59 protein-coding genes (2 of these 59 cut by a window edge) are annotated in these 56216 nt (G+C 65.5%); 16 read left to right on the top strand and 43 right to left on the bottom strand.

Annotation, left to right across the window (positions count from 1 at the left end):
* The 8 genes from dnaG to NMP03_RS03530 all read left to right on the top strand — a co-directional run.
* Positions 1-66 carry the final stretch of a DNA primase gene (dnaG, locus tag NMP03_RS03565; protein ID WP_256507163.1) on the top strand. Its footprint begins 1809 nt before the window's first position, so only the last 66 of its 1875 coding nucleotides appear in the window; the start codon falls outside the window, past its left edge; the stop codon is at positions 64-66.
* Between the two features lie 13 nt (positions 67-79).
* Positions 80-2107 carry an RNA polymerase sigma factor RpoD gene (gene rpoD / locus NMP03_RS03560; protein ID WP_256507162.1) on the top strand — a complete coding sequence of 676 codons (2028 nt, stop codon included), beginning with the start codon at positions 80-82 and terminating at the stop codon, positions 2105-2107.
* 113 nt (positions 2108-2220) lie between these two features.
* Positions 2221-3138, top strand: a complete 918-nt coding sequence (locus NMP03_RS03555) for a PAS domain-containing protein (RefSeq protein WP_256507161.1) — start codon at positions 2221-2223, stop codon at positions 3136-3138.
* A gap of 101 nt (positions 3139-3239) precedes the next feature.
* On the top strand, positions 3240-3905 hold the full coding sequence (locus NMP03_RS03550) for a DUF6975 family protein (RefSeq protein WP_256507160.1): 666 nt from the start codon (positions 3240-3242) through the stop codon (positions 3903-3905).
* A gap of 74 nt (positions 3906-3979) precedes the next feature.
* Positions 3980-4822: an AAA family ATPase gene (locus NMP03_RS03545; protein ID WP_256507159.1), complete on the top strand. Its 843-nt coding sequence runs from the start codon at positions 3980-3982 to the stop codon at positions 4820-4822.
* A 99-nt stretch (positions 4823-4921) separates the two neighbouring features.
* Positions 4922-5482 carry a CHAP domain-containing protein gene (locus tag NMP03_RS03540; protein WP_256507158.1) on the top strand — a complete coding sequence of 187 codons (561 nt, stop codon included), beginning with the start codon at positions 4922-4924 and terminating at the stop codon, positions 5480-5482.
* A gap of 120 nt (positions 5483-5602) precedes the next feature.
* Positions 5603-6922 (top strand): glycosyltransferase family 39 protein, encoded by a 1320-nt coding sequence (locus NMP03_RS03535; RefSeq protein WP_256507157.1) that lies wholly within the window; start codon positions 5603-5605, stop codon positions 6920-6922.
* 40 nt (positions 6923-6962) lie between these two features.
* A complete protein-coding gene (locus tag NMP03_RS03530) occupies positions 6963-8138 on the top strand; it encodes a vWA domain-containing protein (protein WP_256507156.1) in 1176 nt (391 codons plus the stop codon).
* A 14-nt stretch (positions 8139-8152) separates the two neighbouring features.
* On the opposite strand, the gene NMP03_RS03525 is transcribed toward NMP03_RS03530, so the two are convergent.
* Complete coding sequence (locus NMP03_RS03525; RefSeq protein WP_256507155.1) at positions 8153-8446, bottom strand: Hpt domain-containing protein; 294 nt, start codon at positions 8444-8446, stop codon at positions 8153-8155.
* 76 nt (positions 8447-8522) lie between these two features.
* Here NMP03_RS03525 and NMP03_RS03520 point away from each other — a divergent pair, with 76 nt between their 5' ends.
* Positions 8523-10802: a coiled-coil domain-containing protein gene (locus tag NMP03_RS03520; RefSeq protein ID WP_256507154.1), complete on the top strand. Its 2280-nt coding sequence runs from the start codon at positions 8523-8525 to the stop codon at positions 10800-10802.
* 134 nt (positions 10803-10936) lie between these two features.
* Here the strand turns inward: NMP03_RS03520 and NMP03_RS03515 are convergent, their stop codons facing one another.
* The 31 genes from NMP03_RS03515 to tkt all read right to left on the bottom strand — a co-directional run bounded on the left by NMP03_RS03515 (position 10937) and on the right by tkt (position 41308).
* The gene (locus NMP03_RS03515) at positions 10937-11209 is read right to left on the bottom strand and encodes a DUF1467 family protein (RefSeq protein ID WP_256507153.1); all 273 of its coding nucleotides are present in this window, start codon (positions 11207-11209) and stop codon (positions 10937-10939) included.
* A 4-nt stretch (positions 11210-11213) separates the two neighbouring features.
* A complete protein-coding gene (locus tag NMP03_RS03510; RefSeq protein ID WP_256507152.1) occupies positions 11214-12854 on the bottom strand; it encodes a ribonuclease J in 1641 nt (546 codons plus the stop codon).
* A gap of 132 nt (positions 12855-12986) precedes the next feature.
* Entirely contained in the window at positions 12987-13781 is a 795-nt protein-coding gene (locus tag NMP03_RS03505; RefSeq protein WP_256507151.1) for a type III pantothenate kinase, read from the bottom strand.
* A gap of 21 nt (positions 13782-13802) precedes the next feature.
* Positions 13803-14462, bottom strand: coding sequence for a biotin--[acetyl-CoA-carboxylase] ligase (locus NMP03_RS03500; RefSeq protein ID WP_406698169.1), 660 nt, complete (start codon positions 14460-14462; stop codon positions 13803-13805).
* 47 nt (positions 14463-14509) lie between these two features.
* Entirely contained in the window at positions 14510-15955 is a 1446-nt protein-coding gene (gene nuoN / locus NMP03_RS03495) for an NADH-quinone oxidoreductase subunit NuoN (protein WP_256507150.1), read from the bottom strand.
* Positions 15955-17535, bottom strand: a complete 1581-nt coding sequence (locus NMP03_RS03490; RefSeq protein WP_256507149.1) for an NADH-quinone oxidoreductase subunit M — start codon at positions 17533-17535, stop codon at positions 15955-15957. Before NMP03_RS03490 ends, nuoN begins: the two co-directional genes overlap by 1 nt.
* Positions 17535-19595, bottom strand: coding sequence for an NADH-quinone oxidoreductase subunit L (gene nuoL, locus NMP03_RS03485; RefSeq protein WP_256507992.1), 2061 nt, complete (start codon positions 19593-19595; stop codon positions 17535-17537). Before nuoL ends, NMP03_RS03490 begins: the two co-directional genes overlap by 1 nt.
* 127 nt (positions 19596-19722) lie before the next feature.
* A complete protein-coding gene (nuoK, locus tag NMP03_RS03480; RefSeq protein WP_256507148.1) occupies positions 19723-20028 on the bottom strand; it encodes an NADH-quinone oxidoreductase subunit NuoK in 306 nt (101 codons plus the stop codon).
* Positions 20025-20636 carry an NADH-quinone oxidoreductase subunit J gene (locus tag NMP03_RS03475; RefSeq protein WP_256507147.1) on the bottom strand — a complete coding sequence of 204 codons (612 nt, stop codon included), beginning with the start codon at positions 20634-20636 and terminating at the stop codon, positions 20025-20027. Before NMP03_RS03475 ends, nuoK begins: the two co-directional genes overlap by 4 nt.
* A 144-nt stretch (positions 20637-20780) precedes the next feature.
* Positions 20781-21266 carry an NADH-quinone oxidoreductase subunit NuoI gene (gene nuoI, locus NMP03_RS03470; protein ID WP_131601507.1) on the bottom strand — a complete coding sequence of 162 codons (486 nt, stop codon included), beginning with the start codon at positions 21264-21266 and terminating at the stop codon, positions 20781-20783.
* Positions 21263-22315, bottom strand: a complete 1053-nt coding sequence (gene nuoH / locus NMP03_RS03465; RefSeq protein ID WP_256507146.1) for an NADH-quinone oxidoreductase subunit NuoH — start codon at positions 22313-22315, stop codon at positions 21263-21265. Before nuoH ends, nuoI begins: the two co-directional genes overlap by 4 nt.
* 262 nt (positions 22316-22577) lie before the next feature.
* On the bottom strand, positions 22578-24584 hold the full coding sequence (nuoG, locus tag NMP03_RS03460; RefSeq protein WP_256507145.1) for an NADH-quinone oxidoreductase subunit NuoG: 2007 nt from the start codon (positions 24582-24584) through the stop codon (positions 22578-22580).
* A 1-nt stretch (position 24585) separates the two neighbouring features.
* Complete coding sequence (locus tag NMP03_RS03455) at positions 24586-25209, bottom strand: hypothetical protein (RefSeq protein WP_256507144.1); 624 nt, start codon at positions 25207-25209, stop codon at positions 24586-24588.
* 143 nt (positions 25210-25352) lie between these two features.
* On the bottom strand, positions 25353-26657 hold the full coding sequence (gene nuoF, locus NMP03_RS03450) for an NADH-quinone oxidoreductase subunit NuoF (RefSeq protein ID WP_256507143.1): 1305 nt from the start codon (positions 26655-26657) through the stop codon (positions 25353-25355).
* A 1-nt stretch (position 26658) separates the two neighbouring features.
* Entirely contained in the window at positions 26659-26844 is a 186-nt protein-coding gene (locus NMP03_RS03445) for a hypothetical protein (RefSeq protein ID WP_256507142.1), read from the bottom strand.
* Positions 26826-27503 (bottom strand): complex I 24 kDa subunit family protein, encoded by a 678-nt coding sequence (locus tag NMP03_RS03440; protein WP_256507141.1) that lies wholly within the window; start codon positions 27501-27503, stop codon positions 26826-26828. Before NMP03_RS03440 ends, NMP03_RS03445 begins: the two co-directional genes overlap by 19 nt.
* A 75-nt stretch (positions 27504-27578) precedes the next feature.
* Entirely contained in the window at positions 27579-28814 is a 1236-nt protein-coding gene (locus NMP03_RS03435) for an NADH-quinone oxidoreductase subunit D (RefSeq protein WP_256507140.1), read from the bottom strand.
* On the bottom strand, positions 28814-29659 hold the full coding sequence (locus NMP03_RS03430; RefSeq protein WP_256507139.1) for an NADH-quinone oxidoreductase subunit C: 846 nt from the start codon (positions 29657-29659) through the stop codon (positions 28814-28816). The genes NMP03_RS03435 and NMP03_RS03430 overlap by 1 nt, the downstream gene beginning before the upstream one ends.
* 2 nt (positions 29660-29661) lie before the next feature.
* Complete coding sequence (locus NMP03_RS03425) at positions 29662-30240, bottom strand: NuoB/complex I 20 kDa subunit family protein (RefSeq protein ID WP_406698164.1); 579 nt, start codon at positions 30238-30240, stop codon at positions 29662-29664.
* The gene (locus NMP03_RS03420; protein ID WP_256507138.1) at positions 30231-30605 is read right to left on the bottom strand and encodes an NADH-quinone oxidoreductase subunit A; all 375 of its coding nucleotides are present in this window, start codon (positions 30603-30605) and stop codon (positions 30231-30233) included. Before NMP03_RS03420 ends, NMP03_RS03425 begins: the two co-directional genes overlap by 10 nt.
* A 137-nt stretch (positions 30606-30742) precedes the next feature.
* The gene (locus NMP03_RS03415) at positions 30743-31564 is read right to left on the bottom strand and encodes an inositol monophosphatase family protein (RefSeq protein ID WP_256507137.1); all 822 of its coding nucleotides are present in this window, start codon (positions 31562-31564) and stop codon (positions 30743-30745) included.
* Positions 31565-31772: 208 nt separating this feature from the next.
* On the bottom strand, positions 31773-32336 hold the full coding sequence (gene efp, locus NMP03_RS03410; RefSeq protein ID WP_033919948.1) for an elongation factor P: 564 nt from the start codon (positions 32334-32336) through the stop codon (positions 31773-31775).
* A gap of 38 nt (positions 32337-32374) precedes the next feature.
* Positions 32375-33013: a M23 family metallopeptidase gene (locus tag NMP03_RS03405; RefSeq protein ID WP_256507136.1), complete on the bottom strand. Its 639-nt coding sequence runs from the start codon at positions 33011-33013 to the stop codon at positions 32375-32377.
* A gap of 12 nt (positions 33014-33025) precedes the next feature.
* The gene (locus NMP03_RS03400) at positions 33026-34060 is read right to left on the bottom strand and encodes a L,D-transpeptidase family protein (protein WP_256507135.1); all 1035 of its coding nucleotides are present in this window, start codon (positions 34058-34060) and stop codon (positions 33026-33028) included.
* A gap of 84 nt (positions 34061-34144) precedes the next feature.
* Complete coding sequence (thiE, locus tag NMP03_RS03395; RefSeq protein ID WP_256507134.1) at positions 34145-34828, bottom strand: thiamine phosphate synthase; 684 nt, start codon at positions 34826-34828, stop codon at positions 34145-34147.
* Between the two features lie 74 nt (positions 34829-34902).
* Positions 34903-35802 (bottom strand): fructose bisphosphate aldolase, encoded by a 900-nt coding sequence (locus tag NMP03_RS03390; RefSeq protein WP_256507133.1) that lies wholly within the window; start codon positions 35800-35802, stop codon positions 34903-34905.
* 79 nt (positions 35803-35881) lie between these two features.
* Positions 35882-36409: a DUF1440 domain-containing protein gene (locus NMP03_RS03385; protein ID WP_256507132.1), complete on the bottom strand. Its 528-nt coding sequence runs from the start codon at positions 36407-36409 to the stop codon at positions 35882-35884.
* A gap of 52 nt (positions 36410-36461) precedes the next feature.
* Positions 36462-37655 carry a phosphoglycerate kinase gene (locus NMP03_RS03380; RefSeq protein ID WP_256507131.1) on the bottom strand — a complete coding sequence of 398 codons (1194 nt, stop codon included), beginning with the start codon at positions 37653-37655 and terminating at the stop codon, positions 36462-36464.
* Between the two features lie 54 nt (positions 37656-37709).
* Positions 37710-38177 (bottom strand): MOSC domain-containing protein, encoded by a 468-nt coding sequence (locus NMP03_RS03375; RefSeq protein ID WP_256507130.1) that lies wholly within the window; start codon positions 38175-38177, stop codon positions 37710-37712.
* A 133-nt stretch (positions 38178-38310) separates the two neighbouring features.
* The gene (gene gap, locus NMP03_RS03370; protein ID WP_256507129.1) at positions 38311-39315 is read right to left on the bottom strand and encodes a type I glyceraldehyde-3-phosphate dehydrogenase; all 1005 of its coding nucleotides are present in this window, start codon (positions 39313-39315) and stop codon (positions 38311-38313) included.
* Between the two features lie 4 nt (positions 39316-39319).
* Positions 39320-41308 carry a transketolase gene (tkt, locus tag NMP03_RS03365; RefSeq protein WP_256507128.1) on the bottom strand — a complete coding sequence of 663 codons (1989 nt, stop codon included), beginning with the start codon at positions 41306-41308 and terminating at the stop codon, positions 39320-39322.
* Positions 41309-41494: 186 nt separating this feature from the next.
* On the opposite strand from tkt, the gene NMP03_RS03360 reads away from it, so the two are divergent.
* From NMP03_RS03360 to NMP03_RS03345, 4 genes are all read left to right on the top strand, one after another.
* A complete protein-coding gene (locus NMP03_RS03360) occupies positions 41495-41689 on the top strand; it encodes a hypothetical protein (RefSeq protein ID WP_256507127.1) in 195 nt (64 codons plus the stop codon).
* Complete coding sequence (locus NMP03_RS03355; protein WP_256507126.1) at positions 41689-41991, top strand: cell division protein ZapA; 303 nt, start codon at positions 41689-41691, stop codon at positions 41989-41991. Before NMP03_RS03360 ends, NMP03_RS03355 begins: the two co-directional genes overlap by 1 nt.
* Before the next feature lie 154 nt (positions 41992-42145).
* Positions 42146-42835 carry a 5-formyltetrahydrofolate cyclo-ligase gene (locus NMP03_RS03350; protein ID WP_319937618.1) on the top strand — a complete coding sequence of 230 codons (690 nt, stop codon included), beginning with the start codon at positions 42146-42148 and terminating at the stop codon, positions 42833-42835.
* The gene (locus tag NMP03_RS03345) at positions 42832-43038 is read left to right on the top strand and encodes a DUF2842 domain-containing protein (RefSeq protein WP_256507124.1); all 207 of its coding nucleotides are present in this window, start codon (positions 42832-42834) and stop codon (positions 43036-43038) included. Before NMP03_RS03350 ends, NMP03_RS03345 begins: the two co-directional genes overlap by 4 nt.
* Before the next feature lie 133 nt (positions 43039-43171).
* On the opposite strand, the gene NMP03_RS03340 is transcribed toward NMP03_RS03345, so the two are convergent.
* The 6 genes from NMP03_RS03340 to NMP03_RS03315 form a co-directional block, all read right to left on the bottom strand.
* Positions 43172-45697 carry a glycoside hydrolase family 3 protein gene (locus NMP03_RS03340; RefSeq protein ID WP_256507123.1) on the bottom strand — a complete coding sequence of 842 codons (2526 nt, stop codon included), beginning with the start codon at positions 45695-45697 and terminating at the stop codon, positions 43172-43174.
* Between the two features lie 186 nt (positions 45698-45883).
* A complete protein-coding gene (gene ahpF, locus NMP03_RS03335) occupies positions 45884-47470 on the bottom strand; it encodes an alkyl hydroperoxide reductase subunit F (RefSeq protein WP_256507122.1) in 1587 nt (528 codons plus the stop codon).
* A gap of 88 nt (positions 47471-47558) precedes the next feature.
* Positions 47559-48122: an alkyl hydroperoxide reductase subunit C gene (gene ahpC / locus NMP03_RS03330; RefSeq protein ID WP_256507121.1), complete on the bottom strand. Its 564-nt coding sequence runs from the start codon at positions 48120-48122 to the stop codon at positions 47559-47561.
* Positions 48123-48245: 123 nt separating this feature from the next.
* Positions 48246-49049 carry a SirB1 family protein gene (locus NMP03_RS03325; protein WP_256507120.1) on the bottom strand — a complete coding sequence of 268 codons (804 nt, stop codon included), beginning with the start codon at positions 49047-49049 and terminating at the stop codon, positions 48246-48248.
* Between the two features lie 288 nt (positions 49050-49337).
* Positions 49338-49868 (bottom strand): hypothetical protein, encoded by a 531-nt coding sequence (locus tag NMP03_RS03320; protein WP_256507119.1) that lies wholly within the window; start codon positions 49866-49868, stop codon positions 49338-49340.
* A gap of 17 nt (positions 49869-49885) precedes the next feature.
* Positions 49886-50155, bottom strand: coding sequence for a GlsB/YeaQ/YmgE family stress response membrane protein (locus NMP03_RS03315; protein WP_256507118.1), 270 nt, complete (start codon positions 50153-50155; stop codon positions 49886-49888).
* A gap of 158 nt (positions 50156-50313) precedes the next feature.
* Here NMP03_RS03315 and NMP03_RS03310 point away from each other — a divergent pair, with 158 nt between their 5' ends.
* Positions 50314-51771, top strand: a complete 1458-nt coding sequence (locus NMP03_RS03310) for a helix-turn-helix transcriptional regulator (protein ID WP_256507117.1) — start codon at positions 50314-50316, stop codon at positions 51769-51771.
* A 43-nt stretch (positions 51772-51814) separates the two neighbouring features.
* On the opposite strand, the gene NMP03_RS03305 is transcribed toward NMP03_RS03310, so the two are convergent.
* The 3 genes from NMP03_RS03305 to NMP03_RS03295 form a co-directional block, all read right to left on the bottom strand.
* A complete protein-coding gene (locus NMP03_RS03305; RefSeq protein WP_256507116.1) occupies positions 51815-52318 on the bottom strand; it encodes a YciE/YciF ferroxidase family protein in 504 nt (167 codons plus the stop codon).
* 94 nt (positions 52319-52412) lie between these two features.
* Positions 52413-52673 carry a hypothetical protein gene (locus NMP03_RS03300; RefSeq protein ID WP_256507115.1) on the bottom strand — a complete coding sequence of 87 codons (261 nt, stop codon included), beginning with the start codon at positions 52671-52673 and terminating at the stop codon, positions 52413-52415.
* Positions 52674-52711: 38 nt separating this feature from the next.
* Complete coding sequence (locus NMP03_RS03295) at positions 52712-53074, bottom strand: hypothetical protein (RefSeq protein ID WP_256507114.1); 363 nt, start codon at positions 53072-53074, stop codon at positions 52712-52714.
* Positions 53075-53272: 198 nt separating this feature from the next.
* Here NMP03_RS03295 and NMP03_RS03290 point away from each other — a divergent pair, with 198 nt between their 5' ends.
* Both NMP03_RS03290 and NMP03_RS03285 read left to right on the top strand, forming a co-directional pair.
* Positions 53273-54247 carry an alpha/beta fold hydrolase gene (locus tag NMP03_RS03290; RefSeq protein ID WP_256507113.1) on the top strand — a complete coding sequence of 325 codons (975 nt, stop codon included), beginning with the start codon at positions 53273-53275 and terminating at the stop codon, positions 54245-54247.
* Positions 54248-54344: 97 nt separating this feature from the next.
* Positions 54345-55256: a diacylglycerol/lipid kinase family protein gene (locus NMP03_RS03285; protein WP_256507112.1), complete on the top strand. Its 912-nt coding sequence runs from the start codon at positions 54345-54347 to the stop codon at positions 55254-55256.
* Here the strand turns inward: NMP03_RS03285 and NMP03_RS03280 are convergent.
* On the bottom strand, positions 55208-55939 hold the full coding sequence (locus NMP03_RS03280) for a phosphatase PAP2 family protein (protein WP_256507111.1): 732 nt from the start codon (positions 55937-55939) through the stop codon (positions 55208-55210). The genes NMP03_RS03285 and NMP03_RS03280 overlap by 49 nt on opposite strands.
* Positions 55936-56216, bottom strand: the final stretch of a protein-coding gene (locus NMP03_RS03275; protein WP_256507110.1) for a M24 family metallopeptidase. It continues 1087 nt past the right edge of the window; the window shows 281 of its 1368 coding nt (coding positions 1088-1368); the start codon falls outside the window, past its right edge — the gene reads right to left on this strand; it ends in the stop codon at positions 55936-55938. The genes NMP03_RS03280 and NMP03_RS03275 overlap by 4 nt, the downstream gene beginning before the upstream one ends.

Below are 56216 nucleotides of genomic sequence, written 5' to 3'. Positions count from 1 at the left end.
GCCCGGCTGGAGGCGCGGCTTGCAAATCTGATGCTGCCGGACGAAGACGACGAAACGCTTGGGTGATTGAGGGCAGTTAATGGCGAAAGCGAACATGGCGGAAGTTGCCGAAGGTCCTGAATCGGGCGACGCACCGCTGATCGACCTGAACGAAGGACCGATCAAGAAACTGGTCGCGCGCGCCAAGAAGCGTGGCTACATCACGGTCGACCAGCTCAACGAGATGCTGCCACAGGACCAGATGTCGAGCGAGCAGATCGAGGACGTGATGTCGTCGCTCAACGACATGGGCATCAACGTGGTCGAGAACGAAGAAGGCGGCGAAGACGCCGAGGCCGAAGAGGATACCCCCGACGAAGTCGAGGCGACCGATGGCCAGGACGATGCCGCGCCTGCGTTCGAAATGGTCAAGAAGAAGGAGACGGTCGATCGCACCGACGATCCCGTCCGCATGTACCTGCGCGAAATGGGCGCGGTCGAATTGCTCAGCCGCGAGGGCGAGATTGCGATCGCCAAGCGGATCGAGGCCGGCCGCGACACGATGATCTTCGGGCTGTGCGAATCGCCGATCACCTTCAACGCGATCATCGGCTGGTCGACCGCGCTCAACGAAGGCACGATGCAGCTGCGCGAGATCCTCGATCTCGATGCGATGCTCTCGAAGGACCCCGCCCCCGAATCGCTGTCTGAGGACGGCGAGGACGATGGCGAGATTTCGGCGAAGAATGCCGGCCCGACCTTCAAGGAAGAAGCCGAGCCCGAGGAAGCCTCGGTCGACGAGGACGATGAATCGAGCGAACGCCGCACCCCGCGTGCGTCGGACGACGAGGAAGAGGACAACACCCTCAGCCTCGCGCAGATGGAAGAGACGCTCAAGCCGCAGGCGCTCGAGAAATTCGCCTCGATCACCGCGCTCTACAAGAAATTCTCGAAGGTCCAGCAGAACCGGCTCGACGCGATGTCGGCGGGCGCCGACTTCTCGGCGGCCGACGAGCGAAAATATCACAAGCTGCGCGAAGAGCTCACCGCCGAGGTCGAGAGCGTCCAGTTCCACAACGCCAAGATCGAATATCTGGTCGACCAGCTTTACAGCTTCAACCGCCGGCTGACCGCGCTCGGCGGCCAGATGCTGCGGCTGGCCGAGCGCCACAAGGTCAACCGCAAGTCGTTCCTCGACAGCTATGTCGATCACGAGCTCGACGAGAACTGGCTCGCCTCGGTCGCGAAGATCGACAAGAAGTGGAAGGCGTTCGCCGAAACCGAGGTCGATTCGGTCGATCGCATCCGCAACGAAATTGCCGAGATTTCGCAGGCGACGGGCATGGCGCTCGGCGAGTTCCGCCGCATCGTCAACATGGTGCAGAAGGCCGAGCGCGAAGCGCGTATCGCCAAGAAGGAAATGGTCGAGGCGAACCTACGGCTGGTGATCTCAATCGCCAAGAAATACACCAATCGCGGGCTGCAGTTCCTGGATTTGATCCAGGAGGGCAATATCGGCCTGATGAAGGCGGTCGATAAGTTCGAATATCGCCGTGGCTACAAGTTCAGCACCTATGCGACATGGTGGATCCGCCAGGCGATCACCCGCTCGATCGCCGATCAGGCCCGCACGATCCGCATCCCGGTGCATATGATCGAGACGATCAACAAGCTGGTGCGGACCAGCCGCCAGTTCCTCCACGAGCAGGGCCGCGAGCCCACGCCCGAGGAAATGGCCGAGCGCTTGAGCATGCCGCTCGAAAAGGTCCGCAAGGTGATGAAGATCGCCAAGGAGCCGATCAGCCTCGAAACCCCGATCGGCGACGAGGAGGATAGCCACCTCGGCGATTTCATCGAGGACAAGAACGCGATCATCCCAGTCGATGCCGCGATCCAGGCCAACCTTAAGGAAACCGTCACGCGGGTGCTGGCAAGCCTCACCCCGCGCGAGGAGCGCGTGCTGCGGATGCGTTTCGGCATCGGCATGAACACCGATCACACGTTGGAAGAGGTCGGCCAGCAATTCTCGGTGACGCGCGAGCGTATTCGCCAGATCGAGGCCAAGGCACTGCGCAAGCTGAAGCACCCCAGCCGCAGCCGCAAGATGCGGTCGTTCCTCGACCAATAGCAGTTGCCGCCCGGAACGCGATCGCGCGTTCCGGGGGCGCTGATTACGCAAGATAGCTCCGAAACGGAGCGACTGGGTTGCCGATCGGCGCCCCCGCATGGCTTTCTTGGGCCATGGCCGACGAACCGCTTCAGCTCGATCCCAGCGCCTGCGTCTCCGCATCGAAGCTGGTTCGCAATTTCGGGATGTGGCAGGAACGCGCAATCGCGCGACCGGTGTTCGTCATGCGCCGCGGCCAGCCCAGCCTGGTGCTCACGTCGTTCGATCTGATGCGCCGGTTGTGCAGCAGCTACGCCGATACCAATACCGCCGCCGCCGATCACCGTGCGCTGCTGCTCGACGCGATGCGCGAGGCGGTGATCGCGGTCGATCTGGCAGGGGATATCATCGACACCAATCGCGCCGCACGGCTGGGCTTTGCGATCGGCGAGGCGGCGGCGCGCGGGCGGCCGTTGGCCCGGTTGCTGCCGCCCGCAGTCGCGCAATTCCTGCTCGATCAGGGCGCCCGCACGCGCCGCAAGGCCGCGCCTGAGCAAGTCGATGTTGCGATCGCCGAGCGGCATTTCTCGGTGGTGATCGCCCCGCACCCCGGCGGCCTGTTGCTGATCTTCGAAGACGTCACGCTCGATGTCGCCGCCGACTCGCTGAGCGCGACGATCGATGCGCTCGACGAAGCGATCGCGATGGCTGGCGGGGTCGCGGCGTTGCGGCTGAACCTGCGGGGCTATGTCGATCCCCCCGCCCCGCCGCTGGCGATGCTGACCGGGCTAGCCGAAACCGGATCGGCATCGATGCGCTTCGTCACTTTGCTCGATATCGCGTCGCGCACTGCGGCGAGCGACGCGATCGAAGCAACGCTTCGCGAGGGCAAAGGCCATCGGCTCGCCGCGCGGATGATCCGCCGCGACCGGCCGCCGGTCCCCGTGCGGATCGGGCTGGCGCCACTGCGCAGCCGCCTGGCGATCGAAGCGATTACCGCGCTGTTGGTGGTAGGCGGTGCCGAAGACGCGGTAGGTGGGTGCGGCCTCTAAACCTGGTATTTACGATATTGCCCTATTGCATGCGGCTAGGTCCGCGTGGGCGTCTGTGACGTGGCCGCCAGCGCATCGCAATTGGGACCACGGGGGGAATCATGCCTTTAGAGACCGCGCGTATGATCGGCACCAGTGGCGCTTCCGGCGCGCTGTTTGCTGTTGTCGCAAGCGACGGCACTGCGGGGCATCGCTATCCCGGCACGCTGCGCCAGCCGGCAGCGCCGACGCGCGACGTCACCGACATGCTGCATGTCGTTGCGATGCTGCATGGGCGTCATCCCGGGATCATCGGCTATGCCGCCCAGCATACCGACGAGCCCGGCGCGAATGCGTGGCTCGCCGAAGCCTCGACGGGTTTTGCAGAGGAGCGTCGCACGCTGGCGATTCTCGTCGCGGCATCGGGACCGCTTCCCAGCACCCCCGGCCAGGCCGAGAGCGAGGCCGCGGTGATCGCGCAGCACCATGCGTTCGACATGCTATCGCAGTCGGATCGGCGCGGCTGCGCGCTCGGCACTGCGGCGGCGTTGGTGCTCGATTGGCACGCGGTGCGGATTCTCCTCGATCGCGCGGCGACGCGGATGGGGATCGACATCGCAACCGCCGCACTGCCTTCGCCGGTCGACAGCGCCGTGATGATCGACGGCTTTGCTACTACCTCGGCGGTCGAGCGCGCCCTGCTGTTCGGCGCGCAGCAATTCGCAGCGCAGCAGCGGGGGCTGTGGAGCCTGCTCGAGGCTCGATCGATCGCGCGCAACCACAGCTGATCGGCGCCGCGGGTTGCGCCGCCTGCACGCTTGCTCCTAAGTCCCCGGATATTCGAGATCGGACGGGGACGGCGATGCGCTTCGAAGGCACCAGCGACTATGTGGCGACCGACGACCTGAAGGTGGCGGTCAATGCCGCCGTCACGCTGCGCCGCCCGTTGCTCGTCAAGGGCGAACCCGGCACCGGCAAGACCGTGCTGGCCTATGAAATCGCTCGCGCGGTCGGCGCGCCGCTGATCGAATGGAACGTAAAATCGACCACCAAGGCGCAGCAGGGACTCTACGAATATGATGCGGTAGCGCGGCTTCGCGACGGCCAGCTCGGCGATCCGCGCGTCAACGACATCGGCAATTACATCCGCCGCGGCAAATTATGGGAAGCCTTCACCGCCCCCAAGCTGCCGGTGCTGCTGATCGACGAGATCGACAAGGCCGATATCGAATTCCCCAACGACCTGTTGCAGGAACTCGATCGGATGGAATTCCATGTCTACGAGACGGGCGAGACGGTGAAGGCCGCCGAGCGCCCGATCGTCGTCATCACCTCGAACAACGAGAAGGACCTGCCCGACGCGTTCCTGCGCCGCTGCTTCTTCCACTATATCAAATTCCCCGACCGCGCGACGATGCAGGCGATCATCGACGTCCATTTCCCCGATATCCAGCGACTGCTGGTCAACCGCGCGATGGATATCTTCTACGACCTGCGCGAGGTCCCCGGCCTCAAGAAAAAGCCCTCAACCAGCGAATTGCTCGATTGGCTCAAGCTGCTGCTGCACGAAGACATGCCGCTCGAAGTGCTCCAGTCGCGCGACCCGACCAAGGCGATCCCGCCGCTCCACGGCGCGCTGCTCAAGAACGAGCAGGACGTGATGCTGTTCGAACGCCTCGCCTTCATGGCGCGCCGGCAAAGCTGAAGCGTTCAGCCGCCATTTGGTTACCTTGGCTTAACTATTCCTGCCAATAGAATGGCTACCGGTCGCGTGTGATGTAGCGCCGGGTAAAGGGAGTAGGCGATGCGTAGGTTCGCTGTGATCTCGATGATGCTGGCGGTCGCGCTTAGCGCCCCGGCAGCGCAGGCACGATCGATCATCCAGGACTATGTCGGCGAATGCGTTCCCTTCGCGCGCGCGGTGTCGGGCATCCAGATCTGGGGCAACGCGCATACCTGGTGGGAGCAGGCCGCGGGCAAATACGACCGCGGCGATCGCCCGCGGATCGGCGCGGTGCTCGTCTTTGCCAGCACCGACCAGCTCAAATTCGGCCATGTCGCGGTGGTCAGCCGGATCATCGAGGATCGCACCGTGATGGTCACCCACGCCAATTGGTCGCGCATCGGCGGCAAGCGCGGCCGCGCCGAACAGGACGTGACCTTGTTCGACGTATCGCCGCGCGGCGACTGGAGCCGGGTGAAGGTGTGGTATCGCGACAGCGACGGCCTGGGCGGCAGCAGCTACCCCGTCTACGGCTTCATCTACGGCAAGGGCGGCAAGGCACCCCCGGCGCGACCCGCCCCCGAACTCACCAGCGCCCGCCCCGACTATGTCGGATCGCTGATCGACGCGTACGCGCGTTAACTTACGCCTCCTTAACCATGAAGCCGATACGTCAGGGACATGGCGAACCGGAACACAGCGTCGCAACGCGTCGAATATGCTGCGCTTTTAGTCATCGTGGTGATCGCGATTGCGGGTCGCATGGCATATGCCACGGGAGGTCTTTGGCTCGACGAAGCATGGTCGGCGATCCACGTCTATCGCACCGGATCGATCTTGGGTGTCTTCACGTCGATCAATCACGATAATAATCATCACCTGACCTCGGTTTGGCTACAACTCCACGGCCCGCAGGCATCGCCGCTGGCCCAGCGGGCACTATCGATTGTTTCGGGCGCAGCGAGCGTAGCCGTGGCGGCAGCGATTGGCCGTCGGACCAGCAACGTCGCGGGCTTGGTGGCGGCAACCTTGTTCGCCGTATCGCCGGTATTTGTCACCTATGGCGCCGAAGCGCGGGGCTATGCCTCGATGACGCTCATGGTATTGGTGGCGATCCTGCTGGTCGACCGATGGGCGGCGGGGGAGGCACCGGCGCCGCGCGGGCCGCTGGCGATCGTATTCGCGATCGGCATGCTTTCACAGCTGACGATGTTGTTTGCCTTTTTCGCGATCGGCGGCTGGATCCTCTTCGTGCAACTCGAACGCGCGCGCGGCTGGGCGAGCGTTCGCCGAACGCTCGAAATGACCTCCCCCGCCTTGATCGTAATTCTTGCGATCCTGTCGCTGGTGTTCGTAGCACCCATGATTGACGGCAAGGGCATGAGCGTGGGCGCGTATGTGCCCTTCACCTGGGCGGCCTATCGCGAGGCGATGATCGGGCTCACCGCACACTTGGTCGGTGCACCGCTCCTGCATTCGTGGCCGATCGCAGTCATCCTCGCTTCGCTGGCGGTAGCCGTCGGTATCGCGCTGCCGCGGCGCAGCTTCTATGTGCTTGCCATATTGTGCTTTCCACTCGCGATCGCAGTGCTGCAACCCGCCAATCCGAGTAACGGCCGATATTATATGCTGGTGGCCATCGCCACGCTCGTGATGTGGTCGGACCTGGCGGCTTGGGCCTGGCAGCGCGGGACCGGCTTTCGGTACGGGTGCGCAGCACTCTTCCTGGCGATGGTTGGAGCAAGCATCTCGGTCGACCTTGCGCTGATCCGCGACGCCCGCGGCGATCCCGATGGCGCGATCCGCTGGATCGCAGCAGGCTCGCCGCAGGGAAGCTCGGTCATGCTCGAACGAAAAATGGGTAGCGCTGTCTACGAGGTAGCGAGTCGCCGCTCCGGCTATCCGCTGCATATCTACATCAACGGTTGTGCACCCGCCGCCTATTTGATCGTTCATCGATTTCGCGCCGAGCCGTTCGGCGACCATTCGTCCTATTGCGGCCATGCCTGGCGCAGGATTGCGGAAGATCGTTCGGAAGGCCTGTCCGAAGAAGGCTGGCGGCTGTACCGCCGCATCGACTGACCGCTTGCCCCGCACCTAATCGCGCGCCACACCCTGCCCCATGTTCCACGGATTCATCGACGCGCTGCGCGCCGCCGGCATTCCCGCGAGCCTCAAGGAGCATCTGGTCCTGCTCGAAGCGCTCGATCGCGAGGTGATCGATCGCACCCCCGACGCCTTTTACTACCTCGCGCGCGCCACCTTCGTGAAGGACGAAGGGCTGCTCGACCGTTTCGACCAGGTCTTCGCGCAGGTCTTCCGCGGCGTCGTTGCCCCCGAAGCCGACGGCACTACCGTCCCCGACGAATGGCTCCGCGCGATCGCCGAGAAATATCTCAGCGCCGAAGAAATGGCGAAAATCGAATCGCTCGGCAGCTGGGACGAGATCATGGAGACACTCAAGCAGCGGCTCGCCGAGCAGCAGGAGCGCCACCAGGGCGGCAGCAAATGGATCGGTACCGGCGGCACCAGCCCCTATGGCAATGCCGGCTACAACCCCGAGGGTGTCCGCATCGGCGGCGGATCGCGACACAAGCGCGCGCTCAAGGTCTGGGACCAGCGCGAATTCCGCAATCTCGACAGCACCAAGGAACTCGGAACCCGCAACATCAAGGTCGCGATGCGTCGCCTGCGCCGATTCGCGCGCACCGGTGCCGCTGACGAACTCGACCTCGACGCAACGATCGAGGGCACCGCGAAGCAGGGCTGGCTCGACGTCCGGATGCGCCCCGAGCGGCACAATGCGGTCAAATTGCTGCTGTTCCTCGACGTCGGCGGATCGATGGACCCCTTCGTCACGCTATGCGAAGAGCTGTTCTCCGCCGCGACCGGCGAGTTCAAGCATCTCGAATTCTTCTACTTCCACAATTGCCCGTACGAGGGCGTGTGGAAGGACAATCGCCGACGGTTCACCGAACGCACGCCGATGTGGGACGTGCTCCACAAATATGGCCATGACTATAAGCTGGTGCTCGTCGGCGACGCATCGATGAGCGCTTACGAGATCACCCATCCCGGCGGCTCGGTCGAGCATTTCAACGAGGAAGCGGGCGCGGTGTGGATGCAGCGGCTGACCAACACCTACCCCTCCGCGGCCTGGCTCAACCCGTTGCCCAGGGATCAATGGGGCTACACCCATTCGATCCGCATCGTCCGCGAACTGCTGAACGAGCGGATGTACCCGCTCACGTTGACCGGCCTCGACGAAGCGATGCGCGAACTGGGGCGGAAGGCCTAGAGCCGCCGAAACACCTAAAGCCGTTCCACCGCGCGCTTCAATTTGCGCAGCATGGCTATGTCACCCACCGGCACCGCCGCCGCCTCGCTCGCCAGCGCCATCAGGCGCACCGCGCCGAAGCTGGCCGCAAGGCCCTTCAGCCGCCACGCCGCCGCGGTCCACGCCTCGCCCGTTTCGGCGACCATCAGCGCGTGGAGCGCGCGCTGCGTGCTGTCTAAAAACGCCTCGCGCAGTTCGGCGATCAGCGCGGGCTCGTCGCCCACCGCCGCCGCCAGCGTCGCATCGATTGCACCCGGATCATAAGCCATCGCAACACCTGCTAAACCGTTCCCGTTAACGCATGGTTTCGCTATCGCGTTTGCAGAAACATGGTACACGATGGGCATGAACGGGGGTTCAACCATCATCGGTCTGCGCGCTGAGCGCGACCCCGCGCCCGAGGAATCGGTGCTGCCGCTCGATCACGAATCGATCTACGTCGAAGAGGGAGCAGGCGAGCCCGCCGTGCGCGACACGCGCTTGCCGGCGATCGTCGCCGGCGTTGCGCTGTTCGGCTGGTGCGCGTTCGCGGCTTGGCTATTGTTCGATGGCGTAGCGGTGGCGCTGCCCCCCGTCGCGCTCGTCCAATTGATTGCCGCGCTGTGCGTACCCCCTGCGCTCATTGCCATTCTCTATCTCCTCTCCACCCGCAACGGTCGCGCCGAGGCCCGCCGCTTCGGCGCCACTGCACACGCGATGCGCGTGGAAGCGGCGACACTGGAGGTACGCATCGCCGCGCTTTCCGACCGGATCGAAGGCAACCGCTCCGCGCTCGGTGAGCAGGCGCATGCGATGATCGCCGCAGGCGAGGAAGTCAGCGAGCGGCTACAGCATATCAGCAATCTCGTCGTGCGCGATGTCGCGTCGGTTCACGCGGCTGCGCGGACGCTGGGCGAATCGTCGGATACCGCGGGCAAGAGGCTCGCGGTGCTGATCGCGACGATGCCGCGCGCCAATGGCGAGCTGCACTCGATGGCGGAGGTGCTCGACCGGCTCGGGCTGGCGGCGGGCGAACAGGTGTCGGCGCTCGACGCTCAGCTCGGCGCGCTCGCCGAACGCGGCCGCGTTGCCGACGAAGTCACCGGCAGCGCGGCGCAGCGGCTCGCGGCGCATATCGCGCGGATGGAAGCCACCAGCGAAAGCGCGGGCGCACGGCTCGAAGCCGTCACCGCCGACACTTCAGCAGCAGTCGATGCGGTGCTCGATCGCGCGGCACAGGCGATCGACGAGGCGCGCCGCGGGATCGCCGCGCAGGGCGAAGCGATGATGGCGATGCTCACCACCAACCAGGCGACGCTCGACCGGGTCGGGCGCGAGGGGATGGAGACGCTCGCCGCGCGCCTCGCCACCGTCGAAGAAGCGATCGGGCGGATAGCCACGGTCCTCGACCGTGAGCGCGATCACGCCGACCTGTTGTTCGATACGCTCGACACCAATGTCGCGGGCGCCACCGCGCAGCTCGACCTGCTCCATGAAACCGGCGTCCGGCGGGCGGGGTCGCTCGCGCAATCGGTGGCGGCGGTCACCGTCGGGCTCGATGCGATGCGTGATTCGATGCAGGCGGGCGATGCCGTCGCCGCCGCGACGATCGAGCGCGCCGAAGGCCTGCTGACCGCGCTCGACGCCGCGGTGCGCGAGATCGACGAGACCCTGCCCCAGGCGCTCGTGCGCCTCGACGCGCGCGTCGGCGAGAGCCGCGCGATCGTCGGCGCCGCCAAGCCCGAATTGCTCGCGCTCGTCAACGCCGCCGAGAGCACCCACGACGCGATCGACGCGATCAACACCACCGTCGGCGCGCAGCGTGACACGCTGGTGGCGCTGTCGGCCGCGTTGGTCGAAGCGCTGGGCACCGGCAGCGAGCGGATCGACGGCATCCAGCACGCGATCGAAAGTACGATCGCACAGACCCGCGACTTCGCCGACGATGCGGCCCCGCGGCTGGTCGAGGCGTTGGTGCGGATCCGCGAGACCGCCGGTGCCGCGACCGAGCATGCGCGCACGAGCCTGGCCAGCGTCATCCCCGAAGCCGCGACCCGGCTCGAAACCGCGTCGGTCCAGGCACTCGCGCGCGCGATCGACGATGCGGTCACGCGCCAGCTCGGCCTGCTCGGTCAAGCCGCCGACGAAGCGGTCCGCGCCGCCAACCGCGCCTCGGCGCAGGTAGGCGAACAGATGGCGAGCATCGTCGAAGCCACCGCACGGATCGACCACCGGATCGAGGAAGCGCGCAGCGAGCGCGAGACTGCCGATCGCGACAGCTTCGGCCGCCGCGTGTCGCTGCTGATCGAGGCGCTCAACTCGGCCTCGATCGACATCGCGCGCGCTTTGTCGTCGGACGTGTCGGACACCGCCTGGTCGGCGTATTTGAAGGGCGATCGCGGCGTCTTCACCCGCCGCGCGGTCAAGCTGATCGAGCCCGGCCAGCTGCGCGAGATCGCGAACCTCTACGATTCGGACGACGACTTCCGCGATCAGGTGAACCGCTACATCCACGACTTCGAGGCAATGCTGCGCCAGGTGCTGGCGCACCGCGACGGCTCACCGCTGGGGGTAACGTTGCTGTCGTCGGACGCGGGGAAGCTGTACGTGGCGCTGGCGCAGGCGATCGAGCGCCTGCGGGCGTAGTGCTCCCCTCCCCGGAAGGGAGGGGTCGGGGGTGGGTGGAGGCCTGAAGCTACGGAACCCAAGCGCCCGACACCAAAGTATCGCGAGCACTCCACCCACCCCCAGCCCCTCCCTTTTAGGGAGGGGAGCGGACGTCACCGCCCCCTGGCGTTCACAAAATCCAGCATCTCGGCGGTCACCCACCCATTCACGTAATTCGCGTAGAACGCGCCGAACAGCATCGCCGACACGATCGTCGTCAGCAGCGCGACCCGGCCTACATTGAAATGCGTCGGCGCGCTGTCGGCCTGGCCCGGTATCCGGTCGATCCCCGCTTCGTCGGTGGTCTGCACGCCGAAGGGCAGCACGAAGAACACCGACAGCGCCCAAAACAGGAAATAGATCGCCATCGCCGATTGCCAGGCCATCGCGTCAGCCCTCGATCAACATCACGTCGACGACGGGCTTCTTGCCGGTCCAGCGCGTCGCGACGCGGCGCGCGGCCAGGCGGATCGCCTCGGTCCGCTTCTCGGCGTTGCGCTCGTTGGTCGACAGCACCTTGATCACCGCACCCTGGACTTCGGCAAGGAACGGATCACGATCCTCCTCTACGGGCACGCCCTGTACACAGATCTTTGGCTGGCCGATGATCCGTCCGCCCTTGCCGATTGCGACCGCGACCGACATCTGGCCATAAGTCGCCAACCGGCGGCGTTCGTTGATCGTCGAACCATCGGCGGGCAGGATCACATCGCCGTCGAGCAACAGCCGCCCGACCGTCGCGAAGCCGATCCGCTTGGGTTCGCCCGGCGACAGCCGAAGCACGTCGCCATTCTTCTGCACCACCGAACGCTTGATCCCCTGCGCGGTCGCGAACTTGCCGTGTTCGGTCAGGTGGCGGCCTTCGCCGTGCACCGGCACCACCATCTGCGGGCGGATCCATTTGTACATCTTGGCGAGCTCGGGACGCCCCGGATGGCCCGACACATGAACATGCGCCTGTTTGTCGGTGATCAGCTCGATCCCGCGCTCGGCCAACGTGTTCATGATCTTGCCGATCGCGACTTCGTTGCCCGGAATCTGCTTCGACGAGAAGATCACCCGGTCGCCCGATTCGAGCTTCAGCTGGTGGCTGCCCGACGAAATGCGCGCCAGCGCGGCGCGATCCTCACCCTGCCCGCCGGTGCCGATGATCAGCAACTTGCCGCGCGGCAACCGCATTGCGGTGTCGAAATCGACCGTCTCGGGGAAATCCTTGAGATAGCCGGTTGCCTTGGCGACCTTCAGGATGCGGTCGAGCGAACGCCCGGCGACGCAGACCTGACGGCCGTTGGCGATCGCGCAGCTTGCGAGCGTCTGGAGCCGCGCCGCGTTTGAGGCGAAGCTGGTGACGAGCACGCGGCGCCCCTCGGCACGCGCGATCTCGGCGTGCAGCCCGGCGCGAACGTCTTCTTCCGAACCCGAGGCGGCTTCGTTGAGCACGTTGGTCGAATCGCACATCATCGCAAGGATGCCCTTGTCGCCGATCGCGGTCAGCTGTTCGGGGCTGGCCGGCGTGCCGACCTGCGGATTGGGATCCAGCTTGAAATCGCCGGTGTGGAACACGCGGCCATATTTCGTCTCGATCACCAACGCGCTCGGCTCGGGGATCGAATGCGCCATCGGGACGAAGCTGACGCCGAACGGCCCCACCTTCACGCTGCCGCCGATCTCAATGATCTTGAGCTTCACCTGCTTGGCGATGCCCTCTTCCTCGAGCTTGCCGCGGATCAACCCCGCAGTGAACGGCGTCGCATAGATCGGCACGCCAAGGTCGGCGGCGAAATAGGGCAAGGCGCCGATATGGTCCTCATGCCCGTGGGTGATGACGATACCCGCCAGATCGGCGACGCGATCCTCGATGAATTGCAGGTCGGGCAGGATGATGTCGATGCCCGGATAGGCGGGATCGGCGAAGGTCACGCCGCAATCGACCATCAACCATTTGCCGTCGGCGCCGTAGAGGCTGACGTTCATGCCGATTTCGCCCGAGCCGCCAAGTGCGACGTAGAGCAGTTCTTTTCCTGGAGTCACTTCGTTCCTGTTCTTGCTTCTAGTGGAATGGAGGCTCCCGCCGCCGCCCGATGCCTGAGCTTGTCAAAGCGCCGTTGCCGGCGGCGCTTTGACAAACGCACGAGGGGGAAGATGGCGGAAGCCGTTTCGGTGCTATACCGATCCTTGCGCTATATGGCGACGCGACCACAGAATCGCCAGCCCCTGAATGGTCAGGTCCGATTCGATCGTGTCGAAAGCGTCGGTTTGTTTCTCGAACAGCATCGCCAGGCCGCCGGTGGCGATCACCTTCACGGGGCGACCGATCTCGGCGCGCAGCCGCGCGACCAGCCCCTCGATCATCGCGATATAGCCCCAATAGATGCCGATATGCATCTGGTCGACGGTGGTCCGGCCGATGACGCTCGCATTATCGGGCGCCTCGATCGCGATCCGCGGTAGCTTCGCGGTCGCGCTCACCAGCGCATCGAGCGACAGATTGATGCCCGGTGCGATGATCCCGCCCTTATAGGCCCCGGTATAATCGGCGACGTCGAAGGTGGTCGCGGTGCCGAAATCGATGATGATCAGGTCGCCGGCATGACTCGCATGCGCCGCGATCACGTTGAGCGCGCGATCGGCGCCCACCGCATCGGGTTCGTCGACATCGAGCGCGATCCCCCAGGGCGCATCGCCCTTGCCCGCGATCACCGCCTCGGTCTTGAAATATTTCGAAGCCAGCACCTGCAGGTTATGCAGCGCACGCGGCACGACGGTGCCGACGATCACCCCGGTCACCTGGCTCCGCTCATAGCCTTCGAGCACCAGCAACTGGCTGAGCCATACCGCATATTCATCAGCCGTGCGGCGCGGATCGGTGGCGATCCGCCAGCGCGCGCGGATCACCCGATCGGCATCGACCAGCGCGAAGACGATATTGGTATTGCCGGCATCGATCGCGAGCAGCATCGGCCTCACCCCTTCCCGCAGTCAGACAAGAAACACATCCCCCGCATGCATGACATGCAGCCGCCCATCGGCCAACCGCAGCATCAGCGCGCCGTCACCCGTCAGTCCCTCGAACAAGCCATCGACCGGCTCGCCGCCGGGCAAGCCGACGCGAAGCGCGGTGCCCACCGGGTGCGCGCGCGCCGCCCAGCGATCGCGCACAGGCGCCAACCCCTCGCCGCGCCAGCGCCGCAGCCAGCGCGCAAAGCTCTCGGCGAGCGTTTCGATGAAATCGGTGGGCGCCACCGCCACGCCTTGCGCCGCAAGGCTGGTCGTCGGCCGCTCGGGCAGATCGGGATGGTGCGCGAGGTTCACGCCGATCCCGGCCACGACCGCATCCTCGGCACGCTCGAGCAGGATCCCCGCAAGCTTGGCGCGCCCGATGAGCAGATCGTTGGGCCATTTCAGCGCGACACCGCGGTCGGCACCTAGATAGCTCGTCACGACTTCTTCAAGCGCCACCCCCGCGACCAGCGACAGAGTAGCGGCAGGCGGATCGGTCGGACGAAGCCGCACCAGCGTACTCGCGTATAAATTGCCCGTCGGCGACTCCCAAGCTCGCCCCTGGCGTCCCCGCCCGGCGGTCTGGCGATCGGCGCGTAGCCAGCTTCCCTCGAGCGCACCCGCGAGGGCCGCCGCCAACAGATCGGCGTTGGTCGAGCCGGTTTCGGCGACGCTGCGGATATCGTTCAGAACAGGGCTCGTGCCGCCAGGACGCTCCAGCCCCCCAGCAACGGGATCGCGAAATAGCCGAGCGGCGAGATGAACGCCGCGGTCACCGCGATGATGCCGTTCTCGACCACGCTGCCGCTGCGCGGGAACGCAGGCGCCGGCGCATCGAAATACATCGTCTTGATGACGCGCAGATAATAATAGGCGCCGATTACCGATGCGGCGATGCCGATCACCGCCAGCGGGAACAGCCCCGCCGAAACCGCTGCGTCGAACACCGCGAACTTGGCGTAGAAGCCGAAAAGCGGCGGGATGCCCGCAAGGCTGAACATGAACATCGCCAACGCCAGCGCGAGCCCAGGCCGCGTCTGTGACATACCCGACAGGCTGCTCAGCGTCTCGACCGGCACGCCGTCATCGTCGCGCATCTGCAGCACGATCACGAAGCTGCCGAGCGTCATCGCGACATAGATGGTCATATAGACCAGCACGCTCGCCACGCCCTGTTCGGTGCCTGCGGCCAGCCCGATCAACGCGAAGCCCACATTGTTGATCGACGAATAGGCGAGCAGCCGCTTGATGTTGGTCTGGCCGATCGCCGCGACCGCACCGAAGATGATCGACGCGAGCGAGGCGAAGATCACGATCTGGCGCCATTCGAGCAAGGCCGGTCCCATCGCCTCGGTCGCGACGCGCACCGCGAGTGCAACCGCGGCGACCTTCTGTGCGGTGGCGAAGCTGATCGTCACCGGGGTCGGCGCCCCCTCGTACACATCGGGGGTCCACATATGGAACGGCACCGCGGCGATCTTGAACGCGAGGCCGGCGAACACGAACACCAGCCCGAACAACAGTCCGGTCGACGTACCCGCGGCATAGGCCGCCGCAATGTCGGCATAGATCGTTGTGCCGCTGAAGCCGTACACCAGGCTGATGCCATAGAGTAGGATGCCGCTCGCGAGCGCGCCGAGGATGAAATATTTGAGGCCCGCCTCGGCCGAACGCTGGTCGCGCCGCATGAAGCTGGCGAGCACATAGGCGGCAAGGCTCTGGAGCTCGAGCCCGACATACAGGCTCAGCAGGTCGCCCGCCGAAACCATCATCCCCATGCCGACCGCGCTCAGCAGGATCAGCACCGGATATTCGGGGCGCAGGTCGTCGCCCGAGGTCTGCTGGAAGAAGCGCGGCGCGATCACGATCGCCGCTGCCGATGCGATATAGATCAGCACCTTGGCAAAGGTGCCGAACGCATCGGCGCGGTACAAGCCGTCGAACGCCTCGCCGCCGCTCGATGGCGGGCCGAGCAGCGAAATGCCGGCGCCAAGCAGCACCGCGACCGACGCCCAGCTCACCGCGCGGGTCGATGCCTGCCCGCCCCATGCGGCGACGAGCATCAGCACGAGCGCGCCGATCGTCAGCACCAGTTCGGGAAGGATCAGCAGCAATTGGCTAGCGTAGGACATCAATGCTCTCCGCCTTCGGCACCGGCCGAATGCGCATAGGCGCCCGCCTCGGCCTCTCGCTCGGCAATTGCCGCGCGGGCTTCGGGGGTACCGGGGGTCGGACGCGAATCGCTCGGCGGCGCAGCGCGGTCGAGGCGCGCCAGCAACGTCGTCACATCGGCGCGCATCGGCGCGAGGAACGGCTCGGGATAGACGCCCATCCACAGCACCACCGCTGCGATCGGCGCTAGCAACGCGATCTCGCGCCCCGACAAATCGGGCATTGCGCGGACATCGTCCTTGGTCAGCTCGCCCCACACCACGCGGCGGTACAGATACAGCATATACGCCGCACCCAGGATGATGCCGGTGGTGCAGAGCAAAGCGATCGTCGTCGACACCTGATAGGTACCCGCCAGGCTGAGAAACTCGCCGACGAAGCCCGAGGTACCGGGCAGGCCGATCGACGCCATGGTGAACAGCAGGAAGAAGATCGCATAGCGCGGCATGTTGTTCGCCAGCCCGCCATAGCGACCGATCTCACGGGTGTGCAGTCGGTCGTAGATCACGCCGACGCACAGGAACAGCGCCGCCGACACCAGGCCATGCGACAGCATGACGATCATCGCGCCCTCGATCCCCTGCTGGTTGAACGCGAAAAGCCCGATCGTGACGATCGCCATATGCGCAACCGAGGAATAGGCGATCAGCTTCTTCATGTCGGACTGCACCAGCGCCACCAGCGAGGTGTAGATCACGGCAACCGCCGACAGCCCGAAGACCAGCCAAGTCAGCTGCCCCGATGCTTCGGGGAACATCGGCAGGCTGAAGCGCAGGAAGCCATAGCCGCCAAGCTTCAGCAGCACGCCCGCCAGGATCACCGACCCTGCGGTGGGCGCCTGGACGTGCGCGTCGGGCAGCCAGGTATGCACCGGCCACATCGGCATCTTCACCGCGAACGACGCGAAAAAGGCAAGCCACAACCAGGTCTGCACGCCTGCCGGGAAGTCATATTCCATCAGCGCCGGGATGTACGACGTGCCGGCATTGACGCTCATATAGAGCATCGCGATGAACATCAGCACCGAGCCGAGCAGCGTGTATAGGAAGAATTTGTAGCTCGCGTAGATCCGGTTCGCACCGCCCCAGATGCCGATGATCAGATACATCGGGATCAGGCCACCTTCGAAGAAGATGTAGAACAGGAACAGGTCCTGCGCCGCGAAGGTGCCGATCATCAGCACTTCGACCAGCAGGAACGCCGCCATATATTCGGGCACGCGGTTCGTGACCGCGGTCCAGCTGGCGCCGATGCAGATCGGCATCAGGAACACGCTCAGCATGATCAGCATCAGCGCGAAGCCGTCGATCCCCAGCGCCCAAGCGAAGCGACCGAACAGCGGGGCATATTCGACGAACTGCCACTGCGCCGCCGCACCGCCGATGTCGAAGTTAGCCCAGAGCACGCAGCCCAGGACGAAGTCGATGAGCGTCGCGATCAACGCGGTCAGCCGCGCGGTCTTGGCATCGACGAACAGGCACGCGATCGCCGCGAGCACGGGGACGGCGAGCATTACCGAAAGAATGGGGAAGCCTTCCATCAGCCTTGCCCCGCAATGGCCCAGGTGACCGCGGCGGTAAGCCCGATCAGCATGACGAATGCATAGGAATAGACATATCCCGATTGAATGCGGCCCGCGAGCCGGCTGGAAAGCGACACCACCGCCGCCGACCCGTTGGGGCCGAACCGATCGATCGTGCCTTCGTCACCCGCCTTCCAGAAAAAGCGGCCGATGGCGAAGGCCGGGCGTACGAACAACAGGTCGTACAGCTCGTCGAAATACCATTTGTTGAGCAGGAAGCCGTAGAGCACGCGGAAGGTCTCGGCGAACTTCGCCGGGAATTCGGGCGAGCGGATATACGCCAGCCACGCGACCACCAGACCGACGACCATCACGATCGTCGCCGCCAGTTTCACGAACAACGGCACTTCGTGCATCTCGTGCGCCAGAGTCGAATCGAAGAAGATCGATCCCTTCCAGAAGGTCGCACCCGCCTCCGGCTCGAGGAAATAATGGTGGAAGCCAAAGCCAGCCGCCACCGCGCCGACCGTCAGCACCAGCAACGGGACCAGCATCGCGATGCCGCTTTCGTGCGGGTGATAGCCGCCGGTGCCGGTCTTCACCTCGTGCGCGCCCGGCGCATGCGCGTCGGGGGCATGGCCGGCATCCTCGTGCGCAGGCTCTTCGTGATGGCCATGCGAGTCATGCAGCGCGTGCTGGATATGCTCCGACGCGGCCCAGCGCGGCTTGCCCCAGAAGGTGAGGAACATCAGGCGCCACGAATAGAAGCTGGTGAGCAGTGCCGCCAGCGTCCCGACCCAAAACGCGCCCTGCCCTTCGGCACCCGAAGCCCATGCCGCTTCGAGGATCGCGTCCTTCGAATGGAAGCCGGCAAAGCCGCCGATGCCGTAGATGCCGACGCCGGTGATCGCGAGCGTTCCCGCGAGCATCGTCCAGAAGGTCACCGGGATCGATTTCCGCAGGCCGCCATAGAAGCGCATGTCCTGCTCATGGTGCATCGCATGGATGACCGAACCAGCGCCCAGGAACAGCAGCGCCTTGAAGAAGGCGTGGGTGAACAGGTGGAACATCGCCGCGCCATAGGCACCGACGCCCGCGGCGAAGAACATATAGCCCAGCTGCGAGCAGGTCGAATAGGCGATCACGCGCTTGATGTCGGTCTGCACCGTGCCGATCGTCGCGGCGAAGATGCAGGTCGCGGCCCCGACGCCGGTCACCACCGCCAGCGCCAGCGGCGAGGTTTCGAACATCGGCGACAGGCGGCAGACCATGAAGACGCCCGCGGTGACCATCGTCGCGGCATGGATCAGCGCCGACACCGGGGTCGGCCCCTCCATCGCGTCGGGCAACCAGGTGTGGAGGCCGAGCTGCGCCGACTTGCCCATCGCGCCGATGAACAGCAGCAGGCACAGGATCGTCATCGTATCGAGGCGATAGCCAAGGAAGCCGATCGTCGACCCCGCCATCTCGGGCGCTGCAGCGAGGATCTCGGGGATCGAGATCGTGCCGAACACCAGATAGGTGCCGAAGATACCCAGCATGAAGCCCAGATCGCCGACGCGATTGACCACGAACGCCTTGATCGCGGCGGCCTGCGCCGATGGCTTCTTGTACCAGAAGCCGATCAGCAGATAGCTTGCGAGGCCAACGCCTTCCCAACCGAAGAACATCTGGACCAGGTTGTCGGCGGTCACGAGCATCAGCATCGCGAAGGTGAACAGGCTCAGATACGCGAAGAAGCGCGGCTGATCGGGATCCTCTTCCATATAGCCCCAGCTATACAGATGGACGAGCGCCGAGACGGTGGTGATGACCACCAACATGATCGCGGTGAGCGTATCGACGCGCAGCGACCAGTCGATGCTCATCTCGCCCGACTGCATCCACAGCAACACCGGGGTAACGGTCGCCTCGGCGCTGCCGGCGACGAACGACAGGAAGATCGGCCAAGACAGCGCACACGAAATGAACAGCGCGCCGGTGGTGACGAGCTTGGCGGGCACGCTGCCGATCGCGCGATTGCCAAGGCCCGCGACGATCGCGGCGAGCAACGGCAGGAAGACGATGATCGAGATCATGCTCACGCCGGCATCTCACACATTACCGTCACCCCAGCGAAGGCTGGGGTCTCGTGCGGCAAACGCGCACTCAAGACGGAAGAGACCCCAGCTTTCGCTGGGGTGACGTTCAATAGCGACACCCGGCTCACCCCTTCATCCGATTGGCATCGTCGACCGCGATCGAACCGCGCCCACGGAAATAGATCACCAGAATCGCCAGCCCGATCGCCGCCTCGCCCGCAGCGACGGTCAGCACGAACATCGCGAACACCTGCCCCACCAGATCGCCCAGATACGCCGAGAAGGCGACCAGGTTCAGGTTCACCGCGAGCAGGATCAGCTCGATCGCCATCAGGATGATGATCAGGTTCTTGCGATTGAGGAAAATCCCCATCACGCCCAGCGCGAACAGGATCGCCCCGACGACGAGATAATGGTTGAGGCCGATCACAATTCCACCCCCGTGCCGACCGGCTGGTTGACCTTGCGCACCGCATCCTTGGCGCGGCGGTTGACCTGCGCCGAGATGTTCTGCGCGCGCACGCCGCCGCGTTCGCGATGCGTCAGCACGATCGCGCCGATCATCGCCACCAGCAGCACCAGCCCTGCCCCTTCGAACACGAACAGATAGCGCGTGTAGAGCAGCCGGCCGATCGCCTCGATATTGGGCACCGCGGCATCGATCGGCGCGATCCGCGTCGACAGCTCGATCCCGCCGACGCTCCACGCACCAACGCCGATCATGATCTCGGCCGCCAGCGCCACCGCCAGCGCGATGCCGATCGGCAGATAGCGCACGAACCCGGCGCGGAGCTCGGCGAAGTCGATGTCGAGCATCATTACGACGAACAGGAACAGCACGGCGACCGCGCCGACATATACCACCACCAGCAGCATCGCGATGAACTCGGCGCCGACCAGCACCATCAGCCCCGCGGCGTTGAAAAACGCCAGGATCAGCCACAGCACCGAATGCACCGGGTTGCGCGCGGTGATCACCAGCGCCGCCGACAGCACGACGATGCTCGCGAAGAGATAAAAGGCGATTGCCTGGATCAACGAAGCGACTCCATCAGCGCCGCCGTCGCTCCTGCGAAAGCAGGAGCATCGCAGAAACGAAGCGTGCCGTTGCGGCACGAGATCCCAGCTTGCGCTGGGATGACGACAATAGCGTGAATCATGCTGACCCCTTTGGCCGGTCGCTTAACGGTACGGCGCGTCGGCGGCAAGGTTTGCGGCGATCGCGCGTTCCCAGCGGTCGCCGTTCGCGAGCAGCTTGTCCTTGTGATAGATCAGCTCTTCGCGCGTCTCGGTCGAGAATTCGAAATTCGGCCCCTCGACGATCGCATCGACCGGGCATGCCTCGGCGCACAGGCCGCAATAGATGCACTTGGTCATGTCGATATCGTAGCGCGTCGTGCGGCGGCTGCCGTCGTCGCGCGGCTCGGCCTCGATCGTGATTGCCAGCGCCGGGCAGACCGCCTCGCACAGCTTGCACGCGATGCAGCGTTCCTCGCCATTGGGATAGCGACGCAGTGCGTGTTCACCCCGAAAGCGCGGGCTGATCGGGTTCTTCTCGTACGGGTAGTTGATCGTCGCCTTGGGCTTGAAGAAATAGCGCAGCGTCAGCGCGTGCGCCTTCAGAAATTCCCACAGCGTGAACGATCGGACGACCTGGGCGAAACTCATGCCGAAACTCCAACGCGCGTCAGCATCAGGAAGCCCGACACGAGGAAAACGAAAAACAGGCTGAGCGGCAGGAAAACCTTCCAACCCAGCCGCATCAGCTGGTCGTAGCGATAGCGCGGCACCGTCGCCTTGATCCACGAGAAGACGAAGAAGAAGAACAAGATCTTGGCGAACAGCCAGATGATCCCCGGCACCAGGTACAGCGGCGCCCAGTCGAACGGCGGCAGATAGCCACCCCAGAACAGGATCGCGTTCAGCGTGCACATCAGAATGACGTTGGCGTATTCACCCAGCCAGAACAGCGCGAACGCCATCGACGAATATTCAGTCTGGAACCCCGCGACCAGCTCGCTCTCGGCCTCGGTAAGGTCGAACGGCGCGCGCGCGGTCTCGGCCAGCGACGAGATCAGGAACACCACCGCCATCGGGAAGAGTAGCGGGTTGAAGCCGAAACCGTTGATGAAGCCCAAGATCGTGCCGCGCTGCGCCTCGACGATGCCCGACAGGTTGAACGTCCCCGCCCACAGCACCACCGATATCAGCACGAAACCGATCGCGACTTCGTAGCTCACCATCTGCGCGGCCGCCCGAAGCGCCGAGTAGAACGGATATTTCGAGTTCGACGCCCAGCCCGAGATGATGACGCCATACACCCCAAGCGACGACGCCGCGAGGATGTAGAGCAGCCCGACATTGATGTCAGCCAGCACCACGCCGGCCTGGAACGGTACCACCGCCCATACGATCAACGCGACGGTAAAGGTGATGATCGGCGCGAGCAGGAACAGCGCCTTGTTCGCGCTGGTCGGGATGATCGTTTCCTGCAGGAATACCTTCAACCCGTCGGCGAACGACTGGAGCAGCCCGAAGGGCCCCACGACGTTCGGCCCCTTGCGCAGCGCCATCGCCGCCCAGATCTTGCGATCGGCATAGATGATCATCGCCACCGCCAGCATCAGCGGCAATGCGATCACCAGGATGCCGACGATCGTCGCGGTAAACCACGCGCCCTCATAGCCAAGGCCGAGCGACTGGAAGAAACTGGTCATCGGAGGCACTCAATCTCTTTTGCTGAAATAAGATTTCGCTGACCGGTAACGTCGCCGCGCATTCGCAACGAGAAATTATGCTCGCGGACCAAATGCAATGCCATCTCAACGGAGCTTACAAAAATAGCATTCTTCTTGTGATGGCTTTCTGGTCGTCGCGACGGATCCCCAAGCTCATACATCCCGTTTGCGTCGGGATCAGGGAAGTAGTGCTCTAACCGTCCATCATCTAGACGCCGAACCCGGTGAGGCGTCAGAACAGTCATTCCGCCGCCTCAGCGAAATCCCGACCGTGCACCAGTTCGGCCGAGCAGCGCTGCATCGTCGGGCTGGCGCGGCAGATCGCGTTGGTCAGGTAGAAATCGGCGATCGGGTAGGTCACGCTTCCTCGCGCCGACGCAGCGAGCGCGGGCGGGTTCCAGTCGTACCGGACCAACCCCTCTTGCGCCAACGCAGGCACGTCGCTCGCCATCGCGGCGCGCAACGCTTCGAAGCTGTCGAAGGGCAACCGCCGCCCCAGCACGTCGGACAGCGCGCGGAAGATCGACCAATCCTCGCGCGCGTCGCCCGGCGGGAAGACCGCACGGTCGCCGCGCTGGACCCGCCCTTCGAGGTTCACATAGGTACCCGGCTTCTCGGCATAGCTCGCGCCCGGCAGGATCACGTCGGCATGCGCCGCGCCCCGGTCGCCATGATGGCCGACATACACCTTGAAGCTGTTAGCGAAGCCCCCGAAATCGACCTCGTCGGCCCCCAGGAAGAACACCAGCTTGGGCGCCGCGGCGACGATATCGGCAATCCCGCCCGGCTGCGCATAGCCGAGCATCAGCCCACCCATCCGCGCCGCGGCATTATGGACGACGTTGAAGCCGTTCCAACCTTCGCGTACCAGATTGAGCGAACCAGCAAGGGCCAGTGCGCCGCCATGCCCTGCCTTCAGCGCTCCCGGTCCGACGATTACGGCGGGACGCACGGCATCGCTAAACGCCTGCGTCACCGCCTCGGGCAGATCGCCGAGCAGCGACAGATCGTCACCAAGCCACGTCGCGCGATAGGTCAGGTCGACCTGCGGACCGATCGCGAACACCTTGGCGCCGCGCTTGATCGCCTTGCGGATCCGCGTGTTCACCAGCGGCGCTTCGTGGCGCAGGTCGCTGCCCACCAGCAGGATCGCGTCGGCATCCTCGATGCCCGCAATCGTCGTGTTGAACGCGACCGCACCCAGCGAGGTCACGTCATACGCCATGCCCGTCTGCCGCCCTTCGAGTAGCGACGAACCAAAGCCCTCTACCAGCTTCTTGGCGGCAAACATCGTCTCGCAATCGACCAGGTCGCCCGCGATCGCCGCGACGCTCGGTCCAGCATCCGCCGCAACGTGCGCGATCGCGGCGAAGGCTTCGTCCCACGATACCGCAACCAGCTTGCCGTCGCGCCGGACATAAGGCTTGTCGAGCCGGCGGCGCACCAGACCGTCCACCGCGTGGCGGGTCTTGTCGTGCGCCCACTCTTCGTTGACGTCCTCGTTGATCCGCGGCAGCGCGCGCAGCACCTGGCGCCCGCGGCTGTCGAGCCGGATGTTGGTGCCGACCGCGTCCATCACGTCGATCGCCAGCGTCTTCTTGAGCTCCCAGGGCCGCGCCTCGAACTGATAGGGCTTCGACGTCAGCGCGCCCACCGGGCACAGATCGACGACATTGCCGCTCAATTCGCTGGTCACCGCCTTTTCGAGATAACTGGTGATCTGCATATTCTCGCCGCGATACAGCGCACCGATCTCCTCGACCCCCGCGACTTCCTCGGCGAAACGGATGCAGCGCGTACACTGGATGCACCGGGTCATCACCGTCTTGATGATCGGACCCATATATTTTTCGGTCACCGCGCGCTTATGCTCGGTGTAGCGCGAATGGCCGCGCCCATAGGCCATTGTCTGGTCCTGCAGGTCGCATTCGCCGCCCTGGTCGCAGATCGGGCAGTCGAGCGGATGATTGATCAGCAGGAATTCCATCACGCCCTCGCGCGCGGCCTTCACCATCGCGCTGTCGGTGCGGATTTCCTGGTTGTCGGACGCGGGCAGCGCGCAGCTCGCCTGCGGCTTGGGCGGCCCGGGCTTCACCTCGACCAGGCACATCCGGCAATTGCCCGCGATGCTCAGCCGCTCGTGATAGCAAAAGCGCGGGATTTCCTTGCCCGCGGCCTCGCAGGCCTGCAGCACCGTCGCGCCCTGCGGCACCTCGACTTCGATTCCATCGACTTTAAGCTTTGGCATTTCAGTTCTTTTCCGCGGCGGGGTTTTCGGCTTGCTGCACCGCCATTGCATAATAGGCCGGCGCGATATTCAGGCGCAGCATCGCCCGCTTGATCGATACCGTGGCGCCGCTGTCTGTACACTGGCCAATCGCCGGCACCAGCGCTGCGATCGCCTTGTCCTCGGCAGCCGATCCAGCCTCGGTCGCGATTACCGCAAGCGACTTTGCGGGGTTTGTGCGGACCAAGCAGCGCACCGTTTTGGTATCGCTCGTGGGCAGATTCTGGAAGGCAGCATCCTGATAAAGCGATGCGATTGGCTCGGGCTCGATCGGCGCTGGCGGGTTGGCACGTAGATATGCCTCGGCATTTACCGCCGCCAACCAGAGATAGCGACCGGTACCCGGCAGGACGAAGCCTTCGACCTGCCGGGTTAGCTCAAGGCAACGCTGGTATATCGGCCGAAACGCGTTCCAGTCTCGCGTCGCAAGCTGACCGGTAAGAACTGCATCTAGATAACGCTTAACCTTCCCCGCGTCGGTTTGCACCGCGCAGGATGCCGCCCCTTGATACAGACGCATCTTCTCCGCGTCGGGCAAGCTGCGCAGGTCCATCTCGGAGGATTCCGACATGCCCGAAACGACCATGCCCGAGCTGCGCCCGGGGATAAGCGAACCAGTCCCTACCCCGCGGCGCTGCTCTGCGTGTGCGGCGCCACCGCATACGGCGACCCCAACTACCAGTGCGACAGCCGCCGAAGCAGGCGAGCGAAAGGCGAACCAGGCTGCCACTATTCTGCGGCTTCCTGATATGACGCCGCCTCGCCGCCCTGCCGCTCGACGATGCGCCGCTCCATTTCGGGGCGGAAATGCTTGATCAGCCCCTGGATCGGCCATGCAGCCGCGTCGCCCAGTGCACAAATGGTGTGGCCCTCGACCTGCTTGGTCACTTGGTACAGCGTGTCGATCTCGGAAATGTCGGCATCGCCGGTGCGCATCCGCTCCATCACGCGCCACATCCAGCCGGTGCCTTCACGGCACGGGGTGCACTGGCCGCAGCTCTCATGCTTGTAGAAATACGACAGCCGGCTGATCGCGCGGACGATGTCGGTCGACTTGTCCATGACGATCACCGCCGCGGTGCCGAGACCCGAGCCGAGCTCCTTCAGCCCGTCGAAATCCATCGGCGCGTCCATGATCTGCGCCGCCGGCACCAGCGGTACCGAAGACCCACCGGGGATCACCGCCAGCAGATTATCCCAGCCACCGCGAATGCCGCCGCAATGCTTTTCGATCAGCTCGCGGAACGGAATACCCATTTCTTCCTCGACCACGCAGGGCTTTTCGACATGCCCGCTGATCTGGAAGAGCTTGGTGCCCTTGTTGTTCTCGCGCCCGAAGCCAAAGAACCATTCGGGACCGCGACGCAGGATCGTCGGCACTACCGCGATCGATTCGACATTGTTGACCGTCGTCGGGCAGCCATAGAGGCCCGCACCCGCGGGGAACGGCGGCTTGAGCCGCGGCTGCCCCTTCTTGCCCTCTAGGCTTTCGAGCATCGCGGTTTCTTCGCCGCAGATATACGCGCCGGCGCCGCGATGCGCGAAGACGTCGAAATCATACCCCGACCCGCACGCATTCTTGCCCAGGAAGCCGCGGTCATACGCCTCGGCGATCGCCGCGAACAGCGTCTCGGCCTCGCGGATATATTCGCCGCGGATGTAGATATACGCCGCGCGCGCGCGCATCGCGAAACCCGCGATCAGCGCGCCTTCGATCAGCTTGTGCGGATCGTGGCGGATGATTTCACGATCCTTGCAGCTGCCAGGCTCGGATTCATCGGCGTTGATGACCAGGAAGTTGGGCCGCTCGGGCTTGGGTTCCTTGGGCATGAAGCCCCATTTGACGCCGGTCGGGAAGCCGGCGCCACCGCGGCCTCGCAGACCCGACGTCTTGACGCGATCGATGATCGCATCCTGGCCGATTTCCATCAGCGCCTTGGTATTATCCCAGTCGCCGCGCGCCTCGGCAGCGGCGATGTTCCACGGCTGAAAACCATAGACGTTAGTGAAGATGCGATCCTTGTCGTGGAGCATCCTATCGACCCTTCCCGATCGCCTTTTCGGCGAAGAAATATACCGCCACCGCGATGATGCCGGCGATCAGCACGCCGACCAGCTTGATGACGCCGACCAGCAGCTGGATTGCCAGCCACAGCAGCACGATGCCGACGACGATCGCCAGCAGGATCGAAGCGATCCCCTTCACGCGCCGACGCCCCATTCGCCGCGATAGTCGTGATTGGCATCGACCATCGCGTGCAGATTCGTGGTACCGCCCTCGGCCTCGCTGGTGTGCCGGCCATTTTGTGGGCCAGGCTTGGGCGTGTCGCCATTGGCGAGCGCCTCGAGGATCGCGACGGTGCGATCGTAATCGAGGTCCTCGAAATTATCGTCGTTGATCTGGACCATCGGCGCATTGGCGCAATTGCCCATGCATTCGACCTCGGTGAGCGTGAACAGCCCGTCCGGAGTCGTCTTGCCCTTGGTCAGCCCGCGATTCTTGCACGCCGCAAGCACATCGTCCGACCCGCGCAGCATGCACGGCGTCGTGCCGCACACCTGGACATGATAGCGGCCGACCGGCGCCAGATTATACATCGTATAGAAGGTCGCGACCTCGAACACGCGCATATACGGCATGTCGAGATAGGCGGCGACATATTCGATCACCGGCACCGGCAGCCAGCCTTGGGTGTGCGTTTCCTCGCCCACCTGGCGCTGTGCGAGGTCGAGCAGCGGCAGCGTCGCCGATTGCTGCCGCCCAGCGGGATAGCGCGCGACGATCTCGCGGGCTTTCACAGCGCTCGCATCACTCCACGCGAACGCGCCCCAGCGCGCACGGGTTTCGGCTTCGTTGGGGATATGGGGTGCGTCAGCCATTCTGCTTCTTCTCACGTGATGCGACAGCGATGACCGCGACAGGCCCCTGCAACAAGGGCAACAGATTCGCGGCGCTCACCGGTCGCACTCCCCGAACACGATATCCATCGCCCCCAGGATCGCGGTCGTATCGGCGAGCATGTGGCCGCGCGACATGAAATCCATCGCCTGCAAATGGCTGAACGCGGTCGGCCGTATCTTGCAGCGATACGGCTTGTTCGACCCGTCGCTCACCAGATAGACGCCGAACTCGCCCTTGGGGCTCTCGGTCGCGACATACACCTCGCCTGCGGGCACGTGGAAGCCCTCGGTATACAGCTTGAAGTGGTGGATCAGCGCTTCCATCGAGCGCTTCATCTCGCCGCGCTTGGGCGGCACCACCTTGCGGTCGAGCGACGCGATCGGTCCCTCGGGCATTTGCGCCAGGCATTGCTTCATGATCCGCGCCGACTGGTACACTTCTTCAACGCGCACCATGAAGCGGTCGTAGCAATCGCCCTTGGTACCGACAGGCACGTCGAATTCCATCCGGTCGTACACGTCATAGGGCTGCGACTTGCGCAGATCCCAGGGAATACCCGCGGCGCGGATCATCGGCCCCGAAAAGCCCCATTTGATCGCGTCTTCGCGGCTCACCGTGCCGATATCGACGTTGCGCTGCTTGAAGATGCGGTTCTCGGCGACCAGGCTGATCGCGTCGCCGAACAGCCGCGGCAGCCGGGTATCGAGCCAGTCGGCGATGTCGGTCAGCAGCTTGAGCGGCACGTCCTGGTGCACGCCGCCGACGCGGAAGTAATTGGCGTGCATCCGCGCGCCCGACGCGCGCTCGTAAAAGCCCATGCAGTCTTCGCGCAGCTCGAACATCCACAGGTTCGGCGTCATCGCGCCGACATCCATCACGTGCGAACCAAGGTTCAGCATGTGGTTCTTGATGCGAGTCAGCTCGGCGAAGAACACGCGCAGATATTGCGCGCGCAGCGGCACCTCGAGGTCGAGCAGCTTCTCGACCGCCAGCACATAGGTGTGCTCCATGCACATCGGCGAGCAGTAATCGAGCCGATCGAAATAGGGCAGCGCCTGGGTATAGGTCTTGTATTCGATCAGCTTTTCGGTGCCGCGATGGAGCAGCCCGACATGCGGATCGATCCGCTCGATGATCTCGCCATCGAGCTCCATCACCAGCCGCAACACGCCGTGCGCAGCCGGATGCTGCGGGCCGAAATTGATCGTGTAGTTCTGGATTTCGACATCGCCGACCGTCGGATCGGCGGCATCGGTGCGATGGGCGATTTCGTCGAGATACTCGGCCATTACTGCTTTCCTTCCCCGCCATCGGGCGAGGGCACGTCGGGATCGACCGGCTTGTCCTTGGCCAAATTCCCCGAATCGGCCCGTCCGGCACCGGTATCGGCGCGGCTCTCGGTCACCTTCTTCTCGGTCGCCTGTGGCTGGACGTCCTTGGCGGGCGACGCCGGCACCTTCGCTGCGTCGTCGGCGGTTACCGGCGAAGGCGCACCCTTGGCCTGCGCCTGCGGCGCGACCGCGGCCTTCTCGTCCCCGGGCAGCACATATTGCGCGCCTTCCCACGGGCTCATGAAGTCGAAGGTGCGGAAGTCCTGCGCCAGCTTCACGGGCTCATACACCACGCGCTTGGCTTCTTCCGAATAGCGCATCTCGACAAAGCCCGAGAGCGGGAAGTCCTTGCGGAACGGATGACCGCGAAAGCCATAGTCGGTCAGGATCCGGCGCAGGTCGGGATTACCGTCGAACAGCACGCCGTACATGTCGTACACCTCGCGCTCGAGCCAGCCCGCGACCGGCCAGATCGAGACGATCGACGGCACCGGCTTTTCCTCGTCGGTGACCACGCGAACGCGCAGCCGATGGTTCCGCGTCAGGCTGAGCAGGTGATAGCAGACGTCGAACCGCTCGGGCCGCGACGGATAGTCGACACCCGCAATCTCCATCAGCTGCTGATATTCGAGGCCGGGCGTATCGCGCAGCGCGATCATCGCATCGTACAGCTGCAGGCGATCGACGGTGATCGTCACCTCGCCGACCTTGTCCTGCGCTTCGACGATCATCGCCCCCAGCGCCAACTGCGCCAGGTCGATGGTATCGCCATTCTCGGCGTAACGGGGAGCGGGCGCCTTCATGCTCAACGCTCGATCGTGCCGATGCGGCGGATCTTCCGCTGCAACTGCATCACGCCATACAGCAGCGCCTCGGCGGTCGGCGGGCACCCGGGGACGTAAATGTCCACCGGCACGATCCGGTCGCAGCCGCGAACGACGCTGTAGCTGTAATGATAATAGCCGCCGCCATTGGCGCAGCTGCCCATCGAAATCACGTATTTCGGCTCGGACATCTGGTCGTACACGCGGCGAAGCGCAGGGGCCATCTTGTTGCACAAGGTGCCCGCGACGATCATCACGTCCGACTGGCGCGGCGACGCACGCGGTGCGGCGCCGAAGCGCTCCATGTCATAGCGCGGCATGTTGACGTGGATCATCTCGACCGCGCAGCATGCCAGGCCGAAGGTCATCCACCACAGGCTGCCGGTACGCGCCCAGGTGAACAGATCCTCGGTCGAGGTGACCAGGAAACCCTTGTCGTTCAGCTCGCCATTCAGGTCGCCGAAAAACTGCTGGTCGGGCGGCGTGACCACGCTCGCACCGCCGGTCAGGCCGACGGCGCCCCGCTGGGCGGGATGCGCGGGGTTGAATTCTACTCCCAATCGAGAGCTCCCTTTTTCCAGGCGTAAATCAGGCCAAGCGCGAGTTCGGCGATGAAGATCATCATCGACGTCCAGGCCACCCAGCCCAGATCGAACACCGTCACTGCCCAAGGATATAGGAACGCCGCCTCGAGATCGAAGATGATGAAGAGGATGGCGACCAGATAAAAGCGCACGTCGAACTGGCTGCGCGAATCCTCGAACGCGGGAAAGCCGCACTCATATTCGGTCAGCTTCTCGGGCGTCGGCTTGTGCGAACCGGTGAAGCGCGAGGCCACCATCGGCAGGAACACGAACGCCGACGACAGGATCAGGGCGACGCCCAGAAACAGCAGGATCGGCAGATATTGCGACAGGTCGACCAAAACATCTTCTCGCAGTTGCGGTAGGAAGTTACCGGGCTTCTAGGCGGATGGACCTAGAGGGGCAAGGCCGCGCCAGTGTGAGAATCACTCGCAGGATACCCGCTTTGTGACCCCCTGAGCGACCGCGGCGCGACGCGTCAGGCGTTGCGCAGCGCGCCCGCCAACAGCTTGTGCAGCTTCGAATGCATGCCGTCATTGGCGGCAAGCAACTGCTTGCGCTCCATCGGCGAATCGCCACCGCGGAAATCGGTGACGAAGCCGCCGGCCTCCTTGATCAGCAGCATCCCCGCAGCACAATCCCAAGGCTCGAGCCCACTTTCCCAGAAGCCGTCATAACGGCCCGCAGCGACCCAGGCGAGGTCGAGCGAGGCGGCGCCCAGCCGGCGAATGCCTGCAACTTCGGGGGCGATCGCACCGAAGATCCGGCTCCACTCGGCGAAATTGCCATGCCCCATGAACGGGATGCCGGTGGCGATGAGCGCCTCGGACATATCGCGCCGCGCCGATACGCGAAGCCGCGCATCCTGCAACCACGCCCCGCGGCCCTTTTCGGCCCAGAAACTCTCGTCGGTCAGCGGCTGATAGACCAGCGCATGCGTGATCTCGGGGCGCCCCTGTGGCCCGCGCGGATCTTCGACCGCGATCGAGATCGCGAAATGCGGCATGCCGTGGAGGAAGTTGGTGGTGCCGTCGAGCGGATCTACGATCCAGCGCGGCTTGTCGGGGTCACCCTTGATGTCGCCGCCTTCCTCGAGCAGGAACCCCCAATCGGGGCGTGCCTTCAGGAGTTCGTCGTACAAGGTGCGCTCGGCGCGCTGGTCGGCCATCGACACGAAATCGGCGGGCCCCTTTTTCGAGACCTGCAGATGCTGGACTTCGTTGAAGTCGCGACGAAGCCGCGGCGCCGCCTTGCGCGCGGCGCGTTCCATGACGCTGAGAAGGCCGGATAGGGCTGCCATAATTTTCTTCTTCCCCCCTCCCGCTTGCGAGTGCCGCCGCGCGGTCGGGTAAATTATGCCCCCGACATAATTTAGGGATTGCTGGGGGCAATCCCTACCCGACCGTGCGGGGGCACTGGGTCGGGGGAGGGCTTGTTGTCAAATGAAGATGGCGTCGCCCGTTGACACGCCCTCCCCTAGCCCCTCCCGCAAGCGGGAGGGGAACCGATCAATCAGCGCGCTTCACATAGGTACGCTCGTACACGTCGACGACGATCTTGGTCCCCGCGCCGATATGCGGCGGCACCATCACGCGAACGCCGTTTTCGAGGATCGCGGGCTTGTACGACGACGACGCCGTCTGGCCCTTCACCACCGCATCGGCTTCGACGATCAGCGCCTCGATCGTGTCGGGCAGCTGGACGCTGATCGGGCGCTCGTCATAGCATTCCATGACCACGTCCATCCCGTCCTGCAGGAAGTCGGCCGCGTCGCCCAGCACGCCCTTGTCGAGCGTGATCTGCTCGTAATTGTCCTTGTCCATGAACGTCAGCGTGTCGCCCTCGGCGAAGAGATACTGGAAATCCTTGGTATCGAGCCGGACGCGCTCGACCGACTCTGCCGATCGGAAGCGGACATTGTTCTTGCGGCCGTCGATCAGGTTCTTCAGCTCGACCTGCATATAGGCGCCGCCCTTGCCGGGCTGGGTGTGCTGAATTTTCACCGCGCGCCAGATGCCGGTTTCATATTCGATGATGTTGCCGGGACGAATGTCCACGCCGCTGATCTTCATGGGTCCTGCCTGGATTAGAAAGAGCTGAGCGCGCGGCTTTAGCGAGCGGCGGCTGTCCCGGCAAGCAGCGGCGTCGGATCGACCGCGCGCCCCTGATGCCAGTCGTCACCCGGCTGCATCAGGTGCATGCCGAAGTGCAGGTGATAGTTGCCCGGGCCGGCGTTGCCGGTATCGCCGACATAGCCCAGCACATCGCCCGCGCGCACCGCGAACCCCTCGCGGATGCCGGGCGCATAGCCCGCCAGATGCGCATAATAATAGGACCAGCGACTATCGAGCGAGCGGACGTACAGGGTCGTCCCGCCGCCACCGCCGCTCTCGAACAATTTCTCGATCACGCCATCGGCCGCCGCCAGCACGGGGGTACCGCGCGGCGCCATGATGTCATGCCCGCGATGCGCACGTGTCCCATCGCCGCGCGGGTCGCCCCAGCTCGATGCGATCGCGGCGCGCGGCACCCCGGCGACCGGCACCGTCAGCAATGGCCCGTTCCAGCTGATCCGCGTGCCGGTATCGGCAAGCGGATCGACGGGCACGGTGGGAACCGCGGGTTGCTCGCGGCGAAGCGACACCAACGGCTCGCGCACGCTGCCGTTCGAGCCGAACGACAGCATCGATCCGAACAGCGCGATGCCGCCCACGATCAGCAGCAGGATCCCCCAACCCAGCCGAGTCATCGCCTCAGCCGATCACCGCTGGAACACCGCTTTGGTGCCGGGCTTCACCATCATCGAGACGCGCGCCGCATCCCAGTTGGTCAGGCGGATGCAGCCATTGCTCTCGGTACGGCCGATCTTGGCGGGCTCGGGCGTGCCGTGGATGCCATAATGCTCCTTCGACAGGTCGATCCACACGATCCCGACGGGGTTGTTGGGCCCCGGCGGCACGATCGCCTTCTCGGCATCGGGCGCGGTGCCCGCGATCAGCTTGGGATCGAACGACCAGTCGGGATTGCGCGCGACGCCCTTGATCGTCCACGTCCCGATCGGCAACGGGAACTGGCTCGATCCCATGGTGGCGCTGACCTGCCCCACCAGCCGGTCACGCGCGTCATACACCTTCAGCACGCCTTCGGATTCATCGACCACCACCCGCTCGCCTACCGGCTGGCGCGCGTCGACGTTGAGATAGGCGAGCGTCCGCCGCCAATCGGCATCGTCGACATCATAGTCGCGCGAGGTCGGCAGCGCGTTGGGGAAAACCACTTGCTGCCCTACCTTCAGCGGCGTCTCGCGGCTGTTGAGCGCGACGAGCGTCTCGGGCGTCGTGTGGAACATCTCGGCCAGCTTTTCGAGCGGCGAGCGATACGGAATGCCCGGCAGCTTGGCCTGGTCACCATAATCCTCGGGCAGGTTCGCCATGAACGGACCCGCGAGCATCCCCGGCGTCAGCGCGATCGTCTTGGTAGGGCGCCAGTTACGGTAGCGGCCCAGCACCTTGAGGGTCGCGGTATCCGCCTTGCCCGTCACCGGCAGCCCACGGCTGGTCTGGAACCCGCGCAGCGCCGCCACCAGCGACTGACCGCCCTTCCCGTCGAGCACGCCGGGCCCGAAGCCCAGTTTGTCGAGGATCACCTGGACGTGCAGGACCGTAGGATCGACCCCGGTGGCGCTCGCCGCCGTGGGTGCCGCTTGGGCGGTTGCCGACTCGGGGGTAGCCAGCGTTGCAGTCAGCGCGATAGCGCTCGCCAGTCCGCTCAAGCCCAATATGGTCCGATTACGCATCCACTCTACCCCTGTTACGCTTATACTGTGACAGGATAAACGACGGGTAAGCCCGATGTTTCCTCAAGCGTTACGAATTTCGCTTCAAGCCAGCAGCTGCCCGAAGCGCCGCATCGCGACTTCCTCGTCATGCCCCCAAACCGCGCCCGATACCGCGAGGAAATCGGCGCCCGCCTCGATCAACGGCGGCGCGTTGACCGGGGTGATCCCGCCGATCGCCACGCACGGCATTTCGAACACCGTCGCCCACCACGACAGGATCACCGGGTGCGGATGATGCCGCACTTCCTTGGTGGTCGTCGGATAGAAGGCGCCGAACGCGACATAGTCGGCCCCCGCCTCACCGGCTTCCATCGCCAGATGCCGGCTGTCGTGGCAGGTCACGCCGATCTGCGCTGCCGGCCCCAGCACCGCGCGCGCCTCGCGCGGGTCGCCATCGTCCTGCCCCAGATGGACGCCATCGGCGCCCAGCCGCTTGGCCAGGCTGATGCTGTCGTTGACCAGGAACGCGACGTCATGCTCGGCGCAGATCCGCTGGAGCGGTTCGGCCAGCATCGCCGCCTTGTGCTGGTCGACGTCCTTCACCCGGAACTGGAACGCCGCCGCCGGCCCGGCGCCCAGCGCCCGCCGCAGCCGATCGGGAAACTCGCCCCCCACGTCGAGCGGCGAGATCAGGTAAAGCTGGCATTTGGGGCGCCGGTCGTCGCGCTGGAACTGCACCGCGAACGAAGGGTCGAGCGGGCCTAGCGGGTCTTCGATATCATCCATCGACGCCCCCTAGCCGCTCGCGGCGGTCGCGGGAAGGAGGATGCACCTCACGCGCCCGCGCCACTGGCCCCGTTTCAGGCCGCGACCTTCTGCGTCGACGCCGCGTGGATCTCGTCGATCGCACCGCCCAGCGCCGCGTCGAACTCCGCATCGCTCATGCCGTGGCGCAGATCGGCCAGCAACGCGCGGCTGAAGCTCGCGATCATCCCGCGATTCTTCGCCAGCTCGGTGCACGCCTGCGGCCGCTCGAACCCGCCCGACAGCGCCACCACGCGAAGCACGCGCGGATGCTCGACCAGCGCGTCGAACGCGCACGGCTTGGCGGGGATCGACAGCTTCAGCATCACCTTGTCGTCGCCCGGCATCGTATCGAGCGCCTTGATCAGCGAATCGCGCAGCAGCACGTCTGCGGCCTCACGCTCGGCGCTCTTGATGTTCACCTCGGGCTCGAGGATCGGCATCAGGCCGGCGGCAAGCACCTGCTGCGCCACCGCGATCTGCTGCGCCACCACCGCGTCGATTCCGGCGGCGTTTGCAAGGTGGACCACCGACCGCTCCTTGGTACCGAACACCCCCAGGTCGCGCGCGCGCGCCAGCAGCGCGTCGAGCCCCCGCATCGGCTTGAGCAACTGCACCCCGTTCGCCTCGTCCTCGAGTCCCTTGTCGATCTTCAGAAACGGCACCACGCCGCGCTCGATCAGCGCCTGCGGGGCGGGCTTGCCGTCGACCATGCCGTCCATCGTCCGTTCGAACAGGATCGCGCCGATCACCTTGTCACCGCTGAACGCGGGCGAGGTGATGATCCGGCTGCGCATCTGGTGGATCAGCGCGAACATCTCCTCGTCGCCGTCCCAGGCGCCGTCCGCGACGCCATAGCCGGCCAACGCCTTGGGGGTCGAACCACCCGACTGGTCAAGCGCGGCGATGAAACCATTCCCATGGGCGATCTTCGCGGTCATCTCGGCGGTATTCATGTCGATCTCTCCCGGTAGCGGCCTGCCGCGGCTATTGGCCCCGGCCTTAAAGAGCGTACCGCCAGGCCGCAACAGCCCGCTATCCGCGCCGCAGCAGTCGGCGCACGCCCAGCCGCACGGCTTCGGTCACGCTGCCGAACACGACATGCGATGCCGCCGAATATAGATGCGTCGACGCCGGGGCTTCGCTCGGCGCCGCCCCAAGCCCGCTCGCCGGCACCGCGATCTCGTCGAGCAGCGCGAAGGTCGACATCCCGAAGCCGCTGCCGAACCCTTTGGTCACCGCCGGGCGGAACTCGGCGGCGATGCCATAGGCCAGCCCCAGCGCGCCACCCAGCGCGTAATGCACCGCATTGCCCGCCCCGGCCTTGGCTTCGTCGGCCAGTTCCTCGCCGGTCGCCAGCGCCGATAGCCGCTCGGCCGCCCTCACCGTCGCTGGCTCCTCGTCCGAGCCGGCATCGTCGCCGGTGCCCATCAGCTTCGAGGCCACCGCCTGGAACTGGTTCATCGCAAACGACGCCACCAGCCCTGCCGCCAACCCCGCCAGCGCTCCCCTGGCGACATCCTCGATCGAAGGGGTGACCGCGATTTCCGTACTGTTCTGCATGCGCATTCTCCTGAGCCGCTCGCTGAACCGCTCAGGCATCGCTGCGTTCCGCTCAGTCGCGCGCCAGCGCCGCGACCCCGGGCAGATCCTTGCCCTCCATCCATTCGAGGAACGCGCCGCCCGCGGTTGACACGAAGCTCATCTCACCCGCTACCCCCGCCTGATTGAGCGCGGCGACGGTATCGCCGCCCCCCGCTACCGACACCAAAGACCCATCGGACGTCAGTGCCGCAGCGGTGCGCGCCAGCGCCATCGTCGCGGTATCGAACGGCGGCGTCTCGAACGCGCCCAGCGGCCCGTTCCAAACCAATGTGCGGCAATTCTTGAGCACATCGCCCAGCGCCTCGGTCGCCGCCGGCCCGATGTCGAGGATCATCTCGTCGGCCGCGACCTCATGCACGTTGCAGGTCCGCAGCGATGCCGGGTGCGCGGCGAATTCCTTCGCCACCACCACGTCATAGGGCAGATGGATCGTGCAGTTGGCGCGCTCGGCCTGCTCGAAGATCGCCTCGGCGGTCGCGGTCAGCTCGTGCTCGGCCAGGCTCTTGCCGACATTCACCCCGCGCGCCGCCAGGAAGGTGTTCGCCATCCCGCCGCCGATGATCAGATGATCGACGCGGCCCACCAGATGCGTCAGCACGTCGAGCTTGGTCGAAACCTTGGCGCCGCCGACCACCGCCGCGACCGGATGCTCGGGATTGCCCAGCGCCTTGTCGAGCGCGTCGAGCTCGGCCTCCATCTGCCGCCCCGCGAACGAAGGCAGCTTGTGCGCCAGCCCCGCGGTCGATGCGTGCGCGCGATGCGCCGCCGAAAAAGCGTCGTTGACGTACAGGTCGCCCAGCGCCGCGAAGCGATCGACCACCGCCGGGTCGTTCTTCTCCTCGCCGCCGAAGAAGCGGGTGTTTTCGAGCAACGCGATGTCGCCCGGCGCCAGCATCGCAACCGCCTCGGTCGCGTTCTCCCAATCGATATAGCGGACCTCGCGCCCCAGCACCGCTTCGAACGGCTTGGTCAGCAGCGCGGTCGAATGTTCGGGGCTCGGCACCTTGGGCCGGCCGAAATGCGCGAGCACGAGCACGATTGCGCCCTTGTCCGAAAGCTCGCTGACGGTGTGCACCGCCGCGCGCAACCGCGTGTCATCGCTGACCTTTCCCTCGGCCATTGGCACGTTGAGGTCCTCGCGCACCAGCACGCGCTTGCCGGTGACGTCACCCATGTCGTCGAGCGTCTTGAAATTGCGTGCCATCACCAATTCTCCCATTGCCCGTGTGTCCTGACTCGGCACTGCGCTCGTCAGCGGCTACTCAGGACGACCGGCGTCCATCCCAATTTCGTCGCCCACCGCAATCTCGCCGCCGGCGATCACCCGGCCCAACGCGCCACCGCGCCAATCGGGGGTCAACGCCGCCTCGAGCCCCGGCAGCAGCTGCTCCATCCGGCTGCACGGATCGCATTCCTGAATGATCTCGATCACCACGTCGCCGATCCGAAGCCGGCTACCCGGCACGCGCGGCAGCGCGATTCCGTCGACCAGCAGGTTGCAGCGGCGGTTCCACCACGGCAGGTCGTGCCCCAGTTCGTCCATCGCCGCCGCCCAGTGTCGCGCTTCCATCAGCGACACCTGCCGCCGTCCGCGCCCGCCGGGTTTCACCGTGCCGCGAAAGTCGCCCGCAAGGCCGCCTTCGACCGACACCGCGACCTTCTCGAGCGTCTCGATCGGCCCGCGCGGCCGGCCATGGCGCGCAATGCCCAACAGCCGACCGGTCAATGCTTCGCGCCGCGCCCGTCGGCAACAAATCCGTTCGTGTCGAGCGAAGTCGAGACACCGCCAACCAAGCAGTGCGTGGTCCCGGCATCTCGACTACGCTCGAAGCGAACGGTTAGGGTCGCGTGCACCTTGCTCAGCCCAGCTTCGCCATCGCGCTGGCGGTATCGACCATGCGGTTCGAGAAGCCCCATTCATTGTCGTACCAGCTGACGACGCGCACCAGCTTGCCGTCGATCACCGTCGTCTCGAGGCTGTCGACCGTCGACGAGAACGGCGTGTGGACGATGTCGATCGAAACCAGCGGCTCGTCGCTATATTCGAGCACGCCCTTCATCGGCCCCTCGGCGGCGGCCTTCAGCAGCGCGTTGACCTCTTCCTTGGTCGTGTCGCGCGACGGCGTGAAGGTCAGGTCGATCAGGCTGCCATCAGGCACGGGCACGCGGATCGCCGAACCGTCGAGCTTGCCCTTCAGTTCGGGCAGCACTTCGGCCACCGCGCGCGCGGCGCCCGTCGTCGTCGGGATCATCGACATCGCCGCCGCACGCGCCCGTCGCAGATCGGGGTGGATCTGGTCGAGGATCTTCTGGTCGTTGGTATAGGCATGCACCGTCGTCATCAGCCCGCGCTCGATGCCGATCGAATCGTTCAGCACCTTGGCGACCGGCGCCAGGCAGTTGGTGGTGCAGCTGGCGTTCGACACGATCACATGATCGGCGGTCAGCTTCTCATGGTTGACGCCATACACCACCGTCAGGTCGACATTCTTGCCCGGTGCCGAGATCAGCACCTTCTTGGCGCCTGCATCGATATGCTTCTGGCACGAAGCCTTGTCGGCGAAGAACCCGGTGCATTCGAGCACGAGTTCGACGCCCTGTTCGGCGTGCGGCAGGTTCGCCGGGTCGCGCTCGGCGGTGACGCGGATGCGCTTGCCGTCGACTACCAGGTCGTTGCCGTCGGCCGAGACCTCGCCCGGATAGCGGCCATGCACCGAATCACGGCTGAACAGCCACGCGTTCGACTTCGCGTCGGCCAGGTCGTTGATCGTCACCAGTTCGAGCCCGCAATCGGGGCGCTCGAGGATGGCGCGCGCCACCAGGCGGCCGATTCGTCCGAAGCCGTTGATCGCTACCTTGGTCATGCGCTTAATTCTCCGTGGCTTGCAGCCGTGCCTTGACGGCTTGCGTGATGTTCTCGGGCGTAAGGCCGAACTTTGCGTACAGCTCGGGCGCGGGGCCCGAGGCGCCGAAGCGATCGATGCCGAACCGAAGCCCGTCGACCGTCGTGTAGCGCTCCCACCCCAAGGTCGTGCCCGCCTCGATCGACACGCGAAGCAGTTCCTCGGGCTTGGCGTGCGGCAGCACGTCGTTGCGATAGTCGGCGGGCTGCGCGTCGAAGCGCGACCAGCACGGCATCGACACCACATCGGCGCCGATCCCGTCGGCTTCAAGCGCCGCGCGCACCGCGACCGCGATCTCCACCTCCGAACCGGTGGCAATCAGCACTACGCGGCGCGGCGCCTCGGCGGCCTGCAGGCGATACGCGCCGCGCGCCGACCAGTTCTCGGCGGCTTCGGTGCGCAATTGCGGCAGGTTCTGGCGGCTAAGCGCCAACAGCGACGGCCCGTCGCTGCGCTCGACCGACAGCTGCCAGCATTCGGCGGTCTCGATCGTGTCGCACGGCCGATACACGTCGAGCCCGGGGATCAGCCGCAGGCTGGTCAAATGCTCGATCGGCTGGTGCGTCGGGCCATCTTCGCCCAGGCCGATCGAGTCATGCGTCATGACGTAGACGACGCGCGTATTCTGCAGCGCCGACAGGCGGATCGCTGGGCGGCAATAATCGGCGAAGACGAGGAAGGTGCCGCCATAGGGGATCACCCCGCCATGCAGCGCCATGCCGTTCATCGCCGCCGCCATGCCGAACTCGCGGATGCCGTAGGAGACGTAGCGCCCGCCATAATTCTCGGCGTTGAGTGGTCCGGTCGCCTTGGTGCGGGTGTTGTTCGATCCGGTGAGATCGGCCGATCCGCCGATCGTCTCGGGCAGCGCCGCGGTCAGCGCCTCGAGCGCCATTTCCGACGCCTTGCGCGTCGCGACCTTCTTGGGGTCGGCGAGCAGGCCCGCGATATAGTCGTCGAGCGAGAAGCCCTCGGGCAGCGTGCCCGCCATCCGGCGCTCGAATTCGGCACGATCCGAATGGCTTGCGAGCCGCTGCTTCCACGCGGCATGATCGTCTGCCGAACGCTCGCCCGCAGCCAGCCAGGTCTGGCGGATATCGTCGGGCACCACGAACGCCTCGTGCGCCCAGCCCAACGCCGCTCGCGCGCCCTCGATTTCCTTGGCCCCCAGCGGCGAACCATGACTGCCCGAGGTGCCCGCCTTGGTCGGCGCGCCCTTGCCGATGATCGTCCGGCAACGGACCAGCGACGGCAGGTCGCTCGCCAGCGCCTCGTCGATCGCGCGTGCGATGTCGTCGAAATCATGGCCGTCGCATTCGGCGACATGCCAGCCGCTGGCGCGATAGCGCGCGGGGATGTCCTCGCTCGACGACAGCGATACCGCGCCGTCGATCGTGATCCGGTTGTCGTCCCAAAGCACGTTGAGACGGCCGAGCTTCAGATGTCCGGCAAGCCCGACGGCTTCGTGGTTGATGCCTTCCATCAGGCAGCCGTCGCCCGCGATCACCCAGGTCTTGTGGTCGACCAGCGCGTCGTCGAAGGTCGCGTTGAGCTGGCGCTCGGCGATCGCGAAGCCGACCGCCATCGCAAAGCCCTGCCCCAGCGGCCCGGTCGTCGCCTCGATGCCTTCGAGCATGAAATTCTCGGGGTGCCCCGCGCAGGGCGAATCCGACTGGCGGAAGTTCTTGAGATCATCGAGCGTCGGGCGCGCATAGCCGCTAAGGTGGAGCAGGCTGTATACCAGCATCGATCCATGCCCCGCCGACAGGATGAAGCGGTCGCGATCGGGCCAGTGCGGATCGGCGGGATCGTGCTTCAGATAGCGCTGCCACAGCACCGTCGCGACATCGGCCATGCCCATCGGCATGCCGGGATGCCCCGAATTGGCGGCCTCTACCGCGTCCATGGCAAGCGCGCGGATGGCGTTGGCGCAGTCGCTGTCGGTTGGGTGCATCGGATTCCCCTCGGCCGGCCGATTGCGAGCGCTGATCCACGCCGCTTCGCGTACCGGCAATGATAAACTCGCGATGCCTTTGCGGGTCTCGCGGCTTCGCGTCAACCGGCGCGCCAATCGCGACGAGCCCCCGCGCCACCCCCGCTGCCGCCTTGCCGCGTCCGTGCGTCCTGCTATCCAGCATCGATGGCATCAGAACCCCCGCATCCCGCGATCGAACGCATCGAACGCGCCGTCTCCCGGATCGAACAGGCCGCCGCCGCGCGCGCCTATGACGCCGATTCGATGGCGCGCCGCCACGCCGCGCTGCGCGAGCGGATGGAAGAAGCCGTCGCCGCGCTCGACGAGCTGATCGCGCGCGAAGACGGGGACAAGAGTTAATGGCCGAAGTCACGCTCACGATCGCCGGCCGCGACCACAAGATCGCCTGCCGCGACGGCGAGGAAGCGCAGCTGCGCGCGCTGGCGGGCAAGCTCGAAGCGCACGGCGCTGCCGCATTGCGGGCCTCGGGCGGCCTGAGCGGCGAGCGCACGATGCTGTTCATCGCGCTGATGCTGGCCGACCAGCTCGCCGAACAGGAAGTCGCCCCGCCCAGCGGCATTCCGCCGATGCTGCTCGATCGGATCGCCGACCGTCTCGAAGCCGTCGCATCGGCCCTTGAGGATGACGGCGGAACGCACTAGATTGGCGGTGGCGGGTACTGCCCGGTGCGAGCTTTAGCGAAAATCCCTGAGGCGATAATCATCCTATGGGGGCTGTCCCTGCCCGGATCCTGGTCCGACGCACATGGTTCCCACCTGACGTACTTGGCGTCAGAGGATCTTCCAGCCAACGGCCATGGCGGGCCCGCCACCTGCCCTCATGATTGAAGACAAGCGAGCGATGCGCGCGCGCATCCGCGCCGAGCGCGACGCATTCGTCGGCGCGATCCAATCCCCCTCCCGCTTGCGCGAGGGGCTAGGGGAGGGCATGTCCACGAGCGCCGTCGCTGGAGACGCCGCCCAACCCCTCCCCCGACCCCTCCCGCAAACGGGAGGGGGGCGGAAGATCCTTCCGCCCCCGGCCTATCTCGCCCGGCTTACACCCGGCACGATCGTAGCCGCCTACATCCCCCTCGGCAGCGAAGCCGACCCGGCGGCCTTGATCGCCGCAGCCCGCGCAAGCCGCTGCACCCTTGCGCTTCCGCACGTGATCGACCGCACCACCCCGATGCGCTTCCTCGAATGGCACCCTGCCGCCCCGCTCGAACCCGGCATCTTCGGCCTCCAACAGCCCCCCGCCACCGCGCGCGAAGTCGCCCCCGACATCGTCCTCGTCCCGCTGGTCGCGTTCGACGCTGCGCTCCACCGCCTGGGGCAGGGTGCGGGCTATTATGATCGCGCGCTCGCGGGCTTGCCCGATGCCTGGCGGCTCGGCATCGCCTGGTCGGTGCAGCAAGTGCCGCAGGTCCCGGTTGACCCCTGGGACATCCCGCTGCACGGCGTCGTCACCGAACGATCGGTCTTTCTACGGGAGAAGCTCGAATGAACCCCAGTTGGCGCAAGCCCGCCGGCATGTTCGCGATCCTCGCGCTGATCCTGGTGTGGGTCGTGCTGATCGCGAGCTTCGCCGGCACGATCAGCCAGCTGCACTGGACGCTGCAGGCGATCGTCTATCTGGTCACCGGCATCGTATGGATCCTGCCGCTCAAGCCGCTGCTGCGCTGGATGGAACTCGGCACCTGGCGGTAGCACATTGCCCCTTTCCTCCCCCGCCAGGGGGAGGGGGACCGCAAAGCGGTGGAGGGGGAGGACACGAAGGGGCCGTTGAGATACCTCCCTCTCCACCAGCTTCGCTGGTCCCCCTCCCCCTTGCGGGGGAGGATTAAGGAAGCCCGCCGCAGCTCAGTTTCACCTCAGCATCGGTCCCCAGCGCGACCCGCGCCAGGCTGAAGGTGAACGCGCCCTCGCTCGTCACCGCCAGCGGGGTATCGATCGCCGCCATGTTCGCGCCCCCAGCGCGGAAGCATTTGAGCGGCACGCCGAGTGTCGTCCAGGCGCCGGGCTTGAACTGCTCCATCCGCCCGAGCGCGATCCCCGCCTGCGCCGGACCCGATCGCATCGCCAGCGTCACCGGCGCGCGGGGGGCCTGATCGACGCGGATCGTGCTGACCAGCAGCACGTCGCCATTGGTTTCGCGCGTCGTATCGACCGCGGCGACGTTGGTCAGCGCCACTACCGCCGGCCCCTTGCCGTCGAACGCGAAGCGCCTTGCGCCTTCCTGCACGCCGAAATCGGTGGCGGTCACGCGGACGCGGCCATTGGCGGCATCGGCGGGCAGCGTCGTCACCCGAGTGCTGCTGCCGCCGGGATCACCCACCACCAGCGACCAGCTCGCCGCGGGCAGCCCCTTGTCCATATACACCCCCGCCTGCGCCTGTTGCTGGACGCCGGGGTCCTCGGACAGCTGCGGCACCACCGTGCGGCTGCCCGCCTTCAAGCCATAGCCGCGCTCGAACAGCGTCTTGCCCTTGGCATCGGCGGTCGCGGGCCAGGCGAAGCTCAGCGTGCCGGTGAAGTCGTGCGCCACCGCGCCGCTGCGGTTGCGCAGCAGGACGTCGGCGACCCCCGCCCCTTCGGACCCCGGTAGCCACGCCGCGACGAACGCGTCGGCGGCGTTGATCTCGGGATTCACGAACAACGGCCGCCCGCTCAGCATCAGCGCGACGACGGGCACCCCTTGCGCCTTGAGCTTCTTCATCGTCGCCAGCGGCCCGCGCAATTCCGGCTTGAGCTCGAGCGTCGCGATATCGCCCTGGAATTCGGCATAGGGGGTTTCGCCGAACACCACGATCGCGGCATCGGGCTTCCTGCCGGTGAAACTGCCGTCGGGCGACAGCCGCGCGGTCCCGCCCGCGGCCTTCACCGCGCCGTCGATCCCATTCCAGATCGAGGTCGCGCCGGGAAAATGCTTGGGATCGATCCCTGTCCCCTGCCACGTCAGCGTCCAGCCGCCCGCCTGGCGCGCGATATCGTCGGCGCCGTCGCCCGCGACCAGGATATTGGCACCCGGCTTGAGCGGCAACAGGCTGCCGTTGTTCTTGAGCAGCACCAGCGACTTGCGCACCGCCTCGCGCGCGATCGCGCGGTGCTCGGGGCTACCGAGCAGCTCGAACTGGCCGGAGAGCGGTCGGCTCGACGGCTTGCCCATGTCGAACAGCCCCGCGCGCATCTTCACCCGCAGGATCTTGGCGACCGCATCGTCGAGCCGCGCCATCGGCACCTGCCCGCTCTTGGCCTGCGCGACCAGGCTTTCCCAGAGCGGCTTCCAGCTGTCGGGAGCCATATACATGTCGAGCCCGGCGTTGAGTGCGCGCGGGCAGCTGGCGTTGGTGCAGCCCTGGATCTGGCCATGTGCGTTCCAGTCGCTGACGACGAAGCCGCCAAAGCCCATTCGTTCCTTCAGCACGTCAGTGACCAGCCCCTTGTGGCCGGCGATCTTCTCGCCGTTCCAGCTCGAAAAGCTGGTCATCACCGTCTGCACCCCGGCGTTGATCGCCTGGACATAGGGCACGCCGTGGGTGTCGCGCAGCTCGGTCTCGCTCACCCGAGCATCGCCCTGATCGCGCCCGCCCTCGGTGCCGCCATCGGCGAGGAAATGCTTGGTCGATGCCAGCACATACGGCCCTTGCAGGATCGGCGTCGCCGAGGGCTTGCCCTGCAGCCCCGCGATGAATTCGCCGACATAGCTCGCGACCAGCTTGGGGTCCGACGAATAGCCTTCATAGGCGCGGCCCCAGCGCAGGTCCTGCGGCACGGTGATCGTCGGCGCGAAGGTCCATTCGATCCCGGTCGCGCGGATTTCCTTGGCGGTCGCCTGCGCGATCTTCTTGATCAGCACCGGGTCGCGCATCGCCCCCAGCCCGATATTATGCGGGAACAACGTCGCGCCGACGATGTTCGAATGACCGTGCACCGCATCGGTGCCCCAAATGATCGGGATGCCGACCCGGCCATCGCTGCGATCGACCGAGGCGGTGTAGAAGCTGTCAGCGAGCTTGAGCCATTCGGCGGCGGGCGCGAACTCGTCGCCCCCAGGCGCCGAATTGCCGCCGTTGAGGATCGAGCCCAGATGATAGCGGCGCGCGTCGGCGGGGGTGACCGACGCGATGTCGGCCTGCACCACCTGGCCGACCTTCTCCTCGATCGTCATCCGCGCGATCAGGTCGGCGATGCGCTTTTCCATCGCCGCGTCGGGCTTGTAGGGCCAATTGCCTTGCGGCCAGAGTTCGGGATGGACCGTGGCCTCGGGCGGCGGTGCGGGCACCGTCTGCGCGAGCGCGGACCCCGCAATCGCAAAGGCCAGCGCGATACCCGTGGCGCTGCCCAGCAGCCGATGAAAACCCTGCATCCGATCCCCCTTGTCCGCGCCGCGCGGCGATCGGCGGCGTCGTCATATTCGCGGCGCAACCTACCGATTTCGGGCACCGGCTCAATGTCGACTTGCGCGATTCTCGATTGAAGATTGGTCCGGACGCGCCACGGCTGGCGTGAGGTCGGGCGGAAGCTCCCGCCGCGCCTCACGCCAGCCGTGGCGTCAAGCCGCCTGTTCCCAATCGCGCGTCTCTTCCGCAGGCAAGCGGATCAGATAATCGAACGCCGACAGCCCCGCCTTTGCCCCGTCGCCCATCGCGATGACGATCTGCTTGAACGGGATCGTGGTGGCGTCGCCCGCCGCGAAGATCCCCGGCTGCGAGGTGTGGCCGCGATGATCGACCTCGATCTCGCCATGCTGGCTCAAGCCCACCGCGCCGCGCAGCCACTCAGTGTTGGGCACCAGCCCGATCTGGACGAAGATGCCCTCGAGCGCGACCTGATGCCTCGCGTCGCCACTGCGGTCCTTGTAGACCAGCCCGGTTACCTTTTCGCCGTCGCCCAAGACTTCGGTGGTCATCGCCGACGTGACGATCTGGACGTTGGGCAGCGTCGCCAGCTTGCGCTGGAGCACCGCATCGGCGCGCAGAGCGCTGTCATATTCGATCAGCGTCACATGCGCGACGATGCCGGCAAGGTCGATCGCGGCCTCGACCCCCGAATTGCCGCCGCCGATCACGGCAACGCGCTTGCCCTTGAACAGCGGGCCGTCGCAATGCGGGCAATAGGCGACGCCCTTGTTCTTGTACTGCTCCTCGCCGGGCACGTTGATCTGCCGCCAGCGCGCGCCGGTCGCCAGGATCACCGACCGCGCCTTGAGCGACGCCCCGTTTTCGAGCACCACTTCGTGCAGCCCGCCTTCGCTGGTCGCCGGGATCAGCTTCTGCGCGCGCTGCAGGTTCATCACGTCGACGTCATAGTCGCCGACATGCTGTTCGAGCTGCGCGACGAGCTTGGGGCCCTCGGTATGCTGGACCGAGATGAAATTCTCGATCGCCATCGTGTCGAGCACCTGACCGCCGAAGCGCTCGGCGGCGATGCCGGTGCGGATGCCCTTGCGCGCGGTATAGATCGCCGCCGCCGCACCCGCAGGGCCGCCGCCGACGATCAGCACCTCGAACGCGTCCTTCTGCGCGATCTTGGCCGCGGCCTTCTTGCTCGCGCCCGTGTCCAGCCGCGCGACGATCTGCTCGAGCTCCATCCGGCCTTGGCCGAAGGTTTCGCCGTTCAGATAGACGGTCGGCACCGCCATCACCTTGCGCTCGTTGACCTCGTCCTGGAACAGCGCGCCGTCGATCGCGGTGTGGGTGATGCCGGGGTTGAGCACCGCCATCAGGTTCAGCGCCTGCACGACGTCGGGGCAGTTCTGGCACGACAGCGAGAAATAGGTCTCGAAATTATAGCTGCCCTCGAGCCCGCGGACCTGATCGAGCAGGTCCTGCGCCGCCTTCGAAGGATGGCCGCCCACCTGGAGCAGCGCCAGCACCAGGCTCGTGAATTCATGCCCCATCGGCAGGCCGGCGAAGCGAACGCCGATGTCGGTGCCGACGCGGCGGATCATGAAGCTGGGGGTGCGGCGGTCGTGCCCGGTGACGACGGTTACCTTGTCCGACAGCGCGGCGATTTCGTTCAGTAGTTCGCCCATCTGGCGCGATTTGGCATCGTCGCCCAAGCTCGCGACCAGTTCGATCGGCTCGCGAATATTGACCAGATAGGCCTTCAGCTGCTGCGTCAGATTGGCGTCGAGCATAGGAAACTCCCGTGGTTCAGATACGAAGCGGCCCGAAGCGGAAAGCGAATTCCACCCCGGGCCGCGATCACCCTAATGGGCAGGATGGTTAGATCTTGCCGACCAGGTCGAGGCTGGGGGCGAGCGTCTCTTCGCCCTCTTCCCACTTGGCGGGGCAGACTTCGCCCGGATGCGCCGCGATATACTGCGCCGCCTTGATCTTGCGCAGCAGCTCTGCGGCGTTGCGGCCGACGCCTTCCGACGTGACTTCCATCAACTGGATGACCCCCTCGGGATCGACCACGAAGGTGCCGCGATCGGCCAGGCCCTGGCCTTCGCGCAGGATCTGGAAATTGTTGCTGATCACATGGTTCTGGTCGCCCAGCATGTAATAATCGATCTTGCCGATCGCCGGCGAGCTGTCATGCCATGCCTTGTGGCTGAAATGCGTGTCGGTCGAGACCGAAAAGACCTCGACCCCCATGCGCTGCAGCGTGGGGTACACGTCGGCCAGGTCTTCCAGCTCGGTCGGGCATACGAACGTGAAATCGGCGGGGTAGAAGAAGAACACCGCCCACTTGCCCGCGACGTCGGTGTCGCTGACCGAAACGAACTTGCCTTGCTTGTATGCCTGGGCGGTGAATGGTTTCAGCTTGCTGCCGATGAGCGTCATGGGAACCTCCGTTGAATTCTGAAGCTCCGATATAGGCGCACATGCTGCACTGCAAAATAGTAATGTTGCATCGCAGTAATCGCTTCGATCGATATAACCCGCCTGGTTATCGACGTTTTGCGCTCAAGCGACGGGCAACCCGCGCAGCGTGTCGGTCACGCGCTGCCGCACTGCAGGATCGCGCGTGATTTCGAGCATCGCGGTCAGGCTCACGCGCGCGCCGGCGATGTCGCCATCGACCATTTCCAGCCGCGCCCGCTCCCACCAGGGTTGCGCGAAGCTCGGCGCGACGATCGTCATCCGGTGATACAGCTCGAGCGCGCGGCGCCCTTTCCCTGCGCGTTCGGCGCGCGATGCCTGGTTGAGCAACAGCCGCACCAGCACCGCGCGGTTTGGCATCACCGAAACATGCGCCGCCGCCGCCGGGGCCCCCGTCACCGACGCCGCCACCATCGCCGCGAGCCGCTCGCGCCCCACCCGCGCCCCGCCGCGAAACGGGTCGACGATCACCGGCACCACCTCGGTCCCCACCATCACCAGCACATGCCCCGGCACGTCGAGGATGTTGGCCTCCCAGCCAAGCCTGCGCGCCGCCGCGACATACACGATCGACAGGCTGATCGGCAGCCCGCGGCGGCGATCGATGACGCGGATCAGGTCGGCGTTGGCGGGATCGTCATAGCTTTGCTCGTCGCCGACGAAGCCGAGCTCGTCGCCGAATACCGCCGCCAGGCTGTCGGCGCGGTCATCGGCGTCGGTCGCGCCACCGTTCATTGCCTCGAGCCGCACCGCGGCGGCTTCGATCATGTCGTAATAGGGCGCGGGATTGGTGTCGGGATGATCGAGCAGCGCAAGCGCGAGCGCGGCATCGGCGAGCAGTATCTCGGCATCGTCGATCAGGCCGAGCTGGATGAGGTCATCGTTCATGCCATCAAGATGGGGTCGGCACCCGCCGAACGCCAACCATGGAACACCACGGTCGATTATTCGCGCTACAACCTTGCATCGACGCTGGCGCGGGCCATCTTCCAGCAATCGTCAACAATCGAAAGGAGGTGATCGAATGTCTCATTGTCACGCACTGAATGCGGCTTCGGGCACAACCATGATCGCCTCGGCGGGACGGCTTCGCGCCTAAATATTGCCGGCTTCAGTCGACAATGGAAAGGCCGCCCTGCAAGGGGCGGCCTTTCGCTTATTTGGCCTTAGGCCACCTCAGGTCGTGAGACGCGAGCGCCGCGAGCTGTGGCCGCCATTGCGGTACAGGATGTCGGTAACAGTCTCGCCCGACACGGTGCCCGAATTCGCCTCGACCGACACCAGCACGCCGCCGCGCCCCAGATGGTCGCCATAATAGCCGGCGTCTTCCTCATCGATGCCGTGGTTGAGCAGCGTCTCGTTCGCGGTGCCCGCAACCGCGCCCGCTGCCGCACCGACCGCCATCGCGCCGGGGACTGCCGTAGCCGCGATCGCCCCTGCGGCGACCAGCGGTCCGACGCCGGGAATGGCGAGCGCCGCGATGCCGAGCCCGGCGCCGAGCGCGCCGCCGCCCAGGATACCGCGCATCACGCTTCCCTGGCCGTCGTCGACGGCTTCACCATCGCCATGCGCGGTGCTGTTGACGCCGTCGTGGCGAGTCACGATCGACAGCGCGGCATCGGGGACGCCGGCCTGGCGCAGATCCGCGACGGCGCGGTCGGCTTCTGCTGGCGTGTCGAACATTGCCGAAGCTACATTGGTGGTCATGTTGTGATCTCCTGAATTCAACGTACCGCACCGCGGCGAAACATGTTGATGATGGCAAGCAGCACGACTGCGCCGACCAGCGACACCAGCACCGACTGGATCGAAATTTCGCCGCTGGTGATGGGGCTGCCGCCGATCAGCGGGGTGATGATGAACCCTGCAAGCAACGCGCCGACGATTCCGACAACGATGTTGAGGATGATGCCTTGTTGGCCGTTGGTACGCATGATCATGCTGGCGACCCAGCCGATCAATCCGCCGACGACAAGAAGGACGATAATGCCCATGGTGTTTCCCTTCGCTTGTTTCGTGAGGGCTAAACCGCCGATGGGCGACGATGTTCAGATCGGCCCGAGCCGGTGCCCGGTCCGACTTGATGCGGCAGCACCAAGTGGATTGGTGCACGGCCAAGGAACGGCGACCGCGGTCGAACGCTTGTGCTGGCATGACCAACCCCGACCAGCCCGCCCTCCGTCATCTCGAACAGCTGACCGCGCAATTGCTCGACGGGGTGATCCTGATCGATCCCGCGGGAACGATCCTGAGCGCGAACGCCGCCGCGCTTCGAATGCACGGCGTGGGCACGCTGGCCGAACTGGGTACGACGGCGGAGGGCTATGCCGAGCGCTTCACCCTGCGCACCCACGACCATCGCCCGCTCAAGCATCGTGAATATCCGCTCTTCCGCCTGCTCGCGGGCGACAGCTTCCCCGACCTGATCGTCGAAGTCGCACCGGCGGGTGACGATCAGGCGCGCTGGATCCACCAGGTGCGCGATGTCGTCATGGATATCGACGGCGGCGAAGCCGAATATCTCGCGCTGGTGATCGACGACGTATCGGCGCGGTTCGATGCCGAGGCGCGGTTCGCGGCGATGTTCAACGCCAACCCCGCCCCCGCGATCGTCGTGCGGCTGCATGACCAGCGGATCGTCCAGGTCAATGCCGGCTTCGAGACGCTGACCGGTTTCACCCCCGAAGCACTCACCGGCAAGTCGCTGTTCGGGCTCGACCTGCTCGCCAATCTCGCCGATCCGGTCGCGGTGCGCCGCCGGATAGAGGAGGGCGAAATCGTCGCGCAGGCCGAGGCCGAGCTTCGCGTCGCCGACGGATCGCGCCGGCTGGTGCTGTTCGCGGGCCAGCCGATCGACGTCACCGGCGAGGATTCGCTGCTGCTGACCTTCGCCGATCTCGAACCCAGGCGCCGCGCCGAGCAGGCGCTTGCCGCAAGCGAGCATCATCTTCGCTCGGTCTTCGAAATGGCGCCGGTCGCGATGGTGGTGACCGCCGATTGCGATCACCGGATTGCGAGCGTCAACGCGGCGTTCCGCGCGCTCACCGGGCATGACGCCCGTCAGGCGATCGGGCAGACCGCCGACGATCTGCAGCTATGGGAAGACCCCCAGCTCGGCCAGTCGCTCGAGCGGCAACTGGTCGAGTTGGGCGCGGTCCGCGACGCCGAAGCGATCCTGCGCTCGCGCACTGGCGCTCCGATCGACTGCCTGATTTCGGCCGAGACGATCAGCGTCGAAGGCGCGCCATGCGTATTGTGGGTGTGCCAGGACGTCACCTCGCGCAAGCAAAGCGAGCGCGAACTGGCCGATGCGATCGACGCGGTGATGAAGGACGCCAATTGGCTGAGCCATTCGATCCTCGACAAGCTCGCAACGCTACGCCGTCCCGAGGCGCCTGCTCCCCCGAGCAACCTCAGCCCCCGCGAACGCGAGATCCTCGAGCTGATCTGCGACGATCTCGACGACAATGCGATCGCGGTGCAGCTCGGGCTGTCGCGCAACACCGTCCGCAACCATGTCGCGCGGCTCTATGCCAAGATCGGGGTGAACCGCCGCAGCGGCGCGGTCGTATGGGGACGCGAGCGCGGCATGGGCACGCGCCGCGATTGAAAGGAACCGCCCGCTCCGGCACTGCCGGGGCGGGCGCAACCGGTCAGGCGTCCTTGGCGTCGATGTTCACCGTGGTTTCAGCGAGCCGTGTCATATATTCGTCGCTACCGTAGATTTCCTTGGTCGCGGCGCGCAGCTTCTTGTCGTCGTCCTTCAGGCCCAGCGCCTTGGCATAGGCCGCGGCGGTGCCGAAGCCGGCCAGCCCGTAATGCGTCATGCGCTGATATTGCGCGATGATCAGCACATCGAGCATCGGACCTTTTTTGGGCCCCTCTTCGAGCACATGCTTGGTCGCCTCGGCAACCAGCCCTTCCATGCCCTTGCAATGCTCCTTCGAAACCTTCTCGTCCTGTCCGGCGATCAGTTCCTTGATCACCGCGGTATGCGCGGTGATGCCCTCATGCGACTTGGTCAGCATTTCCTTCAGCGCGGCATCGCTCGCCTTGGTCGTCATCTTCTTGACGACCTTCAGCATCTGGTCGTTCGCCGAATACAGATCCTTGAGTTCGTCGACATAGATGTCGTTCAGCGTTTCGGGGGTCGACATACAAAAACTCCTGATCATCCGAGCGGGGCGCTCGGTCCTGATTGCTAAGCGGCTGGCCTGGCGGCATAGTTCCAGGCCGCTCGCGAAACCTGGGCTAGTTGCCCTCGGTCACCGCATTCTTGGTTTCGCCGACCTTCTGGTCGCCCAGCTGCCCCGGACCATGATAGGCGATCTCGGTCTGCCCACCATGTTTGTCGGCATCGGGGTTCCCGTCCTTGCCGGTGTGCGGGTTGGGATAGGCAGCGCCCGAGCTTTCGCTGCTGGTCTTGCCGCTGATCTTGGTATCGCTGACGCCGTCGGGCGCATTGCGGTCGGTATCCTGGCCGCTCGCCTGCATCGGTTGCTTGTCGCTCATGCTCTATCCTTCAAAGGGGAAATGGTTGTGGCGTGCGGTCAGATCGAGGGCGGAACGCCCTGATCTTCGCTCTGGTCGCCGCCGGTATCGCTGTCATAATCCTCGCCGGGATTGCCGCCTCCAGCGCCAGCGCCGCTGCCATGGACTTCGCCCGTCCCCTGCTGCGGCGCGCCGCGATAGCCGGCATCGGCAGGCAGGCCGCGCAGATCGACCGCCGATGCAACCGCGCCGCGCGTCGCTTGTTCGTCGGCGGCAAGCGCCGGCTTGCGTGCACGGTCGGGATCGCTTTGGTCGGCGGTGCCATGGTCCTGCCCCGAATAGCCGGGGCCGTCGCCGATCGCGGTCGCGGTCGGGCGCGACGGGATCGGGGTGTTCGATGTCGAAGCTGGATCGTCGGTCATGGAAAGACTCCTCCCCCGCTCAACCATCGCCGCGACCGGGCGTTCCTGCGGTATCGGCGTTGCTGCGGTATCTCTTTCGGCGCGGAACGTTCGGCAAAACCCATGGTTGGTGCGGGTATCGACGGCCGCGCCGCCGTTGTCGCGAACCCGCCCGATTCGCTTCGGTCGACTGCCCCATCTTTCGGATCGAGGATCATCATGGCCAACGCAAGCAAACCCAACGACATAGCCCGCAACACCCCCGCAACCTGGCTCGGCGCAGGCATCGCCGCGCTGGCCGGTGCGGCGATCTTCAACCGCTGGTCGGCAGCGCGTGCCGAGCGCGATCACCCGCCGATCGGTGCCTTCGTCGAGGTCGATGGGATGCCGGTGCATTATTATCAGCGCGGCGCCGGACCGGCGATCGTACTGATCCACGGCAGTGCCTCGCTGGTCGAGGATTTCGTCGTCAGCGGGCTGATCGATCTTCTCGCGAAACAGCATCGCGTGATCGCGTTCGATCGCCCCGGCTATGGCTATACCCCGCGTCCTCGCGGGATCGACTGGACGCCCGAGCGTCAGGCCGAATTGCTGGTCGCCGCCTGCGCCAAGCTCGGGATCGATCGCCCGATCGTCGTCGGGCATAGCTGGGGCACCCTCCCCGCGCTGGCATGGGCGCTCGATCATCGCGACGCGATCGGCGGGCTTGCGCTGCTGTCGGGCTATTTCTTCGCGACGCCGCGTCCCGACGCAGTGATGGCGGCGGTCGCGGGCTCGCCCGGCCTGGGTGACGTGATCGCCAACACCGTCGCGCCGCTGCAGACCCGGCTGACCGGTCCGCTGGGCAACAAGCTCGTCTTCTCGCCCGCCGACCCCACCGAAGCATTCCTGAAGGACATACCCTTCACGCTGATGCTGCGCCCATCGCAATTGCGCGCAACCGCGATCGACAGCGGCCAAATGCCCGCATCGGCGGCGCGCCTCTCGCCGCGCTACGCCGAACTCGATCTGCCGATCGCGATCGTCTGGGGCGTTGGCGACAAGCTGGTGGTACAGGCCGATCAATCGGCGAAGCTTGCCGAGCAATTGCCTGGTGCGGTGGCGACGCGGATGGATTGGGTGGGGCATATGGTGCATCACACCGATCCGGCGCGCGTCGCGGCGGCGATCCTGGCGGTTGCCGATCGCGCGTAGTTTTCGCGGCTATGGCCGAAAGCGGTTTGCCGGCTTACGACCGGTGCAGGGCGTATCGCTGCACGAAGGAGACGGTACCGTTGCGTAAACGATCGGATTGCAAGCGTTGAGCCGTCCCATTCCCCGCGAGGCGGTGCTGATCGTCAACGCGCATTCGCGCAAGGGCGAGGCGCTGTGCCACCAGGCCAAGGAAAAGCTCGAGCAAGCGGGGATCACGCTGATCGCCTCGCATGCGGTGCAGGATCCGTCGAAGCTCAACGACTTTGTTCGCGAAGCCGTGCGCGACGGCGCGCCGATGGTGATCGTCGGCGGCGGCGATGGATCGCTGTCGCGGCTGGTCGACGACGTCGCCAACACCGATTGCGTCTTCGCGGTCCTGCCGCTGGGCACCGCCAACAGCTTCGCGCGGACGCTGGGGTTGCCGCTCGATCTCGACGGCGCGATCGACGCGATCGTCACAGGACGGCTGCGCCGGATCGACCTCGGCATGATCGACGACGATTATTTCGTGAACGCCGCCGCGCTGGGGCTGTCGCCGATGATCGGCGACACCGTTCCGCACAAGCTCAAGCGCTACCTCGGGCGCGTCGGCTATCTCGGCTGGGCGCTGTGGTGCCTGCTGAACTTCCGCCCGTTCCGCTTGACCGTCGAGGACGAACATGGCGAGCACCGCACCTGGGCGAGCGAAGTCCGCATCTTCAACGGCCGCTTCCACGGCGGGGTCGAACTGATCGAGACCACCGACGTCGATAGCGGCGACATCGTCATCCAGGCGGTGACCGGGCGCAGCCTGATGCGGCTGGCGTTCGACTGGTACGCCAAATTCTTCAAGCTGAAGTCGCGCAGCGCCAATACCGTCGAGTTCCGCGGGCGCGAGTTGCGGCTGCGCACCCGGCCGCACCAGAATATCTCGATCGACGGCGAGAATCTGGCGCGCACCCCGGTGACGGTGCGCGTCGCTCAGCGCGCGATCGAAGTCGTCGTGCCCTCGGCGCCCTCAATCGTGTGACGCCGCTGCAATATTCCGGCCACCCATGAAGCCGCGACCGCCCAGGCGATCCCTACCGCCCATCCCGCCAGCACGTCGGTGGGGAAATGGACCCCCAGGAACACCCGCGAAAATCCGATCAGCAAGGTAAGCACCAGCGCGGCGGTAATGAGGAAAACCCGAACCCGCCGGCTGGGTTCGGCGCTAGCGAGCAACGCTGCCCCGGTCAGATAGACCATCGCCGAATTCATCGCATGGCCGCTGGGAAAGCTCGCCGAGCTGACCTCGACCAGATGGGGAACGATATCGGGCCGTGCGCGGACGAAGGCGGTCTTGAGCAGCGCATTGAGCAGCCCGCCCGCGGCGATCGACGACGCCACGAACATCGCCAGCGCGAGCTTGCGCCGCGCCACGAGGTATCCGGTGATGAAGAACGTCACCAGCGTCAGCACGGTCCCCCCGCCCAGCGCGGTGAAATCGACCATCGCGTGCGAGAACCAGCGCGGACCGATCGACGTCCCGGGATCGGCGACGCTGCGCAGCAGGAGCAGCAGCCACCGGTCGATCGCCAGCGGATTGCCCTCGGCGACTTCGGACGCGACATAGGCAAAACCGCCAAGCGCGACGATGACGATCAGCAGCGTGACCAATATCCGCGTGTCCAGCCGGTGCAGCCAGGTACCGTCGCTGTCGCTTGCAATCATTTGGGGATTCCGGGCTTGAGATTGGCGGTGGGAGTGCCGCCTAGCAGGTATAAGTCGGTCTGGCGTCCGTCGAGATAGGTGACCCGGCTGCCGTCATAATAGGCATCCTCCTCTGTCTTGAACGATACCAGCTGGCCGCCCCATTCGGGCACCGCGGCAGTGGCGGCAAGTTCGATCGACCAGGCGGTGTTGGGGTATAGCGGATAGTCGCCGCGCGGGTCGGGCTGCTGATTGTCCCAAAAGCCGATCGCGGTGCCCGCACCATGGCCGTGATAGC

This window comes from Sphingomonas qomolangmaensis, assembly GCF_024496245.1.
Taxonomy (GTDB): Bacteria; Pseudomonadota; Alphaproteobacteria; order Sphingomonadales; family Sphingomonadaceae; genus Sphingomonas; species Sphingomonas qomolangmaensis.
This window is presented reverse-complemented; position numbering and strand designations above follow the sequence as displayed.

Coding starts and splice junctions, on each gene's coding strand:
- rpoD (WP_256507162.1), top strand. CDS start 80: ATGGCGAAAGCGAACATGGCGGAAGTTGCCGAAGGTCCTGAATCGGGC.
- NMP03_RS03555 (WP_256507161.1), top strand. CDS start 2,221: ATGGCCGACGAACCGCTTCAGCTCGATCCCAGCGCCTGCGTCTCCGCA.
- NMP03_RS03550 (WP_256507160.1), top strand. CDS start 3,240: ATGCCTTTAGAGACCGCGCGTATGATCGGCACCAGTGGCGCTTCCGGC.
- NMP03_RS03545 (WP_256507159.1), top strand. CDS start 3,980: ATGCGCTTCGAAGGCACCAGCGACTATGTGGCGACCGACGACCTGAAG.
- NMP03_RS03540 (WP_256507158.1), top strand. CDS start 4,922: ATGCGTAGGTTCGCTGTGATCTCGATGATGCTGGCGGTCGCGCTTAGC.
- NMP03_RS03535 (WP_256507157.1), top strand. CDS start 5,603: ATGGCATATGCCACGGGAGGTCTTTGGCTCGACGAAGCATGGTCGGCG.
- NMP03_RS03530 (WP_256507156.1), top strand. CDS start 6,963: ATGTTCCACGGATTCATCGACGCGCTGCGCGCCGCCGGCATTCCCGCG.
- NMP03_RS03525 (WP_256507155.1), bottom strand. CDS start 8,446: ATGGCTTATGATCCGGGTGCAATCGATGCGACGCTGGCGGCGGCGGTG.
- NMP03_RS03520 (WP_256507154.1), top strand. CDS start 8,523: ATGAACGGGGGTTCAACCATCATCGGTCTGCGCGCTGAGCGCGACCCC.
- NMP03_RS03515 (WP_256507153.1), bottom strand. CDS start 11,209: ATGGCCTGGCAATCGGCGATGGCGATCTATTTCCTGTTTTGGGCGCTG.
- NMP03_RS03505 (WP_256507151.1), bottom strand. CDS start 13,781: ATGCTGCTCGCGATCGATGCCGGCAATACCAATATCGTCTTCGCGCTG.
- nuoN (WP_256507150.1), bottom strand. CDS start 15,955: ATGTCCTACGCTAGCCAATTGCTGCTGATCCTTCCCGAACTGGTGCTG.
- NMP03_RS03490 (WP_256507149.1), bottom strand. CDS start 17,535: ATGGAAGGCTTCCCCATTCTTTCGGTAATGCTCGCCGTCCCCGTGCTC.
- nuoL (WP_256507992.1), bottom strand. CDS start 19,595: ATGATCTCGATCATCGTCTTCCTGCCGTTGCTCGCCGCGATCGTCGCG.
- nuoI (WP_131601507.1), bottom strand. CDS start 21,266: ATGAGTTTCGCCCAGGTCGTCCGATCGTTCACGCTGTGGGAATTTCTG.
- nuoH (WP_256507146.1), bottom strand. CDS start 22,315: ATGACCAGTTTCTTCCAGTCGCTCGGCCTTGGCTATGAGGGCGCGTGG.
- nuoG (WP_256507145.1), bottom strand. CDS start 24,584: ATGCCAAAGCTTAAAGTCGATGGAATCGAAGTCGAGGTGCCGCAGGGC.
- NMP03_RS03455 (WP_256507144.1), bottom strand. CDS start 25,209: ATGGTCGTTTCGGGCATGTCGGAATCCTCCGAGATGGACCTGCGCAGC.
- nuoF (WP_256507143.1), bottom strand. CDS start 26,657: ATGCTCCACGACAAGGATCGCATCTTCACTAACGTCTATGGTTTTCAG.
- NMP03_RS03445 (WP_256507142.1), bottom strand. CDS start 26,844: ATGGGGCGTCGGCGCGTGAAGGGGATCGCTTCGATCCTGCTGGCGATC.
- NMP03_RS03440 (WP_256507141.1), bottom strand. CDS start 27,503: ATGGCTGACGCACCCCATATCCCCAACGAAGCCGAAACCCGTGCGCGC.
- NMP03_RS03435 (WP_256507140.1), bottom strand. CDS start 28,814: ATGGCCGAGTATCTCGACGAAATCGCCCATCGCACCGATGCCGCCGAT.
- NMP03_RS03430 (WP_256507139.1), bottom strand. CDS start 29,659: ATGAAGGCGCCCGCTCCCCGTTACGCCGAGAATGGCGATACCATCGAC.
- NMP03_RS03415 (WP_256507137.1), bottom strand. CDS start 31,564: ATGGCAGCCCTATCCGGCCTTCTCAGCGTCATGGAACGCGCCGCGCGC.
- efp (WP_033919948.1), bottom strand. CDS start 32,336: ATGAAGATCAGCGGCGTGGACATTCGTCCCGGCAACATCATCGAATAT.
- NMP03_RS03405 (WP_256507136.1), bottom strand. CDS start 33,013: ATGACTCGGCTGGGTTGGGGGATCCTGCTGCTGATCGTGGGCGGCATC.
- NMP03_RS03400 (WP_256507135.1), bottom strand. CDS start 34,060: ATGCGTAATCGGACCATATTGGGCTTGAGCGGACTGGCGAGCGCTATC.
- thiE (WP_256507134.1), bottom strand. CDS start 34,828: ATGGATGATATCGAAGACCCGCTAGGCCCGCTCGACCCTTCGTTCGCG.
- NMP03_RS03390 (WP_256507133.1), bottom strand. CDS start 35,802: ATGAATACCGCCGAGATGACCGCGAAGATCGCCCATGGGAATGGTTTC.
- NMP03_RS03385 (WP_256507132.1), bottom strand. CDS start 36,409: ATGCAGAACAGTACGGAAATCGCGGTCACCCCTTCGATCGAGGATGTC.
- NMP03_RS03380 (WP_256507131.1), bottom strand. CDS start 37,655: ATGGCACGCAATTTCAAGACGCTCGACGACATGGGTGACGTCACCGGC.
- gap (WP_256507129.1), bottom strand. CDS start 39,315: ATGACCAAGGTAGCGATCAACGGCTTCGGACGAATCGGCCGCCTGGTG.
- tkt (WP_256507128.1), bottom strand. CDS start 41,308: ATGCACCCAACCGACAGCGACTGCGCCAACGCCATCCGCGCGCTTGCC.
- NMP03_RS03360 (WP_256507127.1), top strand. CDS start 41,495: ATGGCATCAGAACCCCCGCATCCCGCGATCGAACGCATCGAACGCGCC.
- NMP03_RS03355 (WP_256507126.1), top strand. CDS start 41,689: ATGGCCGAAGTCACGCTCACGATCGCCGGCCGCGACCACAAGATCGCC.
- NMP03_RS03350 (WP_319937618.1), top strand. CDS start 42,146: ATGGCGGGCCCGCCACCTGCCCTCATGATTGAAGACAAGCGAGCGATG.
- NMP03_RS03345 (WP_256507124.1), top strand. CDS start 42,832: ATGAACCCCAGTTGGCGCAAGCCCGCCGGCATGTTCGCGATCCTCGCG.
- NMP03_RS03340 (WP_256507123.1), bottom strand. CDS start 45,697: ATGCAGGGTTTTCATCGGCTGCTGGGCAGCGCCACGGGTATCGCGCTG.
- ahpF (WP_256507122.1), bottom strand. CDS start 47,470: ATGCTCGACGCCAATCTGACGCAGCAGCTGAAGGCCTATCTGGTCAAT.
- ahpC (WP_256507121.1), bottom strand. CDS start 48,122: ATGACGCTCATCGGCAGCAAGCTGAAACCATTCACCGCCCAGGCATAC.
- NMP03_RS03325 (WP_256507120.1), bottom strand. CDS start 49,049: ATGAACGATGACCTCATCCAGCTCGGCCTGATCGACGATGCCGAGATA.
- NMP03_RS03320 (WP_256507119.1), bottom strand. CDS start 49,868: ATGACCACCAATGTAGCTTCGGCAATGTTCGACACGCCAGCAGAAGCC.
- NMP03_RS03315 (WP_256507118.1), bottom strand. CDS start 50,155: ATGGGCATTATCGTCCTTCTTGTCGTCGGCGGATTGATCGGCTGGGTC.
- NMP03_RS03310 (WP_256507117.1), top strand. CDS start 50,314: ATGACCAACCCCGACCAGCCCGCCCTCCGTCATCTCGAACAGCTGACC.
- NMP03_RS03305 (WP_256507116.1), bottom strand. CDS start 52,318: ATGTCGACCCCCGAAACGCTGAACGACATCTATGTCGACGAACTCAAG.
- NMP03_RS03300 (WP_256507115.1), bottom strand. CDS start 52,673: ATGAGCGACAAGCAACCGATGCAGGCGAGCGGCCAGGATACCGACCGC.
- NMP03_RS03295 (WP_256507114.1), bottom strand. CDS start 53,074: ATGACCGACGATCCAGCTTCGACATCGAACACCCCGATCCCGTCGCGC.
- NMP03_RS03290 (WP_256507113.1), top strand. CDS start 53,273: ATGGCCAACGCAAGCAAACCCAACGACATAGCCCGCAACACCCCCGCA.
- NMP03_RS03280 (WP_256507111.1), bottom strand. CDS start 55,939: ATGATTGCAAGCGACAGCGACGGTACCTGGCTGCACCGGCTGGACACG.